Here is a 57,671-nt window from a genome sequence, read left to right as displayed (position 1 = left end):
TCTTAAGGGTAGCGTCTAAATCAAATTCTTTTAATACTATATTTTTATAAGGAATTTCAAGATTAGCTATACTTTCAAAACCTTGTGCTAAAGCCATTGTTTCAGGTCTATCGTGAGGCTCTATATAGCCTAAAACAACATCAACTCCATTATCCCTTAAAGTTCTAGCTTTACTTAACATAGCATAAGTTTTTCCAGAACCTGCAGCATAACCTAAGAAAATTTTTAATTTTGCAAGTTTGTTTTTTTCTTCTTCCTTAGCTTTAACCTCAAGTTTTTTAAGAATTTGTTCAGGACTTTGTCTTTGCATGTTTATTCTTTTGTCACGGCTTTAGCAATAGCTATATTAACGGCTAAAACATTAACCTTTTCTTCCCCAAAAATCCCTAAAAATTTAGACTCTGTATTTTCTTGAATGATTTTTTCTAATTCTTCTTTGATGATTTTTGAAGATTGACTTATCCTAGGAATTTGCACTAGGGCTGCTTGAAGACTGATATGAGGATCAAGTCCTGATCCTGAAGCGCTTAATAAATCCAAAGGAATTTGTTCTTTTGTAATTTGCGGATTTTCATCTAAAAATTTTTGCAAATCTTTTTGCACACGCTCTTTTAAAGCAGGATTTGACATAGCATAATTAAATCCACCTGAACTTACACTGCTTTCATTTGTATCACTTGTATTGTAATTTGATACAGATGCTCTTGAATGTAGAAAATAAGGCTTATTAAAATCTTAACCCAAAAGCTTTGAACCTACCGCTTTGCTTATATCCAAAGTCGGACGACCTTCTTTACCCACTAAACTTCCACTTGATTGATAAGGAAAAATAAATTTTGCAACTGTATTTAAAGCAAAAGGATAAATAAGAGTACACAATATTAGCATTACCACAAAAAAACTAAGCAAAGTTCTAAGCATATCACACTCCTAAAATTCTAAGTATCCAAGCTGTAGGAATATCAATTATTTTTATCCCTATAAAAGGTGCTATCATACCACCTAAACCATAAATACTCAAATTTCTTAAAAGCAAATGCTCACTTTTCATAGGCTTAAATTTAACTCCACGCATAGCAATAGGTATGAGCAAAGGTATAATAATAGCATTAAAAATAAGTGCTGATAAAATAGCGCTTTGCGGGGTAGCTAAATGCATAATATTTAAAATTTGCATTTGAGGTAAAACCACACTAAACATAGCAGGTAAAATAGCAAAATACTTAGCAATATCATTTGCCATACTAAAAGTTGTAAGACTGCCTCTAGTAATAAGCAAACCTTTTCCTATTTCAACTACTTCTAAAATTTTAGTAGGATTAGAATCAAGATCTATCATATTGGCTGCTTCTTTGGCTGCTTGAGTTCCTGAGTTCATAGCTATACCTACATCAGCTTGTGCAAGAGCTGGAGCATCATTGGTTCCATCTCCTGTCATGGCTACTATCTTACCTTGGGCTTGTTCTTTTTTAATGGCTTTTATTTTATCTTCAGGCTTGCATTCTGCTATAAATCCATCAAGCCCTGCTTCTTTAGCTATAGTAGCTGCTGTTAAAGGATTATCTCCGGTACACATTAAAGTTTTTATGCCCATTTTTCTAAGCTCATCAAAGCGCTCTTTAAGTCCTGGTTTTACTGTATCCTTTAGATAAATCACTCCTAAAAATTTTTTCATTTTTACACACTACCAAAGGAGTGCCACCGAGATTTGAAATTTCCATTACCTTAGTTTCTAAATCGCTAGGAATTTTTCCATTCATTTCGCTTATATAAGCTCTTATAGCATCAAAAGCACCTTTGCGAATTTTTATATTATCTTGCAAATCCACACCACTCATTCTATTTTGAGCGCTAAATTCGATAAATTCTTTAATATCATTACCTTCTAATTCATAACCCATTTTTTAAGCTAATGCAACTATGCTTTTACCTTCTGGAGTTTCATCTTTTAAAGAGGATAAAACACAAGCTTTAATCATTTCTTCTTTGCTTATACCTTGGACTTCATAAAATTCATTTGCCAAACGGTTTCCAAAAGTAATCGTTCCTGTTTTATCTAAAATCATAGTATCAACATCACCACAACTTTCAACAGCGTTGCCTGAAAGTGCGATCACATTAAAACGCGTTATCCTGTCCATACCTGCTATTCCTATAGCTGATAAAAGCCCCCTATAGTTGTAGGAATAAGACATACAAGCAATGCTACTAACCATGAAATAGGCAAACTCACGCCTAAAAATTGCATAAAAGGATATAAACTTACAACCACCACCAAAAAACTCAAACTAAGTGCAATTAAAAGAGTATTAAGAGCAATTTCATTTGGAGTTTTTTGACGCGCAGCACCTTTTATAATTTCTCCATCATTAGATATAAGTTCACCTGCTTTAACTAAAACTATATCACCTATTTTTAACTCGCTAGAATTAAGCATTTCTTCACTGCCATCACTTTTTATGCATCTAGCTTTAGAATCCTTTTTGCTTTGTCTTAAGGTAGCTGCTTGGGCTTTACCCCTTCCTTCTGCAATACTTTCTGCAAAATTTGCAAAAAGCAAGGTTATAAATAAAATAAAAGTGATTAAGATGTTATAAATTCTTTCATCAGAATTTCCATTAAACAAAGTAGGAAAAATACTTAAAATCAAAGTAAGAATCGATCCAACTTCCACCATAAACATAACAGGATTTTTTACCATAAAGCGTGGATCAAATTTTAAAAATGCTCCTTTTATGGCATTATTTAAAATTTCTTTTGTAATGAGTTTATTTTGTTTTTTAGACATTGACTCTCCTTAATGCTAAAGATAAATATTCTGCAACGCTTGATAAAGTAAGCACTGGAAAAAAAGTAAGTGCAGCAAAAATATATATAATACAAACAAGCACAAACATAAAAGTTAAATTATCCGTTTTTAAAGAATTTGCAGTATTTTCTTGTGTATTTTTAGCCAAAAGCGATCCAGCTATAGCAAGCTGAGCTATTAAAACCAAATAACGCCCACAAAACATAGCAAAAGCTGTGCTTAAATTCCAAAATAAATTATCATCTTTTAAACCTTCAAGTCCTGAACCATTATTTTTGCTGCCGAAGAACTAAATTCATACAAAATTTGAGCCAAGCCATAAAAGCTAGGATTGCTTATACTATCTTTTGCAAAAACAACAGCTAATGCACTTAAAACAAGGATTAATAAAGGATGGATAAGAATTACCAAAGCTATAAGCTTCATTTGTGCGCTTTCTATTTTTTTACCCAAGAATTCTGGAGTTCTACCTATCATTAATGCACAAATAAACACGGTTAAGAGCACATAAATAATCATATTCATAAGCCCTACTCCTTCGCCACCGAAAGCTACATTTAGCATCATATTTAGCAAAGTAGCACTGATACTTAATGGATTTAAACTATCGTGCATATTATTGACGCTTCCTGTAGTAAAAGCAGTAGTTACAGCACTAAATAAACTCGAACCATCTGTGCCAAATCTTATTTCTTTACCTTCCAAATTTCCCAAATTTGCATTTAAACCCAAAGAATCCAAATTTGGATTTGACATTTTTTCGCTAAAATAAATTAAAAGTAAAGAAATGATAAAAATAATCCCCATTGCACCAAAAATAACTCCCCCTTCTTTTCCCATAAGAGCAAAACCTTGTATTTCTTTTCTATGATAAACCATCAATCCAAAAGCTACAACACAGGCACTAGGAATAAGCATCATGGATAAAATTTGCAAAAAATTTGTAAGTAAAGTAGGATTTTCAAAAGGCATGCTTGAATTAGCACCAAAAAAACCACCCCCATTTGCCCCTAAATGTTTTATAGACTCAAGAGCTGCAACAGGACCTGTGGCAATGCTTTGAAATTTATTTTCTAAAGTAAGCACGCTAAAATTTGCGTGATAATTTTGCACCACGCCTTCAGAGATAAAAATTACAGCCAAAATAAAACTTAAAGGCAACATCAAACGCGTAATAATACGCGCAAAATCTTCATAAAAATTTCCCATTTGCATACCACATAAAGCACGACAAAAAGCCATACAAGCAGAATATCCACTCGCGCTTGAAACAAACATAGCAAGCAAAATGCCTGTATTTTGCGAAAGCAAACTTAAAGCATTCTCTCCACTATAATGCTGGAGGTTTATATTTGCAATAAAACTAATTACAGTATTTAAATTCAAATCCCCTTATCATAGAATTTATCGAATTGGGATTTAAAAAAGTTTATCTTGTAAATAAAAAATCACGAAAGAAAAAATAGCCACTAAGGCATTAAAAGCAATTAAATGCAAAGAATATTTTTGCCAAGTCATATTTTTTCTATCAATTGCACAAATTTTATAAATTAAGTTATCAATTGGATTAAAAATAAAATCAAAAATAGTTTTTTTTACAGCTTGCAATTTTATAAAGATAATTTCCAAAAATTAAAGCCAATATAAAAGCTATAATCAGTGTTATTAAAATTTCTAGCATATTTTTCCTTTAAAATTTTTCAGGATATAATAGAGCATAAAATAAATAAAGAGCAAGTATTAAGCTTAAAACTAGTAAAAATATCATCCGCTTGTCCTAGTTTGAATTTCACAAAAACGGATAAAAAACCATAAACTACCAAAAGCTAAAAGCAGAAGCAAAGCAAAGATAATATCCATAGGATAGCCCTTTCTCATTGATTCAAAATAGGATTTATCCTATCCTTGGTTAAGCTTATATTTTGATTAATACTAATTTTATGATTTATTTATAATTTTTATCTATATTAAATAAAAAGACAAATGAAGAATTTAGCAGGAAAAATCCTGCTAAAAATTGTTAAAGATAACCCGCTGCCATAGCGATAAAATATCCTGCTATACAAGAAGTGATTACACCTATAAGACCTGGTAAAATAAAACTATGATTGATAACAAATTTACCGATGTGAGTAGTACCTGATCTATCAAATTGTATAGTAGCCAAATCGCTTGGATAAGTTGGTAAAATATAATATCCATAACAAGCAGCCGCAAAAGCAACAATCACACCAGGTTCAACACCAATTCCTAAAGCCAAAGGAACAAAAGCTGAAATAGCCGCTGCTTGAGAGTTTACAAATTTTGAAATTAAAAGAAGCATTACAGCATAAGTCCAAGGATGTTCTTTTACTATATCTCCAAGCGCTGCTTTCATCATAGGAGTGTGAACTGCAAACATAGTATCAGCCCATCCAAGAAATTCCAAAAACCGCAACAAGTGCTATCATACCTGATTTAAAAATTTCATTAGAGCCGATTTTCTTTGCATCTGTTTTAGTAAAGATGATAATCAAAGAACCTGCTAAAAGCATAAACATCTGAATAACTGAAACCATGGATAAAACATCCATTTTAGGATTGCCTAAAGCATCTACTTGAGGAATGCCATTTTTTACAACTTGCCCCCAGTTTGGACGCAAGAAATCAAATACACCTAATAAAGCTACTAAAGCAATAGCTCCTAAGAAAATCCACATTGCAACCCAATTGCTTTTTGGAAGTTTAACGCCTAAAAGTGTTTTAGAATCCCCATAAACATATTTTTTAAATTCAGGATCTTTAAGTTTTTCTTGAAATACTTCATCTTTATCCAAATCTTTTCCTCTAAACCAAGAAAAAATTCCTATACACAATACACCAAATAATGTACTAGGTATGGTAATTTGAAGAAGATTAATATAACCATCAAAACCTGCTAATTTATGATTAGCATTTAAAAGCAAAGCAGTCAAACTCACAACAGCCACAGATACAGGAGATGCAATAATACCCATTTGTGATGATATAGAAGCTGCCGCCATTGGACGCTCAGGACGAATACCATTTTTAATCGCTATATCATAAATAATAGGCATAATAGTATAAACCACATGTCCTGTTCCACAAAGTATAGTCAAAAAGCAGGTTACAAAAGGCGCTAATATTGTTAAAAACTTAGGATTGCGTCTTAAAATTCTTTCTGCTATTTGAAGCATAACATCCAAACCACCACTTGCTTGCAAAGTTGCACTCGCAACCACTACCGCTAAAATGGTTAGCATAACATCTATGGCTGGTTTTCCAGGCTTAATGTGAAAAGCAAAAACTAGTATTAAAATACCTATACCACCAAGTAAACCAAGCGCTATGCCGCCTTTTTTTGCACCGTAAAAAAGACAAATTAAAACGATAATGATTTGGATTGCAAATTGCCCTCCCTCACTAAGGCTTGTTAAAAAGTCCATTTTAACTCCTTTGAAAATTGATATTTAAAAACAGTTATTATTGTATCACATTTTTAAATTAAAGAATAATATTTCTAAAAATAAAACAATAATTTTTTATATTATTTAAATTAAATTTAAATATAAAACAAAAGTGTAATGGGTTTGATAGATTGATAGAATTTTATCCTTCAAGTTCATATAATTTTTTTCTATCTGTAGAGCTTGCTATATTAAGATGTTTGCGATATTTTGTAATAGTTCTTCGTCCTATATCGACTTTAAATTCTTCTTTGATTAATTCTAAAATTTTACTATCGCTTAAAGGTTTATTGCGATCTTCATTCTTTACTAAATTTGCCACAAATTCTTTAACGCCTACATTTGAAGTCTCTCCCTCTTCATCAAGAGCAAAGGCAAAAAAATCACGCAAGGGAATAAGTCCTCTTTCACAACTTAAATATTTATTTGCCACAGCTCTTGATATAGTCGAAGCATTGCGTTCTAAATCAAGTGCTAAATCCTTAAAAGTCATAGGTTTTATCTCTTTTCCCATGAAGAAATCATATTGATATTCTACTATCATAAGCCCTATTTTATAAAGAGTAGCTTTTCTCATCGCTAGAGCATCGACTAAATTTTTAGCTTCTTTAATGTAATGACTTAAAAAATCATGCTCTAAACCATCAGTTTGGATTGAAATTTCAGGATAATAATCATCATTGATTTTTACTTTAATTTCACCATTTTCTTTATAAACAAAAATATCAGGAACAATTATACGAGAATCTTCAAAATATTCCAAAAAAGGAGGAGTGCTAAAACGCTTAAGTACAGCCAATGCTTCTTTATATAAAGGCTCTTTGGTATAGTTTTGTATATTTTCAAAATCCATAATCAACATTCTACAAAACTCATCAATATCTTCATCTAACTCCATATTTTCAAGAGCAAATAAAAATGCTTCTTTATAATCTTTAGCTCCCACTCCTACAGGATCTAAAAATTTAAATCTTGCTCTTACTCGCTCAATTTCTTCCAAAGAATACTCTTTTAAAAATTCTTCATCGTATTCAAAATATCCTTCCTCATTTAAGCATTCTATAATTTTTTTTGCAAGTTCTTGAGATTTGCTTGTAGGAAACAAAGGAGGAAGAATCTGTTCATTTAAAAGCTCATAAACACTTTTTTTGGCAAGTCCTTTACTATCCACAAAAGCCGAATTTACATTATGTTTATAAAATGAATCAAAATAATTCTTACCCTTATCATGAGTTTGTATCAAATCTTGAACATTTAAGAAAGGATTATCCTCAGCAAATTTATCTAAATTTTCTTTTAAATCCTCTATGTTTGCTTGTAAAATCGGCAACCAAGAGCGTAAAGTTTGAGAAATTTTAGTCTTAGGTGCTTGGGTGATTTTTTGCTTTAACATCAATCAAGGAGTTTAAACTCCGCTCCTAAATAATACTTTTTCACGTCTTTATTGGTTGCAATTTCATCAGCATTCCCACTAGCAAGCAAAGAGCCCGATCTTATAACATAAGCTCTATCACAAATAGCCAAAGTCTCACGCACATTATGATCGGTAATTAAAACCCCAATCCCCAATCTTTTAAGCTCTTTAATTAAAGTTTGAATTTCAGCCACTGCTATAGGATCAACACCTGCAAAAGGCTCATCAAGAAGCAAAAACTTAGGTTCGCACATCAAGCTTCTAGCGATCTCACAACGCCTTCTTTCACCTCCACTTAAACTTAAACCTTTCCTTAAACGAATAGGCTCTATACTTAAGAGTTCAAGCATTTGCTCAACTTTATCATGTAAAATTTTTTTATCTTTATAAAAAATCTGAGCCGCTAAAAGTAGGTTATCTTCTACACTTAAATCCTTAAAAATACTACTTTCTTGAGGTAAATAACCTATCCCTGATCTAGCTCTTTTGTTTAAAGGATCTTTCGTCACATCTAAACCGTCTAAAAGAACTTTTCCACTACTTGGAGAAATAAGTCCACATATCATATAAAAAGTTGTTGTTTTTCCTGCACCATTTGGCCCTAAAAGTCCTACAACTTCTCCGCTATTAACCTCTAAAGAAATTCCATGTATAATCTTAGTTTTTTTAATAATTTTTTCTAAATTTACAATTTCTAATTTACTCATAAATTTCATACTTTCTTTTGTCATCTTTAATGCTAATTTTAATCTGGATAGTAGAAATTCCAAATTTCATTAAAGTTTTTTTCAAATTTTCACCACCCCATTCAACCAGATGCAAACCTTTTTCAAAAAAATTTTCAAATAAACCATTCGCTAAAAGTCCTTCTAAACCTTCTTGATAAATATCATAATGATAAATGCAAATATCATGATTTTCATATTTTTGCATAGTGGAAAAAGTTGGAGAATCTACCCTTGCATCAAGACCAAGAAATTTAACCCAAGCTTGCACCAAGCTTGTTTTTCCGCTAGCCAAATCTCCTTGAAGCAAAACAACACCTTCTTTAGGCATTATTTGAAGCATCGTTTTGATCTCATCTTTTGCTAAAATAAATTCTTTCATAATTTTACCACATATTCATTTTGTGCGTTTTTAGGAATGCTTTTCGTGCTAGGTATAGCTAGGACTTTATATTTTTGAGTGTATTCAGTAAAATGTAAAGTGATGATATCACCCACCTTAACCTCTTTACTTGCTTTAACAATAACGCCATTAATCCCCACTACACCACTTTTACACATATCCTCAGAAATAGCTCTTCTTTTCGTGATATTAACTACATTTAAAAATTTATCTACTCTCATAAAAGCAATTTTAGCAGAAAAAATCAATTTTTGGAACAAAATTTGCTTACGCCTTTGCTTTATTTTTTAAGAAAATAGCAAGTAAAAACTTTTCTTTAATGAAATTTGGATACAATTTTACAATTTTCAAATCTATTTTAACAAAGGATATCTTATGAAAAATGAAGTAAAAAAAGTAGTTTTAGCGTATTCTGGAGGGCTTGATACGAGCATTATTTTAAAATGGCTTCAAGATGAGTATAATTGTGAAGTTGTAACTTTTACAGCAGATATTGGTCAAGGCGAAGAACTTGAACCTGCGAGAAAAAAAGCCCTTTCTTTAGGCATAAAAGAAGAAAATATTTTCATTAAAGATTTAAGAGATGAATTTGTTAAAGATTATGTATTTCCTATGTTTAGAGCCAATGCGATTTATGAAGGAGAATATCTTTTAGGAACAAGTATAGCAAGACCACTTATAGCAAAAACTCAAGCACAAATCGCCCTGCAAACAGGTGCTGATGCGGTAAGTCATGGCGCCACAGGCAAAGGAAATGATCAAGTGCGTTTTGAACTTGGTTATCTTGCTTTTAATCCCGATTTAAAAATCATCGCTCCATGGCGTGAGTGGGATTTAAACAGCCGTGAAAAACTCCTTGCTTATGCGCAAAAACACGGTATTGATATTTCTAAGAAAAAAGGGAAATCTCCTTATTCTATGGACGCAAATTTACTTCATATTTCTTACGAAGGACTTGTTTTAGAAGATCCTGCACACGCACCTGAAGAAGATATGTGGAGATGGAGTAAAAGTCCAAAAGACGCTCCACATGAAAGTGAAATTATAGAACTTGATTTCCAAAAAGGAGATTTAGTAGCGATAAATGGAGAAAAACTAAGTCCTGCAGGACTTTTAACCAAACTTAACGAACTAGGCTGCAAACACGGTATAGGACGCCTTGATATAGTAGAAAATCGCTATGTAGGAATGAAAAGCCGTGGTTGTTACGAAACTCCAGGCGGTACTATACTTTTAAAAGCACACAGAGCGCTTGAAAGCATCACGCTTGATAGAGAAGCAGCACACTTAAAAGATGAACTCATGCCAAAATACGCGAGTTTAATTTACAATGGCTATTGGTTCTCGCCTGAAAGAATGATGCTTCAAGCCTTAATCGATGAGTCACAAATTCACGCCAATGGCAGAGTAAAACTCGAGCTTTATAAAGGCAATGTAATGGTTATAGGACGCGAAAGTGCGAACGATAGCTTGTTTAACGCAGCTTATTGTACTTTTGAAGAAGATGAAGTGTATAATCAAAAAGACGCAGCAGGCTTTATCAAGCTTAATGCTTTGCGTTTTATCATCGCAGGAAAAAATGGAAGAAAATTTTAATAAAGGAATAAAATGAAAGTATTATTAATCAAAGATGTAAAAGCACTTGGAAAATCAGGCGAAGTAAAAGAAGTAAAAGACGGCTACGGACAAAATTTCTTAATCGCTAAAGGCTTTGCTAAAGCAGCTACTAATGAAGTTTTAAGAAAATATGAAAGCGACAAGAAAAAAGAGGCTGAAAATTTACGCTTTGAAATCGCAAATTTAGAAAAACTCAAAGAAGAACTTAGCAAAATCACTCTTGAAATTTCAAAACCCGTAGGTGCAAATGGAAGTTTGTTTGGTGGCGTAACCAAAGATGAAATCGCTCATGCCCTAAAAGAACAAAGCCATATAGAAATCGATAAAAAAAGTTTAGAATGCGACACCTTAAAAAGCTTAGGAATCCACGAAATAAGCGTAAAACTTGGACACGCAATCCATGCTAAATTTAACATAAACATAAAGGCAGAATAATGTTTCACGCAACAACGATTTTAGCTTACAAAGGTAAAAATAAATCCGTAATCGGCGGAGATGGACAAGTAAGCTTTGGAAATACAGTGCTAAAAGGTAATGCTGTAAAGATTAGAAAACTCAACAATGGCAAAGTTTTAGCAGGTTTTGCAGGATCAACAGCTGACGCTTTTAATCTTTTTGATATGTTTGAAAATCTCCTTCAAAGTTCTAAAGGCGATCTTTTAAAAGCAGCAATTGACTTTTCTAAAGAATGGAGAAAAGACAAATACCTAAGAAAACTTGAAGCCATGATGCTTGTACTTGATAGAAATCACATTTTTCTACTTTCTGGTACAGGCGATGTGGTCGAACCTGAAGATGGGCAAATCGCAGCCATAGGAAGTGGTGGAAACTATGCACTTTCAGCTGCTAGAGCCTTAGCAAAACATACCGATTTAGATGAAGAAGAACTTGTAAAATCAAGTCTTCAAATCGCAGGTGAAATTTGTATTTATACCAATACCAATATCAAAACTTATGTAATCGAGGATGAGAAATGAATCTAACTCCAAAAGAAATTGTTAAATTTTTAGATGATTATGTTATAGGACAAAAAAAAGCTAAAAAAATCATAGCTATAGCTTTAAGAAATCGCTACCGCAGAATGCAACTTAGCTCTGAGTTACAAGATGATATCGTGCCTAAAAATATCTTGATGATAGGTTCTACAGGTGTTGGAAAAACAGAAATCGCTAGGCGTTTAGCTAAAATGATGGGCTTTCCTTTCATCAAAATCGAAGCGAGTAAATATACTGAAGTAGGTTTTGTAGGTCGTGATGTAGAAAGCATGGTAAGAGATCTTGCCAATGCAGCTTTAAATTTAGTAAAAAACGAACAAAGAGAAAAAAACAAAGATAAAATCGATGAATTTATAGAAAATAAAATTTTAGAAAAACTTTTGCCACCTCTACCAAAAGGTATCAGCGATGAAAAACAAGAAGAATATAAAAACAGTCTTGAAAAAATGAGAACTAAACTAAGAAATGGCGATCTTGATGAAAGCGCCATAGAGATAGAAATTTCACAAAATATGTTTGATACCAATCCTAACCTACCTCCTGAAATGGGTGCAATGCAAGATATAGTTAAGGTTATAGGCGTTGGCAGTAAAAAAGTCAAAAAAGAAATGAAAATCAAAGACGCTAAAAATGCTTTAAAAAACGAAGCAGGAGAAAAAATCCTAGATCAAGAAAGCATCAAAAGCGAAGCCTTAAAAAGAGCAGAAAATGAAGGGATTATTTTTATTGATGAAATCGATAAAATCGCTGTTTCAAGCGGAAATTCAAACCGCCAAGATCCAAGCAAAGAAGGGGTGCAAAGAGACTTACTTCCTATAGTCGAGGGATCAAATGTACAAACAAAAATAGGTACTTTAAAAACCGATCATATTCTCTTTATCGCCGCAGGAGCTTTTCATCTTAGCAAACCAAGCGATCTTATCCCTGAACTGCAAGGACGCTTTCCTTTAAGAGTGGAATTAGATAGTCTTGATGATAAAGCTCTTTATGAAATTTTAACACGCCCTAAAAATTCACTTTTAAAACAATACTCTCAGCTTTTAAAAACTGAAAATTTAGAACTTGATTTTAATGATGAGGCAATTAAAGAAATAGCAAAAATAGCTTCAAGAGCCAATGAAGAAATGCAAGATATAGGTGCTAGACGCTTACATACTGTGATAGAAAAATTACTTGAAGATTTAAGCTTTGAAGCTGATGAGTATGCGGGTAAAAAATTCGTAGTGGATAAAAAAATGGTAGAAGAAAAACTCGGAGATATCATAGAAAATAAAGATCTTGCAAGGTATATTTTGTGAAAAGTGGCTTTGTTAGCATCATAGGGCGTACTAATGCAGGAAAAAGTACTTTAATCAATTCCTTATTAGAAGAAAAAATCGCCCTAGTTTCTCACAAACAAAATGCCACAAGGCGTAAAATCAAAGCCATAGTGATGCATGAAAAAAATCAAATCATTTTTATCGATACCCCAGGACTTCACGAAAGCGGTGCTACGCTTAATCAACTGCTTGTCCAAAGTGCTATTAAATCCATGGGAGATTGTGATGTGATTTTATTTGTGGCAAGTGTTTTTGATAGTACAAAAGACTATGAAAATTTCCTTAGTCTAAACCCACAAGTACCACATATCATCGCTTTAAATAAAGTAGATTTAACCGACAATGCTACGCTTTTAAAAAAACTTAGCGAATATGCAAAATTTAGCCAACATTTTAAGGCTATCATTCCTTATTCTTCTAAGAAAAAAAGCTATAAAAAAGGCTTGTTAGATGAGATAGTAAAATACCTTGATGAACATGAGTATTTTTATGATCCTGAATTTTTAAGTGCGAGTAGCGAAAAAGAACTTTATAGAGATTTCATACTTGAAAGTATTTATGAAAATTTAAGCGATGAGCTTCCTTATAGTAGCGAAGTGCTTATCAATCGCACCAAAGACACACCTAATCTTTTAATCCTAGAAGCCAATATCATCACAGATACAAACTCTCACAAGGGTATGCTTATAGGAAAAGAAGGGGCAACTTTAAAAAGAATAGGCAAAGATGCACGCTTTAAAATTTCAAAACTTGCACAAAAAAAAGTACTTTTAAAGCTTTTCATAACAGTGAAAAAAAACTGGCAAAAAGATGAAGAATTTTTAAAAAAACTTTTAAATGATGAAAATTAATTCATTAAATAAAATAAATTTTATAAAATCTACAGATTTGCTTTATGCTCAAAGAACAGGAATATCCAAAGAAGACGAACTTTTTAACAATTTAACCGCAGATTTTAAGCTAAGCAAACCCTTTGACTATCAAATAGCTTTTTTTAAACATAATGAAATTTATCATTGTTTTTTAGCACCTGTTTACAAATTGAAAAAAAGTCGTTTTTGCTTTCCTGAGCCTTTAATTTTTCAAGCTTTGTTTGATGAAAGATTTATTGAGGAAAGTGATTATTGTGTTTTAAATTTATATGATCAAACTTTATATTTATATTTTTACCAAGAAGGAAAATTTATCAATCTTAAAAAAATCGAAAATTTCAATCCAGGTAATATGGATTTATTTTTTAAACAAAATCGATTTACAGAACTTTTAAAACACTATGAAAGCAAATTGCTACTTTATCAGGATTTGAATACAATCAAACATTACTTCTCATCTCAAATAAAATGTTTAAATCTAAATGATATTCTTGATAAAAATAGTTTATTGAAATTAAGTTCATATAGTATAAAAAATCTAGATCAAAATTGTAATTTTATCAAGCATAATAAAATAAAAATATCTATTTCTTTTAAAATTATATTAATATTTATTTTTAGCTTTAGTCTTAGCATGATGATTTTATTATTTAAAGATTTTATAGAGTACAAACAAAATAAGGAAATTCAAAATAAAAATTTTATCATACAAGAAGAAATTTCTAAACTAAAACAAGATAAGCAAAAATTATTAACAAACATACAAGATTTAAACTTTACTCTTTCCAATAAAATATCATCTACACAACAACAATTTCATATTTTATCCACCATAACAAAAGAAATCAATTTAGACAAAAATAAGGCAATCATTCTAAATCAAATCATATCATGGCTTAACTCCAATGACCTTAAAATCACAAATCTTGAATTTGAACAAACAAAAATCATTCTTTCTTTTATCGATGAAAACCACTTTAAAAGAGCATTAGAAAATCTAAATTCTGCTTTTAAAATTCTTGATAAAAATGAAGAAACATTTAATATCATATTAGAAGTCATACATGAATAAAATAGAAGTATTTTTGCAGAATTTAAATCCTAGGGAAAAATTTCTTTTTATTTCTTTTATCTGTCTTTGTGCTTTGTTTTTAGCTTTTAAAATTCACGATCACTTTTTGGAAGATATTTTTCAAAAAACATTAGTAGAACATAATTACCTTGCATTAAATGAAGCAAAAATAGAAAATTCACATCTTAAAGAAATAGAGACAAAGCTAACAAAACAGATAAAAATAGAGGAAGAAAAATTAAAATACTATAAAGAAAAATTGCATTTATTTTCTTATGATAAAGATTTTTTCAATAAAAAAATCAATAATTTATCCAAAAATTTAATCATTAATGAAATAAAATTTTCCCAAGAAAACAAAAATTTTATTCACTATAATTATGTTTCTCTAAGTTTAAATGGCAACTTTAAAGACTTACTCAATTTTATACAAAATTTAGAAAATCTTCCTATAGCTTTAAAAATTGATAAAATAAAACTATACAATACACAGGGTTTAAAATTAAAGCTTGATTTAATGTTTAAATTTGTTAATTTATAATAATATTAAAATATTATATTTTTAAATATTATTATAAAAAAATATTTAAAAATATTGTAATTTAATTATTTTTCTATTACTATTAGTTAAAATATTTTAAACATAAAAAAGAAAGGTATTGGGAAGTGACTAAACAAGAAATACAAAAACTCGATACAAATTTCCTAGGTCATCGCAAGCCTTTATTCTCTCTATCAATGGTAGAACTTTGGGAAAGATTTGCTTTTATGGTATTTTTACAGGAGCTTGTATTTAGCAGCACGCTTCCTGGAGGCTGGATTACTGATAATTATTCAGGGCAAAAAAGGCTTTATTTCTAGGTTCTTTTATTATAACTTTAGGACATATTAGCATAGCCTTATCTATTTTAAGCACACCTATGTTTTTCCTAGGGCTTACTTTTATCGTTATTGGTACTGGATTTTTTAAAACTAACGCTTCTGTAACAGTTGGAATGTTATATAAACAAAATGATACAAGATGCGATACTGGCTATACGATTTTTTATATAGGAATTAACATTGGAGCATTCATTGCTCCTCTTATATGTGGTTTTGTTCAAGCAAAATGGAATTATCATTTAGGATTTGGCATAGGAGGTTTAGGTATGCTAATCTCTTTGCTTATTTTATATTTTAAAGCTACCCCTGAACTTGAAGAATTTCATAAAAATTGTACTTTAAAGCAAAACTGGGAACAACCATTTAAAAAAAGTAAAAATTTAACTCTTATACTAAGTATAAGCTTGTTAAGTATTATTGGATTTTTTCTAATTTTTATTAATCTTGCAGATATTAATCCCATAATACTATCAAAAAAACTTCTAATTGTAATTTTACTATGTTTGGTAATTTATTTCATATATCTTTTTGTTTTTAAAACCTTAAATAAAAGAGAAAAACAGCAATTAACAATTTTAATTGTTTTATTCTTTGCAGCCACTTTTTTTGGAGTACTTTTGAACAAAAACCTACCGCTTATAATCTTTTTGCGCAAGATTTTACAAATAGAAATATTTTTGATTGGAAAATTCCAACAAACTGGTTTCAATCTTTTAATCCAATTTTTATCATCATACTTGCTCCTATAGCAAGTTATATTTGGATATTTTTAGAGAAAAAAAATATATATTTTTCTTCCATTGGAAAATTTACTTTAGGAATATTATTTGCCGGTATTGGTTTTATGATGATGACCTTTGCTTCACAAAATCTAATAAACAACAATGGTTTGCCAATATCCATGGCTTGGATTATCATAAGTATATTCTTTTTAACACTTGGGGAACTATGCGTGTCTCCTATTGGACTCTCTATAATGGCTAAGGTTGCCCCTGATTTAATCAAAAATCAAATCATGGGACTTTGGTTTGTAGCAAGTGCACTTGGAAATTTTGTTGCAGGACTTATAGGAGGAAATGTCAATATTAAAAACATCGATCAACTTCCCAGTATTTTTGGACAATACATGTGGATGCTTTTTGTTGTAGCGCTTTTACTTTTTATTGCTAAAAAACCAATTTATAAAATTCTTAACGAAAAAAATAAGCAATTATCTAACTAAACTTAAAATACAAAATACACCAAAGTTGAAAATTGATCTTAATATTTCTTTTTTATATTTGCAAAAAAGTAACATTATGATATAAATCATTTAAAAATATTACAAAGTTATACATATTTTTTAATTTCTTGTCTATAATTTATAAATAAAAATACACAAAGGATATAAATTGAGTAAAAATGTAAAAAATTTAGATACTTCATTTTTTGGACATCCAAAACCACTTTTATCTCTTTCACTTACTGAGCTTTGGGAAAGATTTTCTTTTTACGGAATTCGTCCCTTGCTTTACCTTTTTATGATAGCAAGTTTTGAAAAAAGTGGAATGAACTTAAAACCTGAAGAAGCAAGTGCAATTATGGGAATTTTTGCAAGTTGTTTATATCTTGCTGCTTTGCCAGGTGGATGGCTTGCGGATAATTACTTAGGACAAAAAAGAGCAATTTTACTAGGTGCTTTAACTATAGCATTTGGACATTTGTGCATAGCCTTTTCTTATTTTAACAATAAAATGATTTTTGTTGGTATGGTTTTTTTGGTTATAGGTACAGGACTTTTTAAAACTTGTGCTTCTGTAATGGTTGGAATGCTTTATAAAAAAAATGATGCGAGGCGTGACTCTGGTTTTACTCTTTTTTATATGTGCTTTAATTTTGGTGCTTTTGTAGCTCCTTTAATTTGCGGCTTTTTACAAAAAGAATACGGATGGCATTTTGGTTTTGGTGCAGGTGGGATTGGTATGCTTTTAGCGGTAATTATTTTCTACCTAAAAACTATGCCTGATTTAAAAGAATTTGATGAAAAAGTTGGCATAGACTCTACTTGGGATAGACCAAGCAAAAAAAGCAAAAACGCATTTTACATCATCATTGTATCAGGTATTGTTTTGCTTGGAGCAATATTTTTAATCCTTGGTGGTTTTATAAAATTAGATGCACAAGTTATTAATAAAAATATTATTTTAACTATCTTAGCTTGTGCTGGAATTTATTTTTTATATCTTTTCGCTTTTACTTCTTTAAAAATAGAAGAAAAAAGAAATTTAATTATTTTTATTGTTTTATTTTTAGCGGCTGCGTTATTTTGGTCAGTATATGAGCAACAATACACTTCTTTTAATTTTTTTGCAGAAAAATTAACAGATAAAACCATATTAAATTATGAAATTCCTACAATATGGTTTCAATCTCTTGGAGGTTTATTTGTTATACTTTTTGCACCTTTTAGTGCTTTTATATGGACTATATGTGCCAAAAATAATAAAGAAATTTCATCTATTATTAAATTTGCATTAGGACTTTTGGGTGCAGCTTTGGCATTTTTAATAATGGCTTTAGCTTCAAATCATGCAATTAGTTTAAATGGCGATGCTAATACATTAAGAGAAAATTTAGAAAATTCATCACAAATTATTTTAGTTTCACCTTGGTGGCTTGTCAGTAGCTTTTTGCTTATGGTTTTAGGAGAGCTTTGCCTTTCCCCTGTGGGACTTTCTATAATGACAAAAATTGCACCTAATTTAATTAAATCTCAAGTCATGGGACTTTGGTTTGTAGCAAGTGCATTAGGCAATGCTTTAGCTGGATTCATAGGTGGTAAAGCAAGTGAAGAAAATATAGCTTATTTGCCAAATTTATTTTACCAATGTATGTGGATATTACTTGGTGCTGTTATAATTTTACTTATACTCAAAAAACCTATCAATAAAATACTAAAAAATTAATATTAAGGAGAAAATATGAGTATTTACAAACAAAGAGTATTAGAACTTAGAAGATTAATGAAAGAAAATAATATTGACGCCTATCTCATCTTAAGCGCGGATCCGCATTTGAGCGAATATTTACCGGAATATTACAAAAACAGAGTCTTTATCAGTGGCTTTAAGGGTTCTGTTGGAACAGTTCTTATCACACAAGAAGAGGGCTTTTTGTGGGTAGATGGAAGATATTGGCTTCAAGCACAAAAGGAATTAGAAGGTAGTGGCATACTTTTACAAAAGCAAGATGCTAAAAATACTTTTACCAAATGGTTGGAAAAAAATTTAAGCGAAGATCAAATTTTAGGCATCGATTTTGCACTTTTACCTTTATCTTTGCAAAAAGATTTAAAGATTAATTGCAAGGCAAATTTAAAACATATAGATTTGATAAGTCCACTTTGGAAAGATCGTCCCACTTTACCACAAGAAAAAATTTATGAACACGAACTAGAATACTGCTCTTACTCAAGAAAAGAAAAATTAGCATTAGTGCGTCAAAAAATGAAAAATTTAAATGTTACCTCTCATTTAATCTCCAGCCTTGATGATATAGCTTGGCTTACAAATTTAAGAGGGAATGATGTAAATTATAATCCTGTATTTTTAAGTCATTTGCTAATCTTGGAAGACAAAGCCTTGCTTTTTGTTGATCAGAAAAAAGTAAATTCAGAACTTGAAAAAAAATTAAATTTAGATGGGTTTTGGCTTAAAAATTATGATGAAATCATCATGGAGCTTGAAAAACTTGCAAATACAAATTTGCTTATTGAACCTTCAAAAATGACCGCTTTACTCATAAATTCTTTAGATAAAAGCGTAAAAATCATTCAAGAAATTAATCCAAGCACTCACTTAAAAGCAGCTAAAAATACAAAAGAAATAGTGCATATACAAGATGCTATGATAGAAGATGGAGTGGCTTTATGTAAATTTTTTGCCTGGCTTGAAGAAGCGATAGAAAATAAAGAACTAATAAGCGAATTAGACATAGATGTTAAAGCAAGCGAATTTAGAGCACAAAGCAAGTACTACATAAGTGATAGTTTTGCCACTATAGCAGGCTTTAACGAAAATGCAGCATATCCACATTATAAAGCCACAAAAGAGAGTTTTGCTTATCTTAAAAAAGATGGGCTTTTACTTATTGATTCTGGTGGACAATATAAAAACGGCACAACAGATATTACACGCGTTGTACCAATAGGAAAGGCTAATGCAGAACAAATTCATGACTATACCTTGGTTTTAAAAGCACATATTGCCATTTCCAGTGCAATTTTTCCAAAAGATATAGCTATGCCCTTACTTGATGCAATCACACGCGCACCTTTATGGAAAGAACAAATTGACTATATACACGGCACAGGACATGGCGTGGGATATTTTTTAAATGTCCATGAAGGTCCACAAGTTTTATCTTATCTATCCCCTGTGCTTGAAAAAACAAAAGCCAAAGAAGGTATGCTAACCTCCATAGAGCCAGGTATTTATAAAGTAGGTAAATGGGGTATAAGACTTGAAAATTTAGTTATTCATACCAAAGTAGAAAATCCTAAAAATAAAGATTTTGGAGAGTTTTTATACTTTAAACCTGTTACTCTTTGTCCTTTTGAAATATCTTGTATTGATACAAAAATGTTAGATGAAAAAGAAAAAGAATGGTTAAACAATTATCACAAAGAAGTATTTGAAAAACTTTCTCCTAAGCTAGGTGATTATCCAAAAGCTCTAATTTGGCTTGAAAAAAGAACAAAAGCCATCTTTTAAGATACTTTTGTTAACATAGATAAATTTTCCTTGTATTAAACTTATAATTTGTTTAATACAAGATTTTTAAACCAATTGCTAAAAAAGTTTTTTTTGAAAAACTCAATTTACAACTAAAAATTATTTAAAATATCCAAGTTCAATCATTTTTTGATAAATTTTAGCTACAGTTGCCCCTGAAGTAATATTTCTCCCACCATGTTCCAAAAGAACGGTAACTACATATTTTGGCTTAGAATAAGGAGCATAAGAAGTAAGCCACGCATGAGATCTAGTATAATACTCAAATTGTTTTTCATCAACCCTATTTTTATCTGTTTGTGAAAATCCCACAACCTGAGCAGTTCCTGTTTTTGCTGCAACTTTCACATCAAGATTATGCAAATAACGATAAGAGGTTCCTCCTTGCTCATTAGCAACAGCATACATTGCATCTCTTATATAAGGCAATTGACTCTTTTCAAATAAAGTAAAAATTTCTTTTTTATTTTCATCCATTTGATTTTCTATAGTTGTATTATTATTTTCTATGCTTTTTAAAAAATGAGGTATAACCTCTCCACCTTTTGCGATTTGAGCCGTATATCTAGCAATTTGCATAGGTGTTGCAAGAAAATTACCTTGACCTATAGCTGTATTTAAAGTATCACCTTGAAACCAAGATTGTCTATATCTTTGCATCTTCCATTCTTTGCTTGGTAAAGTTCCTACAAATTCACTAGGTAAATCTACCCCTGTTTTCGCTCCAAAGCCAATGCGAGATAAAGTTTCACTTATTTGATCGATTCCAACTTGCAAACTGCCATTATAAAAATAAACATCACAACTATATTTTATCGCATGTTTTAAATCCACAGGTCCATGGCCTGATCGATTCCAACATCTAAAAAACCTGCCTCCAAGCTCAATGCTTCCATTGCAAACATATTGAGTCGACGGGCTAATATTTTTAGAATTTAAAAAAGAAAGCCCTACTCCCATTTTTACAACAGAACCTGGAGGATAATATCCATTTATAAGTTTATTTGTAAAAGGATGATCAAGACTATTTGAAAGCTCATCCCAATCCTTAAAAGAAATCCCTGTTACAAAAGGATTAAGATCATATTCAGGGAAACTCCCTGCAGCTAAAATAGATCCATCATTTACATTCATAATTATAGCAGCTCCAGCATTCCCTTCAAACAATGAAGTTAAATAAGACTGAAGCTCTATATCTATCGTAAGTTCTATATCATTAGACATAGCAGGAGTGTAAGAAAGCTGTTCTACTTCTTGATTTAAGGCATTAACCTTATAAACCCTAGTTCCTTTTTCTCCTTGTAAAATATCATTATAATAGCGTTCTATACCGCTTTTTCCCGTATAGTTAGAAAGTTTTGCTATTTCATTTTCTTGAACATCTTGTAAATTTGCCTTACCTACATACCCAATAATATGCGAAGCCAATTTTCCAAAAGGATATTTTCTTTTTACAACAGGATCTATTTTTATTGTTTTATTAAGATTTAACTCTGAATAATGCGGAATAATCTCATCGTAGGGTATAAAATCTACAACTTTAATAAAATCTTGATTATAGTAAGAATCATTTCTCTTATAAATTTCTGCTAATTTACTAGCATTTAAATCAGGAAATAAATTTGTAAGTTCAGATAATTCTTTATCTAAAATTCCTTTATTTGACTTTTTAATACTTAAATAAGGTTTAATAGAAATACTAAAACCCAAATCATTAATAGCCAATAAAGTTCCATTTCTATCTGTAATTTGACCCCTAACAGGTGGTAAAAATTCAGTTTTTATGGCATTTTGTTTAGCAAGCTCTTCATAATATACATTTGATTTTATACTCAAATAATACACACGACTTAATAAAAATATAAAAAACAATAGTATAAATCCAACAACTAGACGCATTCTCATTTAAATTTTACCTTTAAAAAACACATAAGCTAAACAACATTCTATAAAAACTGAAACAATATACGCCCATCCTAAAATTTTAATTTTTTCATCTCCAATATAAGACAATATCATATCCAAAAACAAAATAATGCCGTAAGCACAAAGCACAAAAACAACAGGGATAAATTTACCAATTTTTAAATTTGTCTTAATCCAATCTGCACAAAGATAATAAAAAATAAAAAATGCCAACCAAGATGAAAAAATAAAAAAATTATAAGTTATATCAGTAAAAAATAAAAAAAATAAAGAAAAATACCATCTAAAATCAAGCTTTGAAAAAGTTCTTTCTCTCTCTTCTAGTAAGCAAAACATATAACAGAAAAAAATCCCATAAAGTAACGGGGTATATACAAAAGTCGAACCAAGAATCTGATAAATTAGAAAAAAAAATCCTAAAAAGACATAAGCTCCATTAAATTTTGCTTTATAAGCACTTAAATTTCTTCTCATTTATCAAGACCTAAAGTTTGATTGATAATAATATCTTCTAAAGAATCAAGGCCAAATTTATTCAAATTTGAAACTAAAATAGAGTCTTTAAATTCATTTTTTAACTTAGCTTTTTCACTTTGATTTAATTTATCGCATTTGGTAAAAACTTTTAAAATTTTTTGATCAGGTCGTAAAAATCTTTTCAAATAGTCATTTAAATTTACATCGATCTCTAAATGAGTATGTCTTGAGTCGATTAAATGTATAAATAACTTTATCGAGGTTCTTAATTTTAAAAATTCATCTAAGTTTTGATTCCATATTTCTTTTAAATTTTTAGAAACCTTTGCATAACCAAACCCTGGCAAATCGATAAAATTGATATTAAATTTTTCTTCATTTCTTTTGCAAATTACTTCGAAAAAATTTATAAGCTGAGTTTTTCCAGGAGTTGCCGAACTTTTGGCTAAATTTTTTTGTTTACACAAAGAATTGATTAAAGAACTTTTTCCGACATTAGAACGCCCCAAAAATGCTACTTCACTAAAATTTGAGCTCAAATTCTCATCAAATTTCACTAAAGAAGTGATAAATTTAGCACTAATTATCATTTGTCTTTAAGATCAAACACAAAACGAGCAGGTTTTTGATCCTTACTCTCCACTCGATAAATATTAGCTTTTCTATCGACTATTATTTTATCACCAAAAAGTTTTTGATTGCTTCCAAGCTCATTTATATAAGCATGACCATTAATCTCGTAAGTATCTTTAATAACATTATAAATAAATTTATCTCCACTACCTTTATAAGTTTTACCTTTTAAAACAATCTTAAACCTAGCATTTTGCATTGCTTCATAACGAATAGGTTTGCGATTTTTATCCGTATAAATAATCAATTTTTCAGAATTTAAAATATCATCACCTCTAATTACTTCTACATTTCCACTAAGAATACTTTCACCCTTATTTTCATCTGAGTAAAAATTTAAAGCTTTTACTTCAATTTGAGTTGCCCAAGTTACACTTACACAAGCTAACAATAAAATTATTTGTCTTGCAACCACGCATTTACTCCTTGGATATTTAAAATTTTGTTTTTTACATCATAGTTTAAAGTATTTCCGTTAATAATACTTCCATTGATCAGAGCTTTAAAATTAGTATTTGTGTGTAAAATTTTATCCTTAGGTTGGTATTCTACCTCTTGAGAAATAATTTTGACATTATTAGAACCTATATAAGTAACATTTCCTTCAAACAAAACCTTGCTCATATCTTTATTAAAAAATTCTAAACGATTTGCACTAAGATTAAAATCTAAATTTAAAGTAATAAAATCATTAAATTCATCTCTATCTGCATATCTCACCCAAGAATTTGCCTTATAATATGCCTTAATTGTACTAGTATTACTCTCATAAGCTTTCAAATTTTTAGCCTCAATATTTTTAAAATTTAAAGCATTAGTTTGCAAATTCAAAGAATATGGATCTTGCAAACTTAAAATCGTAAAAGTAATTGTAAAAAGAGCAATTAAAATTCCAAAAATTTTTATAGCCAAAGCTTATTCCATTCTTCTTCTAGATGATTTTTTTCTACTAAAATTTCTATCATCTGTGCTACAGCAGCCTTACCACCTTTTTTGCTAAGCACTATGTCTACATTTAAATTTTTATGACCATCTTTTGGCTTAAAACTAAGTCCTACACTTTCAAGCAAAGCCTTATCGTTAAAATAATCCCCAATAGCTGCACACTGAGAAAAATCTAAATTAAGTTTTTGTAAAATTTCTTTTGCACAAGCTAACTTATCCTTAATACCTTGATATAAAATTTCTATTTTTAAATCTTTAGCTCTTTTTTCAACACAAGGACAATTTCTACCTGTAATAATAGCAATTTTTTTACCAAGCTTTAGCCAAGCCTCGATAGCCGCTCCATCTTTTACATCAAATTCTTTAATAAATTCTCCATTAGAAGTATAAATAATCTTCCCATCAGTTAAACAGCCATCTACATCCAAAAAAATCAATTCTGTCATAATTTCTACTCTCTTACAACAAATGCACCTGCAAATGCACCACTTGCAGCAAAATCCCTTGCTTCATCTTCACTTCTAAAGCCTGTTAAGAAAACGCGATTTAACCCATCCACTGAGCTTGTGCGTATAGTAGAGCTATAAGTTCTATAAGTTTTATATCTTGCTGCTATCGTTTGTGCTCCAGCTGGGTTTTTAAAGGCTCCAATTTGAACCATGAAATTTCCACCTTCATAAATTTGTCCATTATTTGCAATCTCTCCACTATTTCCATAGTTTACATTAGAATGTACAATATTATTACCCGAATTACTTGATCCAAATCCTATAACCTCAAGCCTTACTGGAGCTGTTCCTGAAGCAATCATATCAATTTGACTGGCAGCTCCTTTTGATAAATCTATAATACGATTATTTACAAAAGGACCCCTATCATTCACACGAACGGTAACTTGACGATTGTTATTTAGATTGGTTACTTTTAAGATGGTATTCATAGGTAAAGTTTTATGAGCCGCGGTTAAAGCATTTTGATTATAGGTTTCGCCATTAGAAGTTTTCTTACCGTGAAAGCCTGGCCCATACCAACTCGCAATACCATCAGCAGTTTCGCCTACTGCTACAACAGTAGGATAATAAGTTTTACCGTTGATAGTATAAGGCTTCATCGTTCCTTTAGTCCCTGAAGAACTAGGACTGCTTTTAAAATCGTTTGAAGGATAATACACTTGAGCATTATCCAAGCTAGAAAAAAAACTAGTGCCTAAACAACCACTAAAAAATAAAGCCCCTAGACTAACGGCTGACAACTTTAGTGTAATTGTTTTTATTTGCATTTTTATTCTCCTTGATTGGTATAATTAATTTTTGATTAATGCTAAGATGATTTTTTGCTATTTTATTGAATTCTCGAATTTCATCAACACTTATATTATAATTTTTTGCTATTTTATATAAAGAGTCACCAGACTTAACGGTATAAGTTCTTGTCATAGGTATAGTTGTATCAACCTTTGCAAGTTTTTCTGCTTTAAAATTTTTATCAAAAAATGCTACTTTATTAAGTGGTATATACATATAATACCCTTTACCAGGAGGCGTAAAATTATGTTTAAATTGTGGATTATATTTCTTAAAAGTTGCAAGATCCATATTTAAATTTTTAGCTATTTCTTTTAAAGATGCAGAAGAAGGCACATCAACTTTTGCAAATTCATTGCTTAAAGCATAATTCATTAAAGACGCATCTTTATCTAGTAAAAAATCCCTATCATTAGCTAAAAAAGCAAGCGTTAAAATCTTTCTTATAAAATTTCTAGTTTCTAAAGAAAGATATTTCTTATCAGGGTTCAATAAAACACTTAAATCATCACTTCCTGCTTGCTTGATAGCTTGTCTTAGCTTGCCATTTCCGCAATTATAAGCTAAAAGTGCCAAATACCATTTGCCAAATTCTTCTTTTAACTCTTTTAAATAATTTGTAGCGGCATAAGTTGACTTGACTGGATCACGCCTTTCATCAACATAAGTATCGATTCTTAAACCCAAATTTCTAGCTGTTGGTTGCATAAATTGCCAAACCCCTACAGCCTTGGCATTAGAAACGCTATGAGTTTTCAAGCCTGATTCAACCATAGCTAGATACAAAATCTCATCAGGAACTTCCTGCTGGGCTAAAATTTTTCTTATCATAGGAGTAACTTTTGAAAAATTTTGCATGCTATCTATTAAGGTTTGAGCATGTTTTGATTTTATATCTTGTTGAGTTTGCACAAAAATCAAATCACTGATAAAACTTGGATTAATATCTAAATTTCTTAAAACATTCATTTGTCTTTCATAAAATTCAGGAGTATTAATTTGTGCAAAAAGAAAATTAAAACATATTAAAAAACACAATAAAATTTTTTTCATTAATAACCTTTAAAAAATAATTTTTCAGAATTGTTAAAACAAATTTCTAGAAGTTCTTTTCTTGATAAATTCAATACTTCACACATTTTGTTTGCTACAAATTGAGTTAACAAAGGTTCATTTCTTTTACCGCGATAAGGCTCTGGAGTAAGATATGGAGCATCAGTTTCAAGTAGTAGTCTATCTTTTGGAATTTTAGGTAAAATTTCAACTAATTTCTTAGCATTTTTAAAAGTTAAAACTCCCCCAATACCAAAATAAAATCCATCTTCAAAAAGAGTTAGTAAATGTTCGCTTGCATTAAAGCAGTGTAAAACTCCTCCTACAAGATCCTTAGAATACCCATGTAAAATCTCATAAGTATCATGATTTGCTTCTCTTGAGTGAATGATAACAGGTTTTTTAAATTCAATAGCAAGTTCAAGCTGTGCGATAAAAATCTTTTTTTGATTTTCTTTTTCTTTTTGAATTTCTTCAGCAAGATCACTTTTAAAACGGAAATAATCAAGCCCACATTCACCTACAGCTACACATTTTTCATCGCATAAATACTGCCTTAAAATTTTCTCATCATAATTATCAATTTCATAAGGATGCACTCCTGCTGCAAAAAAAATGTTTTTATATTTATGAGCAATTGTAGCTGCATCAGGTAAGTCTTTTATATCAGCACCAGGTATGATGATTTTCTCTATACCATTCTTAAAAGCACGATTTAAAGTTTCATCTAAATCATCTTTAAATGCTTCACTATCTAGATGGCAATGAGTATCAACAATCCTTAAACCATCTTGAAAATCAAGATTTAAGAACATACTTCAACTCTATCCTTGCCATTATCTTTTGCTTGAGACAATATTTTACTTGCTTTATCAGCCAAAGAATCAATCTTATCTCCACTTTTTCCAAAAACCACGCCTATAGAAGCTGTAAAAAAGACTTCATCTAAATTAACTAAAACACCAGCCTTTTTTATATTTACTCGTATACGAGAAAAGATTTTAATCGCTCTTTCTTGGGATATATTTTTAAGCAAAATACAAATTTTTTCTGCACTATATCTACCTACAAGATCTCTTCCTTTAGTTTCATTGACTATTTCATTGGCGCAGATTTTAATTACTTCATCACCAACTTCACGGCCGTATTCATCGTTAATCATTTGAAGATTATCTATATCTAAAAAAGCAAAAGCAAATTCCTCGTCTTTTGTTGCTATTTCGTTAAAATAATCATCTATTCCATCAATTAAAGCATTATAATTTTTAACCCCAGATACAGGATCTAAAACATTATAAGTGCTTAAAAATTTTTTATCATCCATGTAAGATAAACAACGATCTAAGCGACAATTAAAACTTTCCTTGCTTAAAGGCTTAAACAAATACTCATTAACTCCATTTTTAAAAGAATTCGCTTCAAATGAATCATTATGATCCCCCAAAAGAATCACACCTAATTCATCATCACTAAAACGTTCTCTTACTTGAGTCAAAAGCTCAAAACCGCTAATTACTGGCATATTGACATCTGCTATAATAAGCTTAACATCATTATTATCATTTAAATAACTCATTGCTTCTTCACCATGAGCCGCAGCTAAAACATTAAATTGTCTTTGAGTAAGTATTTTTTTAATTTCATTACGTTCAGGTAGCTTGCTCATAGCTACAATCACTTTAGTTTTTGCATATTGATTAAGTTTTACAATAGAACTAATAATCTCATCAATGCAAGTTTCACTTTCTTTAAAAATATAATCTAATATATCTTTATCCATAAATTTTTCTTTAGTAGCCTTATCACCACTAGCCGTAAGAACAATAGCAGGAATTTTCTTTTCTATAACATAATCCACAACTTCACCATTTGGGGCATCTGGCAAGCATAAATCCACAAAAGCTAAAAAATAATCATTATTCATTAACTCCTTAGCTTCAGCAAAACCAAAAGCAATATCTACCTCATAATCTAAAGTCATTTGAATTTTTTTAGCCAAAAGTTTGCCGAGCATTTTATTGTCATCAATAATTAAAATTTTCTTATTCATAGTGTGTAAAATACCTTTATATCTAAAATTTTTTATTATATTTGTTTCAAAAGAAAGGAAATTTTTATAGTTATATATTTTAACATAGCAAAATAAAAAATCCGCTTAATTCTTAAATAAGGTCTTAGCAAATTCGATCGCTTCATCACTAACAAGCTCTCCACTTACCATCCTAGCAAGTTCTTTAATTCTTTCTTCTTGATCAAGCTTTTTTACCTTACTTTCTTCACCATTTTTTTCAACTAAAAAATGATTATGTGCCTTAGAGGAAAGTTGAGGCAAATGAGAAATAGCAAAAATTTGATAAAACTTAGAAAGTTCCTCTAAAACCTTAGCTATACTCATAGCCTCTTTTCCGCTTAAATTTGCATCAATTTCATCTAAAAATAATATCCCTTTGCCTGTATTTAAAATATTACATTCTGTGGCTATAAAAGCAAGTCTTAAGCGATTTAATTCACCCGAACTTAAATTTTTTAAATGAGCTAAATTAATATCTAGCATTATCTCATCTTTGCCTAAAATTGAAATTTTTTCATTTTCTTTAAGCGTCAAACTTGCATCTTTCATATAAAGATCTTTAAGATAATTATTTAAACATTTTTCTAATTTTTTAAGGTTTTTCTTTCTTGTTTGAGTTAAAATTTGTGCTTTTTCTTCTAATTTTTGTTTTAATTCTTGAAATTTTTTTTCAAGTTCTTTTTTTTCAAAACTTAAATTTTCATAATGCTCTAGCTCATATTTTTTTTGTTTTAAAACTTCTAAAGCATTTTCTATGCTTTCATAACGCTTGATAAGATAGGATAAATTTTCAATGCGATCTAAAAGCGCCTCCACATCAAAATCCAAATCTTCCATTTTTTGATTTTCGCAAATCACACGCAATTCATTCAAACATTCACTAAAAAAACTCGCATCAACTTCGCTTAAATTTAAAGCTTCAATAACAACTTTTTCAAGCTCAAAAATACGCTCTGCCTTACTCCAAGCTTCTTCTAATTTATCTTTTTTAGAAAGCTTTTTTTTAAGTATTAAAAGCTCTTCATACTCACCTATTTTAGGATTAATGCTTGAAATTTTTTCAATTTGTGCTCTAGCTAGTTCTTTTAATTCTTCTACTTTTTTTTCTTCTTCTAAAATTGCATTAAGCTCATTAGAAATTTGACTATAAGCATTAAAATCTTTTTTAAAATCTTCTAAAAAGGAAACAAAATTTGTATTTTCTTGCATCTCCAAGGCATCTAAGAGATTTAAAAATTTTTCATTTCCAAATTCGTTATTTTCCTTTGCGCTTAAATACTTAATAAAAGTTTTACTTAAATTTTGCAAACTTTTTTTCGCTATGCTTTGATTGTTAATAAAATATTTTGTGTTTTTTTCTTTTAAAAGCTTAAAAACATTCTCCTCTTCACTTTCTATACCAAAACTTTCTAAATCCAACTTATCATCTAGTTCTATTTCGACAATTTTAGCCTCACTTTCACTCAAAGAAAATGCGGATAAAATTCCTTTAAACAAAACTGATTTTCCAGCTCCACTTAGCCCCGTAAAAACGGTAAGTCCTTTAGAAATTTCAAGCTCAGCCTTTTTAAAACCAAGATTTTCTTTCATAAAAATTCTATTTATCATCAATTTCCCCAGTGTAATTTTTCTTTTAAAATTTGAAAATAATCCCTATTTTTTGGGTGAATTAAAGCCACATTTTTATCACTTAAACCCACTTTTATACTTTTAAAATCATTCATTTTATAATTTTCTTGCCCATCAATGCAAAGTATACAATCCTTTGCCATAATCTCTATTTCAAAACCTTTTGGTAAGACAATAGGGCGTTGTGTTAAAGAATGAGAACAAACAGGAGTTAAGATAAAAGCTTGAGCTAAAGTATAAACTATGGGCCCATTTGCACTTAAATTATAAGCTGTTGAACCCGCAGGAGTTGCAACAATAAGCCCATCTCCAAAATATTCATTAAATTTCTTTTCTTTTCTAAAAACTTCTATATGAGCCATAGAAACTTGATTGTTTTTACTGATGACCACATCGTTAAAAGCTAATTTTTCTAAAATTTTTCCTTGCTTATCTTCTAAAAAAACACTTAACAAATAAGGCTTTTCTATTCTAAATTCTCCTTGAAAAAAAGCTTGAAAAAAATTTTCAGCTTCATCAACTTTAAAATCTGTTAAAAAACCTAAATGTCCAGCATGAATTCCTAAAACTGCTTTATCATATTCACAAGCTTTACGACATAAAGAAATCAAAGTTCCATCTCCACCTAAAGAAATAACAAAATCAGATATTTTAAACAAATCATCCAATCCATACTTTGGCAAATCTAAAATTTCAGAACTTTCTTTAAACAATACAAGTTCAACTTTATATATAGATAAAATCGATTGAAGTTTTAAAATTTCCTTATCTAAACTCACATTGGGTCGTGTAACAAGTCCAATTTTTTTAATATTTTTATGATCTATTTTATTTTGCATAAAAAATTATATCAAATCTTAGCAAAGCAAAAGAATAAAAATACTATAATTTTGCTCATTATCTTAAAAAATCTTTTTTCAAGGAATAAATTTGCGAAGTCATTATAATACAGACTTGGGAATTTCCCATGTTGGTCAAAGCGTTAAACTTTGCGGTTGGGTAAATAGCTACCGCGATCATGGTGGAGTTATTTTTATAGATTTAAGAGATAGAAGTGGTATTATCCAACTTGTTTGTGATCCAAATGATAGCAAAGAAGCTCATGAAATCGCTTCCAATGCAAGAAATGAATTTGTACTTATTGCAGAAGGCACTATTCGTCCGCGTGGCGAAGGACTTATAAATCCTAAATTAAAAACAGGAGAAATCGAAGTAGTTGTTTCTAAACTTACCATAGAAAATGAAAGTGCCGTACCTCCTTTTGCTATCGCTGATGAAAGTGTAAATGAAGAATTACGCTTAAAATATCGCTTTTTAGATTTAAGAAATCCTAAACTTTATGAAAATTTTGCCTTGCGTTCTAAAGCTTGTATAGCAGCTAGAAATTCTTTGGCAAATATGGGATTTTTAGAAGTTGAAACCCCTATTCTTACCAAAGCTACTCCCGAAGGCGCAAGAGATTATCTCGTGCCTTCTCGTGTGCATCAGGGTGAATTTTATGCTCTTCCACAAAGCCCTCAGCTTTTCAAACAACTTTTAATGTGTAGCGGTTTTGATCGTTATTTTCAAATCGCAAAATGTTTTAGAGATGAAGATTTAAGAGCTGATCGCCAACCCGAATTCACACAAATTGATATTGAAATGAGTTTTTGCGAACAAAAAGATGTAATCAATGTAGCTGAAACTTTTTTAAAAGATATTTTCAAAGCTTGCGGCAAAGAAATTCAAACCCCTTTTAGACAAATGCAATACAAAGACGCTATGGAAAATTATGGCTCTGATAAGCCGGATTTAAGATTTGATCTTAAATTTATTGATGTGATTGATATTTTCGCTAAGTCAAATAATGAAATTTTTGCAAATATTGCCAAAGATACAAAGAAAAATCGCATCAAAGCCATACGCGTTCCAAAAGGCGATACTATTTTTTCAAAAAGACAAATGCAAAGATTTGAAGAATTTGTGCGTAAATTTGGCGCCCAAGGCTTAGCTTTCATACAAGTTAAAGAAGATGGGCTTAAAGGTCCACTTTGCAAATTCTTTAGCGAAGAAGATTTAAATGAGCTAAGCAAACGCTGTGAGCTTGAAGTAGGAGATGTGGTATTTTTCGGTGCAGGAGCTAAAAAAACCGTGCTTGATTATATGGGAAGATTTAGAATTTTCTTAGCCAACGAATTAAAACTTATAGATCCAAATACCTTGGAATTCTTATGGGTTGTTGATTTTCCTATGTTTGAGCAAAATGATGACGGAAGTTATTCTGCGATGCACCATCCTTTTACCATGTCAAAAAATATTGATGAGACTGATTTAGAAGAAATTTCATCTATTGCTTATGATGTAGTGTTAAATGGCGTTGAGCTAGGTGGAGGTAGTATAAGAATCCATAAAAATGATATTCAACAAAAAGTATTTAAACTTTTAAATATCGATGAAGAACAACAAAAAGAAAAATTTGGCTTCTTGCTTGATGCTTTAAGTTTTGGTGCTCCACCACATGGAGGTATCGCTATAGGACTTGATAGACTCATCATGCTAGTTACAGGAGCAAACAACATAAGAGAGGTTATAGCCTTTCCAAAAACCCAAAGAGCGCAATGCTTAATGACAGATGCACCATCGCCTGCTAGCAATGAAGCAATGAGAGAATTAGGAATCAAATTAAGGGAGAATATAAAATGAAAGAATTGTTTTTAATCATAGGTGCACCAGGTAGTGGAAAAACTACCGATGCTAGTTTAATCGCACAAGCAGATGCGACAAATATTACACACTATTCAACAGGAGATCTTTTAAGAGCTGAAGTAGCAAGTGGGAGCGAGCTTGGAAAAACTATAGATAGTTTTATCTCCAAAGGCAATCTTGTTCCTTTAGATGTTGTTATAAATACTATAGTTTGTGCTCTAAAAGCTGCTCCAACTAAAACTATCATCATCGATGGCTATCCAAGAAGCGTAGAGCAAATGATGGAATTTGACAAGGTTTTAAGTGAGCAAAATGAAATTTGTCTTAAAGGTGTCATAGAAGTAAGAGTAAGCGAAGAAGTTGCCAAAGAAAGAGTTTTAGGCAGAAATCGTGGTGCAGATGATAATGAAGAAGTGTTTTATAATAGAATGAAAGTTTATACAGAACCTTTAAATGAAATTTTAGATTTTTATCAAAAGAAAAAACTTCATTTTATTATCGATGGGGAGCGCACTATCGAACCTATCGTTGCAGACATGAAAGAACTGATTAAAAAAATTCAAAGTATATAAGGAGAAAAAATGAATTTAAGCAAAATCAAAATCGGAGATATTCCAAATAAAATCAATGCCGTAATCGAAATTCCATATGGCTCAAATATCAAATACGAAATCGATAAAGATAGTGGTGCTATCATGGTAGATCGCGTTATGGCTAGTGCGATGTTTTACCCAGCAAACTATGGTTTTATTGCCAATACTTTGGCTGATGATGGTGATCCTGTAGATATTTTAGTGCTTAATGAATATCCTATCCAAGCTGGAGCCGTGATTCCTTGCCGCTTAATCGGTGTTTTAATCATGGAAGATGAAAGCGGAATGGATGAAAAACTTCTTGCGGTTCCAAATTCAAAAATAGATGCAAGATATGACAATATAAAAACTTACACAGATTTACCACAAGCAACTTTAAATAAAATCAAAAATTTCTTTGAAACTTATAAAATTTTAGAACCAAATAAATGGGTTAAAGTGCAAGATTTCAAAGATGAAAAAGCTGCAATTGAAATTTTAGAAAAAGCAATCAAAAACTACAAATAATCCTAGCCCTTCAAAGGGCTAAACTCAAGGAAAACTCGCAATGAAAAATATCGTTTTAGGTGGTGGTTGTTTTTGGTGTGTTGAAGCCGTATTTGAACGCCTAAAAGGTGTAATCAATACTGAAGTTGGATATAGCGGAGGAAATCCAAATCCTAGCTATGAAAGCGTGTGTAATGGTGATGGCAACATAGAAGTTGTCAAAATAAATTACGATGAAAAACAAATCTCTCTTCTTGAAATCTTAACACTCTTTTTTAAAATTCATGATCCAACAAGTATAGATAAACAAGGTGGAGATATTGGTATACAATATCGCTCAATAATCTTTTACGAAAATGAAGAAGATAAAATTTTAGCTCAAAATTTCATCGAAGAACAGCAAAAAATATTTAGCAAAAAAATAGTTACTAAAATTTCAAGATTGCAAACTTATTACAAAGCTGAAAACTATCATCAACATTATTTTATAAATAATCCCAATCAAGGATATTGTCAAGCTATAATAGCTCCAAAACTGCAAAAAATACAATCAGACTAATTTCATCTTTTTAAGGTTAAAAAAATTTCAACTTTATTCACAGCCTTTTCACGCTGTGATTTTCTTTTCAAAGTACTTAAAAATAGAACTTTAAGCTTTAAAATAAAGAAAAAATTATTTATTGTTTTTTAAGTTTTTTTATGAATTTGTATTTAAATGTGAATAATTTTATCAATTAACATAATTTCCTAAGCTTAGCTATAAAAAATCCATCATAGTCTAAGCTTGGTAAAATCCGTCTGCATTTTGAAATTTCAGCAAATTCTTCACTTTGCCCTGCTTTAGCCTCAACATTTTCCAAATCAATATCTAAAAGCTCTAATTTAAACTCACTTTTTAAAGCATTCTCTATCACTTCTTCATTTTCTTCCTTGGTAAAGGTGCAAGTACTATATACAAGCTCTCCGCCTATTTTTAATGCCTTTAAAGCAGAATGTAGAAGTTTTTTTTGAGTTTTTGCAATATTTTTGATTTCTTTATAACTTTTTTCCAAATCAAAACCTATTTTAGCAAAAGTTGAACAAGGTGCATCAAGTAAGATTTTATCAAATTTTAAAGGGCATAAATTGCCTATATTTTTACCATCTTTCATAAAAACTTTAGCATTCACGCCGTAATTTTTAAGATTTTTTTGCAAAATAAAAAATCTATCCCTACTCATCTCATTGCAAGCTAAATAACCTGTATTTTGCATAAAATTTGCAAGATTGATACTTTTACCACCCGGAGCTGCACACATATCAAGAACCCTTTGCCCTGCTTTGACTTCTAAATTTAAAGCACACAAATAAGAAGAATAATTTTGTATATAAAAGTGCGCCTCATTAAAAGCTTTCATAGAACTTAAGATAGCCTTATCTTTGGCATCAAACAAATAACAATAAGCATTGATCTTTTTAAATTTTAATTTTTGTTTTAAAAATTCTTTTTCTAATTCTTCAATGCTAGTTTTTAAAGTATTTGCAAATACACAAACATTTTTTTCTTGAGCAAAAGAAGATAAAATATTTTGCATTTCATCTTTGGTATAAAGTTTTTCTATTCTAGAGAGCAAAATAATCCTTTATCATGATAAAAGCGGATAAAGAGTCTAATTTACCATCTTTTTTGCGTGTATTGGCTACGCCGTATCCTAAAGCTTCTTTGCTTGTTCCGCTTTCATCTACAAAGCAAATTTCTTTATCAAATTCAAGCAAAGAAACAAAATGCTTAATGCGTCTTGTCATTTCTTCTTCACTTGATCCACCCTTAGGAATGCCTACAATAAGTAAAGAAATTTCATGTATTTTAAGTAAATTTTTGATTTCATTAGCGGCTTGATTGCGATTTTTTCTTAAAACTGCATCTAAAGGCAAAGCGATCTTTTTATCTATGCAAAGCGCTACACCTATGCGTTTTAAACCTACATCTAAAGCCAAAGCTCTCATGCTAAAACCCTTATAAAAAGCCCTTCTATGGAAATTTTTCCCTCAAGTTCATATTCATAAACTTTTTGTCCATAAATTTTTAAAGCCTCATCAACACTCACACCTTTTTTACAAAACTCTAAAAATTCATCTTGATTTATATCTATACTTGCAAACTCACTTACAAATTCTTTAAAATCACAAATTAACTTTGCTTTATTTTCCTTTAAAAGAAAATTAGTTCCTGTGCTTTCTTCTAGTCTTTGTGGTAAAACATATAAAGGTTTATTGAGTTCTAAAGCAAGTTTTGCACTCTGCATAGAACCACTTTTTATATCTGCTTGTGCAACCACAACGGCCTTACTTAAAGCAATAACCAAACGATTTCTTAGTAAAAAGTCATAATTTTTTGGCAAATAATCATCTTCGTATTCACTTAAAGCTAAAGCATTTTCATAAATTTGTTTAATGATTTTTTCATTAGTTCTTGGATAAATTTGATCTAAACCATTAGCAAAAATACCTATAGTATTTGGCATAGCTGCCATACTTGCGGTGATATCCACACCCAAAGCACCGCCACTTACCACGCAAAGATGAGCATTTTTAAGCATACTCGCTAAGGAAAAAACACAATTTTTCGTATAAACACTCATACGCCTTGAACCTATAATAGCGATTTTATCTTGTTTTAATAAAGATAAATTTCCTTTATAGTGTAATTTTTTAGGAGGCTTTTTTAAATCTTTAAAAAGTTCTAAAAATTCATCAGGCAAAATTTCACTTGCCATAAATTTCACTCAAATACACAAGATCAACGCTTTTTAACAAATCTTTACTTTGCTCTAAAGCTTTAAAAGTATTTTTTCTAGGATGTCCTATGGCTATAACAAAACCTTTTTTTTGTGTAAGTTTTACCGCACTTTCAAGTTGTTTTTTAACATAATTAACATCATCTTCATTATCCAAAAACACATCTCTTTGTATATAAGGAACATTTAACTCTTTGGCTATTTTATTTGCTTTAGAATTTCCTATAGTTTTAGAATCTACAAAAAATATATTTTGATTTTTTAAAACCTCATAAAGCTTTCTCATAGCTTCTTCATTGCTTGTAAATAAACTTCCCGTGTGATTATTGATGTATCTTAAATCCTTAAAATCTTTTTTAATTTGCTTGATTTTTTTAAAAATTCTTTCTTTGCTATCATTTGGATTTAAAGTATCAAGCTCGGGTTTATTGTAATTAATTGCTGCTAAAGGTAAATGCACCATATAAAAATCAAATTTTAAAGCAAGTTTTGGCGTTTCGCTATGGTTTTTATCTGGCGGAAAAAAAGAAGGATTTAACTTTAAATTTAAAGCTTTTAAACCTCTAACCTGACTTGCATTTGCCATATCATCGATAATAATAGCAAGTTTTGGTTTTTTAGAAATTTTATTTAAATGAATATCTTCATTAAAAGTTAAATTTTGATCTTGGGTTAAATTTGTATCTTTTAGAATAAAATTTTGTTCTAAACTCTGATTTTGTTCTAAACTTAAATTCTGCTCCACACTGCTTAAATTTTGCTCATTTAAACTTGTATTTAAATCATCAATTTCTTGAATTTTTTGCTCTAAAATACTTACAGATTTATTATTATCAAACTCATTCTCTTGAAAAATACCAATTTCATAATGATCTTTATTTAATGAAATTAAATCTTCTTGCTTATCAATAAAATAATCCGGCTTAACAGAAGAAACATCTTGGGAATTTTGATATTTTACTAAAATTCCCAAAGCTAAAGCTATGCAAAGTAAAAAAAGTATAGCTATGATTAAATAACGCTGAATTTGAACTAATTTTTTCTTCGACAATGTTTAGTTCTTATCTTTATCTACTAATTTTTTAGCACTGATCCAAGGCATCATAGCACGCAAATTGCGCCCTGTTTTTTCTATCAAAGAATCATTCATATTTTTGCGTTCTGCATGCATTCTAGCAAAACCTGCACGGCGTTCTAAGATAAAATCTTTTGCAAAAACACCATTTTGTATATCTTTTAAAACACCTTTCATCGCTTTTTTAGTCTCTTCAGTGATAATCTTTGGCCCTGTAATATAATCGCCGTATTCTGCAGTATTTGAGATAGAATAACGCATATCTGCAATACCGCCTTGATAAATCAAATCCACAATGAGTTTCATTTCATGCAAACACTCAAAATAAGCCATTTCAGGTTCATAACCTGCTTCAACCAAAGTCTCAAAACCTGCTTGAATCAAAGCACTAAGCCCACCACAAAGCACGGCTTGTTCACCAAAAAGATCTGTTTCTGTTTCAGCTTTAAAGGTTGTTTCTATAATACCTGTGCGTCCACCCCCAATCGCACTTGCATAACTTAAGGCTAAATTTTTAGCATTTTTACTTTCATCTTGATGAATAGCTATCAAGCAAGGAGTTCCACCTCCTAAAGTAAATTCATTTCTTACTGTATGTCCTGGTGCTTTAGGTGCTATCATGATAACATCTACACCTTTTGGAGCAACAATTTGACCATAGTGGATATTAAAACCGTGTGCAAAAGCTATAGCCTTGCCTTCACTTAAATTTGGTTTTATTTCGACATTAAAAATATCTGCTTGAATTTCATCAGGAGCTAAAATCATAATCACATCTGCCATCTTAGAAGCCTCGCTTACACTCATTACTTCAAAACCAGCATTTTTTGCCTTAACAGCACTTACACTACTTTCGCGAAGTCCGATAATTACATTTACGCCATTATCTCTTAAATTCATCGCATGAGCGTGTCCTTGAGAGCCAAAGCCTATGATTGCTACTTTTTTTGATTTGATTAAATTTAAATCACAATCTTTATCATAATATACTATAATAGCCATATTCACTCCTTAAAAATTTAAAAATTAAAGGTGTTATTATAGCAATTAAAGTATAAATTTCATATTTTTTTTATAAACTTTATGTAAGAATTTTACAAAAAATCATAAAGTATCAAAAGTGAAAGAATTTTTAAACAGTCTTAGTTATGGCATCAGTTCTCACGAAGTAAGCAATGAATTTAAACAAATTTTAAGAGAACTTTTAGCCAATCATATCATCAAAGAACATAAAAACAAATATTATCTTAACAATGGTTTTGCCTTTGGAGTACTTGATATTTCAAGCAAAGGCACAGGTTTTTTACAATGCTTTGATGAAAGTTTCAAAAAAGATCTTTTGATAGAAAACAAAAACCTAAAAGGTGCCAACTATAAAGATATAGTCGCAGTAAAACTTCTACCTTTAAAGAAAAAACGCCCCAGTGCAAAGGTGATTTTGGTTTTAAAAAAAGCCAATGAAACTTCTTTAGTGATCACCAAAAGGTATGGCGAAGCCGTGCTTGGAATGAATATCAAAACAGGATTAAGCACCGCCTTAAAAGCTTCTCAAAAATCCTTAAAAGCACTACCTTTAGGGACAATTTTAAAAATAGAAAATGAAAATAACAATATCATAGAAGTTTTAGGGCATATCCACGATGAAAGCGTAGATGAAAAAATCTCCCTAGCTCTTTTTAATAAAAATAACGAATTTAGCGATGCTTGCATTAAAGAAGCTCTAGCAAACGGTGATAGTGTTGATGCGAGTATGTATAAAAATCGCATGGATTTAAGAGCCTTGCCTTTTTGCACCATAGATCCTATACATGCAAAAGATTTTGATGATGCGATTTATTTTGACACCCAAAAACGAGAAATTTATGTAGCTATTGCTGATGTTAGCGAATATGTTTATGCTTATAGCGCTATAGATAAAGAAGCAAGAAATCGTGGATTTTCTATTTATTTTCCACATATTGCTATACCTATGTTACCGCATCCTTTAAGTGAAAATATCTGTTCTTTAAAACCTCATTTAGATCGCTTAGCGTATTGTTTTAAAATCACACTCGATCATGAAAATAAAGTCATCAAAGAAGAACTTTTTGAAGGTATTATCAACTCAAAACGCCGTTTTAATTACGATGAAGTTGATGAAATTTTGGTACAAAAACCTGATTTAAAAGAACTTTCATGGCTTTATGAGCTTTTTGAAATCACAAAAAATTTACGCAAAATGCGTCTTAAAAATGCCTTTGAATTTCGCACCGAAGAATTAAGAATGAATTTAGATGAAAATTTAAGTCTAAAAAGCACAGTTTTTGAAAAAGACACGCCTTCGCATAATTTGATCGAAGATTGTATGCTTTTAGCCAATAAAGCCGCAGCAAAACTCATAGATATAGGCGTTTTTAGAAATCACTTAAGTGCTGATACAAGAAAAATCGATAAGCTTTTAAATGAATTACGCGAACTCGGAATCGATGTAAATTTTAAACCCAATCTTCCTGAGCTCATACGCGACATACAAGCTTTAGCTGATGAATTAAATTTAAGAGCAGAAGTAGATAAACTCATCATCAAAGCACAAAAAAAAGCGGAATACTCTAGCGTAAATGCGGGGCATTTTGGCTTAGGTTTTGATAAATACTCACATTTTACAAGCCCTATAAGAAGGTATTCTGATCTTATTTTACACAGACTTTTAAAAGCCAAACAAAAAAACGATGAAAAACTTTTTAATTATCTACTTTTAAACATAGAAAGCACTTGCGAGAATCTTAGCACACTTGAAAGAGAGGCGGATAAGGTTGCTTTTGATTTTATGGATAGAAAATTTGCTAGATGGGCAGCTAAAAATATAGGCAAAAAATTTAAAGCTTTAGTTGTCCAAAATGATGGAGTTTGCATAGCCAAACTAGATGATGAAATCAAAGGAGCGGATATAATCCTTTATGATACGCGTGTAAATTTGCTAGAAAATGTTGAAGTACAAATCATGGAAGCGGATATAGTTATGGCAAAAATTTATGCTAAAATCACCCAAAGACTTATAAAGGAAGAAAATGTATAGAAAAGAGCTCCAAACCCTGCTTTCTAAAGATTCAATACCTAATTTTTTCTTTCTTTATGGAGCAGATAATTTTCAAAGCGAACTTTATGCTGAATTTATAAAAGAAAAATATAAGCCCGATGAAACTTTGAAACTTTTTTTTGAAGAATACAACTTCACTCGTGCGAGTGATTTTTTAAGCGCAGGATCGCTTTTTAGTGAAAAAAAATTACTCGAAATTAAAACTTCTAAAAAAATTCCAACAAAAGATCTTAAAGTTTTAGTCGAACTTTGTAAAAACAATACGGACAATTTCTTTCTTTTAGAGCTTTATGATGAAAGTTCTAAACAAAGCGATATAGAAAAAATTTTCTCTCCTCATTTTGTAAGATTTTTTAAAGCTAACGGAGCTAAAGAAGGCGTGGAGCTTTTAAGCATAAAAGCAAAACAACTAGGGGTTGAAATCACTCAAAATGCTTTATTTACTCTTTTTACAAGTTTTGATGAAAACTTATATCTTGCTGCGAGTGAGCTTAATAAATTTAGTGGTTTAAGAGTAGATGAAAAAACCATAGAACAATACTGCTATAGTTTGAATACAGGAAGTTTTGAAAGCTTTTTTGATAAAATTTTAAAGAAACAAGACTTTAAAAGCGAACTTGAAAAAATTTTAGATAATTTTAATGAAATTGCTTTAATCAACTCTTTGTATAATTCTTTTTATCGTTTGTTTAAAATCGCACTTTATGCTAAAGTCAATGGTAAAATTGATTTTAAAGATCTTTTAGGCTATACTCCACCTCCTCAAGTGGGACAAAATTTAAGCTCTCAAGCCTTTAGTTTAAAAATCGAACAATATAAAGAAATTTTCACTCTTTTGCTTAAATGCGAATACGAGCTTAAAACCAATTCTAAGCTCGTAAAAAAAGAATTTTTAATTTCAAATTTGCTTAAACTTGCAAGGATTTTAAAAAGTTAATTTTTACTCTTCAATCCTCTTCACTTCTTTTAATCGTATTAAAATAATTTAAAATGATTGTATTGTTAATCTTAACTGAGTTTTTAAAATACTTTAAAAGAATGATTGCAATCTAAAAAGAGTTTAATAACCTTAAAAACATCCATCCTAATAATTTTAAAATTATCAGGATGAAATTTTTAACAAGTAGGAGAGTAAACTAATTAAACTAAATATTATCTTTTATAAGATTACCAAAGATAATTAAACTGAGCAAATCCTGTATGGGTATTGCCATCTTTATCAAACATTCCATTATAGCTTAAACTAAAATGGAAAGCTTCATTAACAGGAATGATAAAAGAAGTGCTTACAAATTTTTGTACTCTTGGTAAATCAAACTCATCACTTACTTTTATATTACCAAATCTAGCCTCAGCTTCTACTTTAGGATTGATATTAAACTTAGCTCCAAGTTCTACTGAAGTTTTTAAATTAGGCAACCAATCTCTAAACCAAGTAAGACTTGTTTTAGTAGAGAAAAGATTTAAATAGTTTGCATAGGTTCTTTCTCCACCTTTAACTGTTGCTTGTCCTATGGTGTCTTTCATAGAAAAAGCTTCAGTATAACCTCCTTCATAAGCAAGACCTATTTCAGGAGAGAATATATCTTTATTAGAAATAAAATTCATACCTAAGGCTGTATTGACTCCATAAGCATAAGAATTAGGTTCAGCTTTAGCTTCATTATTTCCTATTTTTTCAGTTAAATCATTTTTAATCAAAGCAGCTTTACCTTGAGCTTTGATATAAACTTCTTGACCTTTTTCTGTAGTAAATAAGGTATTAAAGTATTTTAAACCTGCATAATAGGTTCTATTATTAATATCAAAATAAGTTGAACCCATTTTTGTATCTTCATAACCTGCATACACACCATATATTCCACTGTCTTTTAAAGTAGAATAACCTATAATGGTTCCTTTAGTGTGTCCTTTACTTTCTTCATTTAAAGAAAGTTCAACATTCTGTGAAGAAGTATAAGGAAGGATGAATAAAGAATGTTCTTTATTAGAACCATAGCTTCCATTATTTAAATCACTCTTTATATAATCACTTGCATCTGCATATAAATTACCCTTTTCAGACATAGCGATGCTTTGAGATTTACTTGAAGAAGCTAAAGCAAAGCTTTGCATAGAATTACCCATAACATTATCTATAAAGGTTGATCTTCTTGAAGTAGTAGAGATTAAAGATCTAAAGGTTGCACCTGATATGGAAGCATTAAGATTAAAATCTGTAGTAAGCTTTCCTGTTATTGGATCAAAGCTTAAAGATATTTCTCCACTTCCATTGGTTCCTATATTGCCAATATTGTTTTGATTAACACCTGAGATGATGTTATTTATATCGTTTAGCTCTTCAAGATCAACATTGCTTTGATCTACGGTGATGTTTTCTACTTTTACATTATCTTTACCACTTCCACCTATAACCACAGTGTTTAATTTACCTGTGTTTTTATCTGTAGAAACAAGCCAATCTTTGATTCCAACACTACCACTACCATTGTTAGTTACTGTATTACCATTGCTATCTTTACCTACTGAGCCTTGATTGGAAATAACTAAATCAGCATTACCATTATTTGTAATACCTCCACCTATAGTAGCACCTTCTCCATTAGAAATTTCAAGTTTATTATCACTATTGTTAGTAATAGAACCACTTATACCTGTAGATGATGTAGAAGTGTTAGTGATAGAATCAAGTTTACTATTTTTATCTACAGTAATTGAACCAGAAATAGCTCCATTATCTTGATTAACAAGACCACCTTCTACCTTAGCTCCATCTTCTATCTTGATATCACTACCTATAGAAGCATTACCCATATTGATTATATTTCCTTGAAGTTTAGTGTTTTTCCCACTAACAGTAATACCACCTGTTATACTTCCTGAGCGATGGTTAACTATGGCTCGATTCGAAGTAGCCGTAACAGTTGCTCCATCTTTTATGGTTATAGAGCCTGTTATTTTTCCACTTCGATTCAATATACCAGCACCACTTCCACCTTCTACCCTAGAACCTTCGCCAGATAAAATCATTTCTCCACTTAAAGAGGCACCATTATCCAATCTTATACCATGGACCTTACCTTTTATAATGCCGCCATTTTTAAGTTCTATTTTTTGAGTTCGTGAGTTAGCATCTAATGAAATTCCACGTTGATCACTATAAATTCCACTTACTGTGCCATTACTTGAACTTCCATCTATATATAAATCTCCTAGAGTTTGCCATTGACCCACTCCTATTCCCTCGTATTTTCCATAAACCATACCTCCATCTTTTATGGTAAGTGTTCCAAATTTACCATAAGTTACAGCTATTCCAAAACTATTAGAATTGACAGTTCCTGTGTTGATGATATTTTCTATAGTACTACCATTTTCGAGTTTTATACCAGCAGCCCAAGTTGCCGAATTGTTTTGATTAATGGTACCTTTATTTGTAAGAGTTTTAACACGACCTCTGCTCATGTAAATACCAGCACTTTCACCATCCACAATGCCTTCATTGATCAATTGGTCTATAGTTCCATTTAATCTTATAGATATAGCATGTCCTTTTATGGTTCCCGTATTTTTTAATGTTTTTACATTAGCATTTATCTGTATTCCATCGTTCGTTGCAGCAATTAAACCGTCATTGACGAAGGTATTTATTGTTGAACGAACATTTACACCCATTTTCTTGCCTTCAATAGTTCCGGTATTGTTAAAATTCCCTATACTTGTTCCTTGAGATATATTTACTCCTGTGTCTTGTTTACTCTTAATAATCCCACTATTAACAAAACTTGATATATTGGCGTTACCAAAATAAATACTTTCACCGGCATTTGAATGAATAGTTCCACTATTGGTAAAATTATTAATAGTAGATTTATTATTAGAATTTCCCCAAACTGTTACTCCAAATTTAGAAGAACCATTGCCTATGATGCCTTGATTATTAAAGGTTTCTATGGTAACACCGTTATTTCCATTTGCTCCTAGTTGAACACTAGCAGCATTGTTTCCACCTATAAGAGTTCCTTTATTTAAAAAGGTAGAAGTTGAAGAATTTGGTTGAAAGTTTACTGCTTGTTGGCTACCATTAGAAATAGTAATAGTTCCACTACTTTCTATAACTAGAGTATTGCCGGTGTTACTTACAGTTTTAGTTAAAGTTTGTGAATTATTTATAGTCTCATTATTCGAACTTTTAGAACGAACACTTGACCTAGCTTTAGTATGTCTATTTGTTGCCTCTTCGTAAGTTTCTATTTCAGGAGTAAGTGTAGCATGAGTACAACTTGCCGAAAAAGAAATAGCAGCTAAAGATAAAACTATCTTTTTAGAATTTAAACAGGAATTTTGTATATCTTTTGTGTATGTTTTAGTTAATGCAGTTTTATTCATAAATATTCCCTTTCCTTTTATATTTATATTTTCTTGTTTATATTTAAAAATAATATAAAACTGTAATATGAAAATAGTGAAGACTATATAATAATTATACTTAAATTATTATTAAAATTTTGGTTTAAATTTTTAGTTTAAATTAAAATATCTTAATAAGAATAAATTTGTATGAAATATTATCAATATTTTTATAATATTTTTAAATTTTATTTAAAATAAATTTAAAAATATATTTTTTTTAGTTTTTGCATTTTTAGATAAAATTTCAAAATTTATGATTTTTTAGCTTGGTTATTAAATATTAAAATAATAATATCGATAAAATATTTACTATTGTAACAAAAACGCCAAATATATTATTTCATCACAAGTCGCATAAGATGTAAGTCCTCACCTTGTATGATTTTATATTCTATACTTTGACATTTAGGACACTTAAAAACATTTTCTTCTAAAATACTTGTTTGATCGCATTTTAAGCATAAAATTTCAAGCGGAGCAAGCTCTATAAAAAGTTTAGCATTTTTGCAAATATTTGAGTTTTCTTTAAAAGTTTCAAAACAACGCTTAAAAAGATCCACTTCTATACCGCTTAAACGCCCGATTTTTACATAAATTTCTTGCACATTACAAGCCTTATTGTTTAAGGCATTTTCTTCGCAAAGTTCGATTAAAGATTCTACTATACTTAATTCGTGCATTAGCAAATTCTTGGTAAAAGTTCGCCTTTAGGACTTTCTAAAAAGCGTTTTGCTCCATAAGCGTTTTGTAAGATCACGCGTGCTTTTTTCTCTTCTAAAACTTCTCCTATAATACTCGCATTTACATTGTATTTTTTTAGAATTTCCAAGGCTTTTAACTCATCTTCTTTTTCCACACAAAGTATAAAAGTGCCTTCATTTGCAAGCTCATACGCTTCGTAACCAAAAAGCTCGCAAAGTCCTAAAACCTCATCTTGAACGATGATTTTTTCTTCAAAGATCAAAAGATCATTTCCACTTTGCTTTGCCCACTCATTTAAAACCGCACTAAGCCCCCCGCGAGTAGCATCTCTCATGGCCACAACCTTTATATCTTTTTCTAAAAGCTCTAAAACCTCTTTATTCAAAGCCTTGCAATCACTTTTAATATCAGCTTCTAGCTCATTTCTTTTGATTAAAACACTAGCTCCATGCCTTCCTATATCGCCTGAAAGAAGTATGCTAAGCCCTGCTTTGATATTTTTACTTTCTTTTTTAGAAATAATTTCACCTAAGGCTGTAGTGTTGATATAAATTTCATCTGCTTTACCCTTAGGAACAACTTTAGTATCGCCACAAACTAACATAACTCCACATTTTTCACATTCTTCTTTAATGCTTTTTAAAATACGTTCTAATTTTTCTAGCTCAAAACCTTCTTCTAAGATAAGCCCTAAGCTTAGATATTTTGGCTTAGCACCCACCATCAAAACATCGTTAATAGAACCACAAACACAAAGTTTGCCTATATTAACCTCTTCATCTAAAAAAATCGGACTTAAAACAAAAGAATCCGTGCTTAAAGCCAAATTTCCCAAAATCGCCGCATCATTATTTGCGTTTAAAATTTCATTATCAAAGATCTTAAAAAGCTTAGTTAAAAGCTCATTCATCTCTTCTCCGCCACCTCCGTGGGCTAAGGAAATATTTTTCATGCATTCACCTTTGAGTATTTATAATACGCCGCACAAGCACCCTCGCCAGAAACCATACAACTTCCTATAGGACTTCTTGGCGTACAAGCCTTGCCAAAAACTTTACAATCATAAGGCTTGGCCAAACCTCTTAAAATTTGCCCACAAATACAGGCTTTGCTTTCATTTTTACTTTGAACCGTACAATCAAATTTTTTACTCGCATCGTAAGCGCTAAATTCTTCTTTTAACTCCAAGCCTCCATCTTTAATAAGTCCTAAGCCACGAAATTCAAAATCACACACCCTAAAGTATTTTTTTACTAAATTTTGTGCTTTAACATTGCCTTCTTTGCTTACGGCTCTTTTGTATTGATTATACACTTTAAAAGTGCCTTCATTGCTTTGTTTTATGATATTTAACACACTTTCTAAAATATCAACTGGCTCAAAACCACTCACCGCTATAGGGGTTTTAAATTTTGCTGCTAAAGGCTCATAAATACCATAACCTGTTATCACACTCACATGAGAAGGACCTAAAAAAGCATTGATTTTTACATTTTCATCATTCATGATCGCTTCTACAGGTGCTGGAACTGTGATATGATTGATATGAAAAAAGACATTATTTATTTTTTCTTCTATAACCTTTTGAAGAAGTAAAGCACTCATAGGCGTAGTAGTTTCAAAACCTATAGCAAAAAAGATGATATTTTTGTTTAAATTTTGCTTAGCAATTTCCAAAACCTCAAGCGGAGAATAAAGCGCTCTAACATCAGCCCCTTTAGCTCTTAAATCCAGTAAAGAAATTTCACTTCCAGGCACCCTTAAAAGATCCCCTAAAGTACAAAAAATCGTATCTTTCATGGAGGCTAACTTGATAGCTGTATCAATGCGAACTCTTGGCATAACACAAACAGGACATCCTGGCCCATGGATAAAGTTAATTTCCTTTGGCAAAATAGAAGGCAAAGCATATTTCATGATACTATGCGTATGCCCACCGCAAATTTCCATGATATTGATAGGATTTTTAAGTTCTTGTTCTATGAGTTTTTTTAAAGCTAAAATGCTTTCTTTATCTCTAAATTCATCGATGAAATTCATTTAAACCCAAATCTCCCTCATCACTTTTTATCTCTCCACTATTCATTTTTTCTACTATTTCTTGATAGGTTTTAATGCTTTCTAGTGCAGCTTCTTTGTCGATTTTTTCCATAGCAACGCCTACATGGATTAATACATAATCGCCTTGTTTTAAAGGTTCATCAATCAAATCCAAATTAACTTTTCTTTTCACGCCTAAAGTTTGTACTAAAGCATTGTTTAACTCATCGATTTCTAAAATTTCAGAAGGTATAGACAAACACATTAAAAAAGCTCCTTTTTAAGTTTAAGCACCTTATACCAAAGCTCCATATTGGTGCCATTTTTTGCATCAAGGGTGATAATATCTGCTCTAGGATTTAATTCTTTAATCAACCTAGTCGCCTCTTTAACATCAAAATCAAAATGATGAGCTAAATCTGCCTTTGTGATTAAAACTATATCAGCCTTTTTAAACATCACAGGATATTTTTGCGGTTTATCGCTTCCTTCGGTAACAGAAAGCAAAACCACATTTAAATGCTCTCCTAAATCATAACTTGCAGGACAAACCAAATTTCCAACATTTTCTATAAAAAGCAAATCCACATCATCAATGGCTAAATGATGCAAAGCCTCATGCACCATAAAAGCATCCAAATGACAGCTTTGCCCTGTAGTGATTTGATACGCCAAAGCTCCGGCATTTTTTACCCTTAGAGCGTCATTATTGGTTTCTAAATCCCCTTCAATCACAGCAATTTTAAGTTCGTTTTTTAAAGCTTTGATCGTACTTTCTAAAAGTGTAGTTTTTCCGCTTCCTGGAGAGCTCATGAGATTGATACAAAGTGTATTTGCTTCATTAAAATGCGCCCTATTATGCTTGGCTTCTTCGTCATTTTTACTTAAAATTTTAGAAATCACTTCTATGGTTTTGCTTTCTTTTAGGCTTGGATTTTCATGATGATGATCGTGATGATGACCATGCGTATGGCTTGAATTTATAGAGCAGCCGCAATCTTTACACATTTTCTTTCCTTCTATATTTTTTGTTTCATTTTAACCTTAAAAGCATTAAAAAATTATGAGTTTTTAGAATATTTGCTTTATTTTTCTAAATTTAAAAAATGCACCATTTGTCCTAAGGCTATGGAGCTATCATTACAAGGGTACTTTAAAGGTATAAAAAAATCAAAATTTTTAGCTTTTAAAATTTCAAGCAAGGTTTTGTTTTGAAAAACCCCTCCGCTTAAAAGCACTTTTAAATCATAATCTTTGCTAAAATCTATGATAAAATTTGCCAAGGCATTAAACATACCTGTAATCGCCTTAGTTTTTTCATCTTGCAAAGCCCCTAGGATTAAATTTTTAAAATTAACCTGCCCTTTTTCTACAAAAAGCTTATAAGAAAAATCAAGATTTTTATCATAAAAAGCTTCACACATTAAGCCAACTTGAGCTTCATAAGAAATTTTTTCTAAGTTAAAAACAATACTTCCAAAAGCATCGATAATGCGTCCTAAAGAACTTGTTTGTAAGTTAGAATGAGAATAAATTTTTTTAAGATTTTTAAGTTTAATTTTTGGAATTTTTGCTAAAAAATCCTTAGCCTTATCTTCTAAATCATAATGAAAAATAAGACTTAAGGCTAAATTTTGTATATTTTTAATATCACTATTGATAAGGGTAAAATTTTCAAAATGTGCAATTCTTTCATATTCTTTTAAATTTCCTACAAAAACTTCTCCACCCCAAATTTTACCATCTTCGCCATAACCTGTTCCATCACAAATAAAAGCTAAAGCCTTTTCATCTTTTGCAAAATTTTCTTCGTATTCAAAATAAGCCGCACAAAAATGCGCATAATGATGAGAAATTTTAATCCTTTCTTCAAATTCTTTTGCATAGCTAAAATGCGGGTGTTTATCGCACAAAATCGCATCAAATTTCAAATCATAATTTTGTTTAAAAAATTCTAAAAGTTTAAAAAATCTCTCATGCACATCAAGACTTTTCAAATCCCCTATATAAGGAGAAATTAAAAGTTTATTTTCATAAAAAATCACAAATTCATTTTTAAGTTCCGCACCTAAAGCTAAAAAAGTGCCTTTTTTATTAAAATTTCTTTCCAAATAAAAAGGATTTAAACCCCTTGAAGTACGCAAAAACATAGTTTTGCCATTTACCACTTGAGCTATGCTGTCATCACTTGCATTGATAATTTCCCTATCATAATCCAAATAAAAATCAAAAACTTTATCAAGTTTTTTACACAAATTAAACTCATCTTTAATAATACTTTCTCCGCTTAAATTTGCACTCGTTGCTACAAGGCTTCCTTTAAAATACTCAAAAAGCAAAAGATGTAAAGGTGTATAAGCTAACATAATGCCGATTTTATCAACATCAGGAGCGATTAAAGAAAAGGCTTTTTTTGCCTTTAAAATCACAATAGGAGCCAAAACCCCACCAAGCAAAGCTTCTTCCTTTTCATCTATAAAGGCAAGTTCTTTAGCACTTTGTAAATCTTTACACATCAAAGCAAAGGGTTTTTTGGGGCGATTTTTTCTAAGTCTTAGAGTTTTTAAAGCTTCTTCATTAAACGCATCACACATGAGATGAAAACCGCCCATGCCTTTAATGGCTAAAATTTTACCTTCCTTTAAAAACTTCGCACTTTGTATAAAAGCTTCTTGATCTTTGGCTAAAATTTCACCCTTTGGATTTTTAAGAAAAACATTGATTTTGCATTTAGGACAACTAATAGGCTGGGCATGAAAACGCCTATTTTTAGGATCTTCGTATTCGCTTTTACAAAACTCACACATCAATAATTCTTGCATAGAGGTATTAAATCTATCATAAGGAAGACTTTTTATAATACTAAAGCGTGGCCCACAATGTGTGCAAGTGATAAAAGGATATAAAAAGCGTGGATTTTTTTCATCAAAAAATTCTTTTTTACACTCCTTACAAAACGCAAAATCGCTTAACATAGGCGTGCTTTTTGTATTCTCTAAAGAAGGAGTAATGCTAAAATTCTCATAGTTTGAAATTGAAATTTGCGTCATTATAAGCTTATCTATTCTTGCTAAAGGTGGAAGATGATTTTTTAAATTTTCTATGAAATTTTCACATTCTTTTTGAGTGCAAGCAAGGATGATTTCTATCCCAAAACCATCATTTCTTACTTCTCCAAAAAGCTTTGATTTCAAAGCTAGTTCATAAACTAAGGGGCGAAAACCCACCCCTTGAACTAGACCTGAAATTTTGATCTTATACCCTAAGTGGCGCATCGCTTAACTGACAATTTTTAAGATGTTTTAAAGTATTTTTAAGTAAAGATTTATGTTCAAACAAAGATCCACTTATAAGTGCTAAATCACTTTGCTTTTTCTCTCTTAATTCATCATAAGTATCACGCAAGAAATAAGCCAAACTCTCAACCGCTCCATAAGCGATATTAGCACTATCTACACCTGCTAACATAAAACTCATGGCAGATCTTAAAGTCCTTGTATAATCAAAACTTTTATCTTCTTTCAAACGATAATCAATCTTTACTCCACGAGGCATTTTTGACTCATCAGCGATTTTTAAAAGCTCACTAGCACTCTCTTGTAAATTTCTACCCAAATTTAGCACTCTACCCAGCAAGCCAAGCAAGGAATAAAAATTGTTTTGAAGCTTAAAATTTTCATCTAAAAGAGGAAATTCCTTGTTAAAATTTTCTAAAAGCCTTGCACCAATTTCATCTTTTTTAATCTCTTCATAAAGTTCTTTGCTGTGTTTTGGTAAGCAAAGTTTAAGTAAATTAAGCTCTTTATTGATAAGCAAAATATCTTCATAATCCTTACTTAGCTCTAAAATAAAAGCTTTTTCTTTATAACGGCTTACAAGATAAGAAATTCTTGCCATATTTTTATCTTCTTTAGAAAAAATAAGCTCTCTTGCCTTAGCATTGATAAATTCAAAACCCTCTAAAACCACCACTTGCTCATCTAAAGCACTGATATAAAAATCTTTTTGATATTCTTCTATCTTTTTTACGCTTAAAAATTTATATTCATTTTCAAAAAGTTTTAAACCTAAAGCAAAACAAAACAAATCCCTAGCAAGTCTGATTTTAAAATCATTAAAATCAAGATTGTGATTTTTTCTAAACATAGCATTAAGCCTTAGCTTCATCAAAGGTTTTTCCAAACTTGCAAGAAGTTTTAAATTTTCATTTGAACAAACAAAAACTGAATTTATAGCCTTAATATCACAAGAAAGTAAAAAATCTCCTATAAATTCGTTCTTAAACAAAGAAAATTCATAAATGCCGTTTTTATCTTTCAAATAAATCTTTTTTTCTTGACTTAACAAATCAAAAGCAAGATTTAAAAAAGTATTGAAATTTTCTTCATTGATTTTTTCAAATTCTGATAAATTGCTTGAAAATTCACACTCACAAAACACGCCCCATTCGTTTTTGTTTAAAAGTTTTTTTTCTTGATAAGCATTAGAATTTAAATGAGTAATATAAGAAAATCTTGAAAATTCTTTATCTTCTGGTATACAAGGGTTAAAACCCTGCCCCGCTTTTACATCAAATTTTTTCAAAAAAACGCTATGACTCATGAAATTCAAAGAATCACAAAAAGTCTTTAAATTTTCTTCATCTGCATCGATAGAAAAATGATAAGTATTTTCTTCTTTACTAAGGGTGTAGTTATAATTTTTCGCATAAAAACGCAATAAATATTCAAAAATATCATTATCCGCATTATAAATAAAATCAAAATCCAAAGTCATATTATGCCTTTTTTGAAAAATAAACTATAAATATAACATTTTTAACTTAAAAATTCTTTCTCTCTTTGCCTAAAATCACTCATAAAATGCTCTATAAAAGTATAAAATTCTTTGCTATGATTGGGGAATTTTAAATGGCTGATTTCATGCAAAATCACATATTCAATAGCTCTTAAACTCTTTTGAATGAGTTTTAAATTTAAATTAATATAAGCTTTATTGTGATTACATGAACCCCAACGCGTTTTCATATTTTTAATGCTTAAATGCGTGTAAAATAAGCCTGTTTTTTTACTCCATTTTTTAAGATAAAAAGTAAAAATCTTTTTAGCATTTTGTCTTAAAAATAAATCCAATTTTGCTTTATTTTGACAAAGAATTTTATCTTTATTAAAATAAGTTTTTTTGACATTTTCATCAAAAATAATTTTATATTTTTTAGCTAAAAAGATTAACTCATCATCTTTTAAGGCTTTTTTTTCAAATCTTTTTTTTGCCTCATTCATCCAAGAACTTGATTTATCTAAAAACTCATAAACGCTTTTAAAGGTGCAAAAATAAGGAATGCTAAGAACAAATTCACCCTTTTCATTTAGCCTTAATCTTAAAGTTTTTATGCATTTTTTAGAATAAAAATAGCACTCATCTTTATAAATAAATGATTTTAAACTAGAGCTTTGCCTTGCCATTTTTTACTTTTCCATCTGTATGAATTTACCATTCCACGCAAAAACTCATCTGCACAAAATCCTATCCAAACCCCTAAAATTCCAAGATTAAAATGAAAACAAAGCACATAACCCACAGGCAAAGATACCCCCATCATAAAAACAAGTCCGCTAAAAAATGGAAACTTAGCATCGCCACTTGCGCGCAAGGAATTAACCATAACTATATTAAAAGTTCGTGAAATTTCAAGAAAGATTGAAAGAGCAAATAAAGGTATCATTAAATTTTTTAGCTCTTCTTTAAGCCCTAAAATTTGCATAGTAAAATCTTGACAAAGATAGTTTAAAAACGCCACTAAAGCACTCGCTATTACACTAAAATATAAAGCACGCCAAGCATGTTTATAAGCTATATTTTCATATCTAGCACCGATTAATTTACCTACTATGATTTCATTAGCTATGCTCGTAGCTTGTCCTATAAGCATGATAAGCATTGAAATTTGAAAATAAATCGTTTGCACACTCAAACTCGCCTCGCCTAAACTTGCTACAAAAGCAAAAGCTATAGTGTATTGGACTATCCACAAAAGATTTTCCCCTGCTGAAAATCCTCCTATATTTAAAACCTTTTTTAAAACTTCTTTTTCAAGTTTTATCATTTCTTTGATTTTAAGATGAATTTTAAGTTTATAAAAAAGTATCGCAAACAAAGCAACTATAGCAACAATGCGAGCAAAAATATTACTAAGCCCTATTCCAAAAAGTTCTGACTTTGTATAATGCAAAACATAATAATTTCCACAAATCACCACTATATCCATCAAAAAACCTATAAACATGACCCAATAAGCCATATTATAAACCCTTACAATAGCAGCTAAAACAATACCTATGGCATCAAAAAACAAACAAATTGCAAGCATATGTAAGTAAATTTCGCTATCTTTGAGCAATTCTTGTGGAATTTTTAAAAGATAAAGCAAATACTCCCCATGCCATAAAATAAGCACACCGCATACAAAGCCTAAAAGTGCATTTAAGAACAAACTTTGATGAATCACTTTTCTTGCTAAAACATGATCTTTTGCACCAATTGCTTGTGCGATCACCACGCTACAACCCACGCTTAAAAATGAAAAAATAGTGATAAAAAGATCTAAAATTTGATTTCCAGCCCCCATAGCACCGACAAGAAAATTAGAATAATGCGACACCATAGCGGTATTGATAATCACGGTTAAATACTTAGAAAGCAAATCCCAAAATATAGGAAAACTAAGTCTTGTTAAAGAGAGTTGTTTTTTTGCCATGATTAATGCCTTAAAAGATAAAAGGCAAATTTTAACAAATTTTTCTTAAAATAAAACCGCTAAAAATAGCGGTTTTATTATCCAAAAGCACCACTTAAATAAGCTTTGGTTTTTTCTTGCTTTGGATTTTCAAAAAATTCCTTGCTTTCTCCAAATTCTATAAGCTCACCTAGGTGAAAAAATGCTGTATAATCAGCTACGCGTTTGCCTTGTTGCATATTATGCGTAACCATGATCATAGAAAGATTATGGCTTAATTCTTTCAAAAGCTCTTCAATCACGCCTGAACTTATAGGATCAAGTGCAGAAGTTGGCTCATCTAAAAGCAAAAGTTTAGGTTTGATCGCTAAAGCTCTTGCGATACAAAGACGTTGTTGTTGTCCGCCTGAAAGAGCTAGGGCATTTTGCTTTAATTTATCTTTAACCTCTTCAAAAAGCCCCACTTTTTGCAAGCAATCCACCACCAAAGCTTCTTCTTCATCTTTGTTTTTAATCATACCATGAAGTTTTGGTGCATAAGAGATGTTTTCATAAATGCTTTTTACAAAAACATTAGGTTGTTGAAAAACCATGCCTACATTTTTACGCAAGGCTACTACATCTTGATTTTTAACATCTTTTCCTTCAATTTCCACTAAACCATCGATTTTTGCAATTTTATCATTCATTCTATTAAAACAGCGCAAAAAAGTGGATTTACCACATCCTGAAGCACCGATGAGTGCAGTAATTTTGTTTTGCTCTATTTGCATATTGATATCAAATAAAGCTTGTTTTTTTCCATAAAATAAATTTAAATTTGTTGTTTTTGCTATCACTTTAATTTTCCTTGAAAATATTTTCTTAATAATATTGCACTAAGATTTAACACAACTAAAAGTCCTAAAAGCACAATAATACCCGCTGCTGTTCTTTCTAAAAATGCACGCTCTGGCATAGCCGACCATGAGTAAATTTGAGCAGGTAAAACGCTAGTTGGATCAAAAATCGAACTAGCTACATCAGGGATAAATGCTATCATACCGATAATCATCAAAGGTGCAGTCTCGCCTATAGCCCCTGCTAAAGTCAAAATAGAACCTGTTAAAATCATAGGCATAGCCAAAGGTAACATAATACCTTTTACCATTTGAACCTTTGTCATACCTAAGGCATAAGCAGCATTTTTCATATTGATATCCACACTTTTTAAGGCCGCTTTGGTTGAAACAATGATAATAGGCAAACTCATGATCGCCAAAGTAAGCCCACCCACTAAAGCACTTGAACGAGGCATTCCAAAAAGATTGATAAACACTCCAAGTCCTAAAAGTCCAAACAAGATACTAGGAATACTTGCAAGGTTGTTAATACACACTTCTATAAAATGTGTAAGGATATTTTGTGGTGCAAATTCTTCTAAGTAAATTGCCGCTGCAACGCCTATAGGAACACTCACAACCATACAAACAAGCATAACAAGCAAAGTCCCTATAACTGAAGATAAAATTCCTGAATTTTCAGGAGATTTTGAGTCCCCATTTAAAAAGAAATTGCTATTAAATTTAAGCTCTATCTCGCCTTTTTGTACAAGATCATCGACTAAAGTTCTTTGTTTTTCACTAAGGCGATTATATTTTTGCTTCATATATTGATCTACTTCTGAATTTGCCAAAAGCCAAGATTTTTCAGCGATTTGTCCTGTTCTTATTTTTCTTTGTTCTGCGCGAGATAAAAGATCATAAGAAGGAGAATTTCTATTAGCCTCTACAAAAATATAGGTTTGCTTAAAAGCAGGAAATCCAAGATAAGCCACACTTCCTAAAAAGATACAAAGAAAAATTAAATTAATATAAAGCCCCATTTTACAAAGTCTTTTAAAAGACTTTGAAGCTTTTTGTCTTTTTTTAAAAAGTTTTTTCATAAATTTTTCCTTTTGTGAAAGCGATTGATAAGATAAACGCTAAACATATTGATGATTAAAGTGATGACAAAAAGCACCAAACCTAAAGAAAAAGCACTTAAAGCCAAAGAACTATCAAAAGCTTGATCTCCACTTAAAGCTTCTACGATTTTTACCGTTACCGTTGTCATATCTTCTAAAAAATTTAAAGTTAAATTTGGACGCAAAGAAGCTGCCATCACCACTATCATAGTTTCGCCTAAGGCTCTTGAAAGTCCTAAAAGACAAGCTGCAACTATACCAGGAATAGCCTCAGGTAAAATCACGGCAAAAACCACTTCTTTTTTTGTCATACCTAAAGCATAAGCGCCATTAATCCTTTTCTCGCTTACTGCTTCAATGCAATCTTGAGATAACGAAGCCACTATAGGTACTATCATGATCCCCATGATAAAACCTGCGCCTAAAGCACTTTGAAAGCTTGCTTGTATGCCAAATAAAGAAAAAAACCACACTATAAAAGGCGCTACAACTATAGCCGCAAAAAATCCAAAAACAACAGTAGGAATCCCTGCAATGATTTCTAAAATAGGTTTTAAGTAATTTTTAGATTTTTTGCCAGCAAAAACACCTAAATATATAGCACACATAACCCCTAAAGGTAAAGCCGTTAGCATAGCAATCAATGAAATATAAAAAGTTCCCCAAAAAAGCGATAGCGCCCCAAAAACACCTTGTTTACTCGTGCCATCTGCATTCATAAAAGCTGCATCAGCTGCCCACTGACTTGAGAATAAAAA

52 protein-coding genes and 7 pseudogenes (2 of these 59 only partly in view) are annotated in these 57,671 nt (G+C 30.6%); 18 read left to right on the top strand and 41 right to left on the bottom strand.

Annotation, left to right across the window (positions count from 1 at the left end):
* The 11 genes and pseudogenes from FBF11_RS08460 to FBF11_RS03270 all read right to left on the bottom strand — a co-directional run.
* On the bottom strand, window positions 1-310 hold the 5' end (the start) of the coding sequence (locus tag FBF11_RS08460) for a sensor histidine kinase KdpD (RefSeq protein ID WP_237916086.1). Its footprint begins 842 nt before the window's first position; 310 of the gene's 1,152 nt are visible here — the first part of the coding sequence; it begins with the start codon at window positions 308-310; its stop codon lies beyond the left edge, outside the window.
* A gap of 2 nt (window positions 311-312) precedes the next feature.
* Window positions 313-921, bottom strand: a pseudogene (gene kdpC, locus FBF11_RS03310) (potassium-transporting ATPase subunit KdpC).
* 1 nt (window position 922) lies between these two features.
* A pseudogene (kdpB, locus tag FBF11_RS03305) lies at window positions 923-2,788 on the bottom strand (potassium-transporting ATPase subunit KdpB).
* Window positions 2,781-3,029 (bottom strand): annotated as a pseudogene (locus FBF11_RS08570) (potassium-transporting ATPase subunit KdpA); the annotation flags it as partial. The pseudogenes kdpB and FBF11_RS08570, both read right to left, overlap by 8 nt.
* Before the next feature lie 26 nt (window positions 3,030-3,055).
* A pseudogene (kdpA, locus tag FBF11_RS03300) lies at window positions 3,056-4,417 on the bottom strand (potassium-transporting ATPase subunit KdpA).
* A gap of 82 nt (window positions 4,418-4,499) precedes the next feature.
* Window positions 4,500-4,687, bottom strand: a pseudogene (kdpF, locus tag FBF11_RS03295) (K(+)-transporting ATPase subunit F).
* A 142-nt stretch (window positions 4,688-4,829) separates the two neighbouring features.
* Window positions 4,830-6,255, bottom strand: a pseudogene (locus tag FBF11_RS03290) (anaerobic C4-dicarboxylate transporter).
* Between the two features lie 163 nt (window positions 6,256-6,418).
* Window positions 6,419-7,669: an RNA polymerase factor sigma-54 gene (locus FBF11_RS03285; protein WP_057097089.1), complete on the bottom strand. Its 1,251-nt coding sequence runs from the start codon at window positions 7,667-7,669 to the stop codon at window positions 6,419-6,421.
* The gene (gene lptB / locus FBF11_RS03280) at window positions 7,669-8,397 is read right to left on the bottom strand and encodes an LPS export ABC transporter ATP-binding protein (protein WP_002855252.1); all 729 of its coding nucleotides are present in this window, start codon (window positions 8,395-8,397) and stop codon (window positions 7,669-7,671) included. Before lptB ends, FBF11_RS03285 begins: the two co-directional genes overlap by 1 nt.
* Complete coding sequence (tsaE, locus tag FBF11_RS03275) at window positions 8,390-8,797, bottom strand: tRNA (adenosine(37)-N6)-threonylcarbamoyltransferase complex ATPase subunit type 1 TsaE (RefSeq protein ID WP_002854905.1); 408 nt, start codon at window positions 8,795-8,797, stop codon at window positions 8,390-8,392. The genes lptB and tsaE overlap by 8 nt, the downstream gene beginning before the upstream one ends.
* Window positions 8,794-9,039 (bottom strand): RNA-binding S4 domain-containing protein, encoded by a 246-nt coding sequence (locus tag FBF11_RS03270; RefSeq protein WP_002860004.1) that lies wholly within the window; start codon window positions 9,037-9,039, stop codon window positions 8,794-8,796. Before FBF11_RS03270 ends, tsaE begins: the two co-directional genes overlap by 4 nt.
* A gap of 154 nt (window positions 9,040-9,193) precedes the next feature.
* On the opposite strand from FBF11_RS03270, the gene FBF11_RS03265 reads away from it, so the two are divergent.
* From FBF11_RS03265 to FBF11_RS03220, 12 genes and pseudogenes are all read left to right on the top strand, one after another.
* Complete coding sequence (locus tag FBF11_RS03265) at window positions 9,194-10,414, top strand: argininosuccinate synthase (RefSeq protein WP_057097084.1); 1,221 nt, start codon at window positions 9,194-9,196, stop codon at window positions 10,412-10,414.
* A 12-nt stretch (window positions 10,415-10,426) separates the two neighbouring features.
* On the top strand, window positions 10,427-10,870 hold the full coding sequence (gene rplI, locus FBF11_RS03260; protein ID WP_057097083.1) for a 50S ribosomal protein L9: 444 nt from the start codon (window positions 10,427-10,429) through the stop codon (window positions 10,868-10,870).
* On the top strand, window positions 10,870-11,412 hold the full coding sequence (hslV, locus tag FBF11_RS03255; protein ID WP_002781630.1) for an ATP-dependent protease subunit HslV: 543 nt from the start codon (window positions 10,870-10,872) through the stop codon (window positions 11,410-11,412). Before rplI ends, hslV begins: the two co-directional genes overlap by 1 nt.
* Window positions 11,409-12,728 carry an ATP-dependent protease ATPase subunit HslU gene (hslU, locus tag FBF11_RS03250; RefSeq protein ID WP_002868416.1) on the top strand — a complete coding sequence of 440 codons (1,320 nt, stop codon included), beginning with the start codon at window positions 11,409-11,411 and terminating at the stop codon, window positions 12,726-12,728. Before hslV ends, hslU begins: the two co-directional genes overlap by 4 nt.
* Window positions 12,725-13,600, top strand: coding sequence for a GTPase Era (gene era, locus FBF11_RS03245; RefSeq protein WP_002873340.1), 876 nt, complete (start codon window positions 12,725-12,727; stop codon window positions 13,598-13,600). Before hslU ends, era begins: the two co-directional genes overlap by 4 nt.
* Entirely contained in the window at window positions 13,587-14,693 is a 1,107-nt protein-coding gene (locus tag FBF11_RS03240) for a membrane protein (RefSeq protein WP_010891874.1), read from the top strand. Before era ends, FBF11_RS03240 begins: the two co-directional genes overlap by 14 nt.
* Window positions 14,686-15,234, top strand: a complete 549-nt coding sequence (locus FBF11_RS03235) for a hypothetical protein (protein ID WP_002873342.1) — start codon at window positions 14,686-14,688, stop codon at window positions 15,232-15,234. The genes FBF11_RS03240 and FBF11_RS03235 overlap by 8 nt, the downstream gene beginning before the upstream one ends.
* 125 nt (window positions 15,235-15,359) lie before the next feature.
* Complete coding sequence (locus tag FBF11_RS08455) at window positions 15,360-15,554, top strand: hypothetical protein (protein ID WP_019109091.1); 195 nt, start codon at window positions 15,360-15,362, stop codon at window positions 15,552-15,554.
* A gap of 8 nt (window positions 15,555-15,562) precedes the next feature.
* Window positions 15,563-16,141: pseudogene (locus tag FBF11_RS08450) on the top strand (MFS transporter); the annotation flags it as partial.
* On the top strand, window positions 16,141-16,797 hold the full coding sequence (locus FBF11_RS08445; RefSeq protein WP_341549890.1) for a hypothetical protein: 657 nt from the start codon (window positions 16,141-16,143) through the stop codon (window positions 16,795-16,797). The pseudogene FBF11_RS08450 and the gene FBF11_RS08445, both read left to right, overlap by 1 nt.
* A gap of 169 nt (window positions 16,798-16,966) precedes the next feature.
* Window positions 16,967-18,520, top strand: a complete 1,554-nt coding sequence (locus FBF11_RS03225) for a peptide MFS transporter (protein ID WP_002867729.1) — start codon at window positions 16,967-16,969, stop codon at window positions 18,518-18,520.
* A gap of 15 nt (window positions 18,521-18,535) precedes the next feature.
* The gene (locus tag FBF11_RS03220; protein ID WP_057097079.1) at window positions 18,536-20,326 is read left to right on the top strand and encodes an aminopeptidase P family protein; all 1,791 of its coding nucleotides are present in this window, start codon (window positions 18,536-18,538) and stop codon (window positions 20,324-20,326) included.
* 120 nt (window positions 20,327-20,446) lie between these two features.
* Here FBF11_RS03220 and mrdA read toward each other — a convergent pair whose 3' ends face one another.
* From mrdA to FBF11_RS03160, 12 genes are all read right to left on the bottom strand, one after another.
* Complete coding sequence (mrdA, locus tag FBF11_RS03215) at window positions 20,447-22,252, bottom strand: penicillin-binding protein 2 (protein ID WP_002859991.1); 1,806 nt, start codon at window positions 22,250-22,252, stop codon at window positions 20,447-20,449.
* Window positions 22,253-22,747, bottom strand: coding sequence for a membrane protein (locus FBF11_RS03210; RefSeq protein ID WP_002852364.1), 495 nt, complete (start codon window positions 22,745-22,747; stop codon window positions 22,253-22,255). It abuts the gene before it with no gap.
* Complete coding sequence (gene yihA / locus FBF11_RS03205) at window positions 22,744-23,340, bottom strand: ribosome biogenesis GTP-binding protein YihA/YsxC (protein WP_002867727.1); 597 nt, start codon at window positions 23,338-23,340, stop codon at window positions 22,744-22,746. The genes FBF11_RS03210 and yihA overlap by 4 nt, the downstream gene beginning before the upstream one ends.
* Window positions 23,337-23,798 (bottom strand): LptA/OstA family protein, encoded by a 462-nt coding sequence (locus tag FBF11_RS03200; protein ID WP_002859586.1) that lies wholly within the window; start codon window positions 23,796-23,798, stop codon window positions 23,337-23,339. The genes yihA and FBF11_RS03200 overlap by 4 nt, the downstream gene beginning before the upstream one ends.
* Window positions 23,780-24,295: a hypothetical protein gene (locus FBF11_RS03195; RefSeq protein WP_002921129.1), complete on the bottom strand. Its 516-nt coding sequence runs from the start codon at window positions 24,293-24,295 to the stop codon at window positions 23,780-23,782. The genes FBF11_RS03200 and FBF11_RS03195 overlap by 19 nt, the downstream gene beginning before the upstream one ends.
* Window positions 24,286-24,774, bottom strand: a complete 489-nt coding sequence (locus tag FBF11_RS03190; protein ID WP_044778964.1) for an HAD-IIIA family hydrolase — start codon at window positions 24,772-24,774, stop codon at window positions 24,286-24,288. Before FBF11_RS03190 ends, FBF11_RS03195 begins: the two co-directional genes overlap by 10 nt.
* Window positions 24,775-24,779: 5 nt before the next feature.
* Window positions 24,780-25,607 (bottom strand): septal ring lytic transglycosylase RlpA family protein, encoded by an 828-nt coding sequence (locus tag FBF11_RS03185; protein WP_002852227.1) that lies wholly within the window; start codon window positions 25,605-25,607, stop codon window positions 24,780-24,782.
* Window positions 25,567-26,685, bottom strand: a complete 1,119-nt coding sequence (locus FBF11_RS03180) for a lytic transglycosylase domain-containing protein (RefSeq protein WP_057097078.1) — start codon at window positions 26,683-26,685, stop codon at window positions 25,567-25,569. Before FBF11_RS03180 ends, FBF11_RS03185 begins: the two co-directional genes overlap by 41 nt.
* Window positions 26,685-27,500 carry a TatD family hydrolase gene (locus FBF11_RS03175; RefSeq protein WP_070314395.1) on the bottom strand — a complete coding sequence of 272 codons (816 nt, stop codon included), beginning with the start codon at window positions 27,498-27,500 and terminating at the stop codon, window positions 26,685-26,687. The genes FBF11_RS03180 and FBF11_RS03175 overlap by 1 nt, the downstream gene beginning before the upstream one ends.
* On the bottom strand, window positions 27,491-28,735 hold the full coding sequence (gene cbrR, locus FBF11_RS03170; RefSeq protein ID WP_002858608.1) for a bile resistance response regulator CbrR: 1,245 nt from the start codon (window positions 28,733-28,735) through the stop codon (window positions 27,491-27,493). The genes FBF11_RS03175 and cbrR overlap by 10 nt, the downstream gene beginning before the upstream one ends.
* Before the next feature lie 105 nt (window positions 28,736-28,840).
* Complete coding sequence (locus tag FBF11_RS03165) at window positions 28,841-30,364, bottom strand: AAA family ATPase (RefSeq protein ID WP_002859988.1); 1,524 nt, start codon at window positions 30,362-30,364, stop codon at window positions 28,841-28,843.
* Window positions 30,364-31,224: an NAD(+) kinase gene (locus tag FBF11_RS03160; RefSeq protein ID WP_052822852.1), complete on the bottom strand. Its 861-nt coding sequence runs from the start codon at window positions 31,222-31,224 to the stop codon at window positions 30,364-30,366. Before FBF11_RS03160 ends, FBF11_RS03165 begins: the two co-directional genes overlap by 1 nt.
* Window positions 31,225-31,315: 91 nt before the next feature.
* Between FBF11_RS03160 and aspS the strand changes: the two genes are divergently transcribed.
* Genes aspS through msrA form a run of 4 tightly spaced genes read left to right on the top strand, consistent with a single transcriptional unit; the run spans window position 31,316 to window position 34,708 of the window.
* Window positions 31,316-33,067, top strand: coding sequence for an aspartate--tRNA ligase (gene aspS / locus FBF11_RS03155; protein WP_057097074.1), 1,752 nt, complete (start codon window positions 31,316-31,318; stop codon window positions 33,065-33,067).
* Window positions 33,064-33,642, top strand: a complete 579-nt coding sequence (locus tag FBF11_RS03150) for an adenylate kinase (protein ID WP_002868428.1) — start codon at window positions 33,064-33,066, stop codon at window positions 33,640-33,642. The genes aspS and FBF11_RS03150 overlap by 4 nt, the downstream gene beginning before the upstream one ends.
* 9 nt (window positions 33,643-33,651) lie before the next feature.
* Window positions 33,652-34,170 (top strand): inorganic diphosphatase, encoded by a 519-nt coding sequence (gene ppa / locus FBF11_RS03145; RefSeq protein ID WP_002852138.1) that lies wholly within the window; start codon window positions 33,652-33,654, stop codon window positions 34,168-34,170.
* A gap of 40 nt (window positions 34,171-34,210) precedes the next feature.
* Window positions 34,211-34,708 carry a peptide-methionine (S)-S-oxide reductase MsrA gene (gene msrA, locus FBF11_RS03140; RefSeq protein WP_002874288.1) on the top strand — a complete coding sequence of 166 codons (498 nt, stop codon included), beginning with the start codon at window positions 34,211-34,213 and terminating at the stop codon, window positions 34,706-34,708.
* A 175-nt stretch (window positions 34,709-34,883) separates the two neighbouring features.
* On the opposite strand, the gene FBF11_RS03135 is transcribed toward msrA, so the two are convergent.
* The 5 genes from FBF11_RS03135 to ilvC are packed head-to-tail and all read right to left on the bottom strand — an operon-like array spanning window position 34,884 to window position 39,003.
* Window positions 34,884-35,723: an RsmB/NOP family class I SAM-dependent RNA methyltransferase gene (locus FBF11_RS03135; RefSeq protein WP_079744478.1), complete on the bottom strand. Its 840-nt coding sequence runs from the start codon at window positions 35,721-35,723 to the stop codon at window positions 34,884-34,886.
* Window positions 35,724-35,751: 28 nt separating this feature from the next.
* Window positions 35,752-36,135, bottom strand: a complete 384-nt coding sequence (gene ruvX / locus FBF11_RS03130) for a Holliday junction resolvase RuvX (RefSeq protein WP_002852281.1) — start codon at window positions 36,133-36,135, stop codon at window positions 35,752-35,754.
* Complete coding sequence (locus FBF11_RS03125) at window positions 36,132-36,905, bottom strand: DNA-processing protein DprA (protein WP_002868431.1); 774 nt, start codon at window positions 36,903-36,905, stop codon at window positions 36,132-36,134. Before FBF11_RS03125 ends, ruvX begins: the two co-directional genes overlap by 4 nt.
* Complete coding sequence (locus FBF11_RS03120) at window positions 36,895-37,977, bottom strand: divergent polysaccharide deacetylase family protein (protein ID WP_002859983.1); 1,083 nt, start codon at window positions 37,975-37,977, stop codon at window positions 36,895-36,897. The genes FBF11_RS03125 and FBF11_RS03120 overlap by 11 nt, the downstream gene beginning before the upstream one ends.
* Before the next feature lie 3 nt (window positions 37,978-37,980).
* Window positions 37,981-39,003, bottom strand: coding sequence for a ketol-acid reductoisomerase (ilvC, locus tag FBF11_RS03115; protein ID WP_057097071.1), 1,023 nt, complete (start codon window positions 39,001-39,003; stop codon window positions 37,981-37,983).
* 118 nt (window positions 39,004-39,121) lie between these two features.
* Here ilvC and FBF11_RS03110 point away from each other — a divergent pair, with 118 nt between their 5' ends.
* Together FBF11_RS03110 and holA are read left to right on the top strand one after the other, a co-directional pair.
* Window positions 39,122-41,056, top strand: coding sequence for a ribonuclease R family protein (locus FBF11_RS03110; protein ID WP_057097069.1), 1,935 nt, complete (start codon window positions 39,122-39,124; stop codon window positions 41,054-41,056).
* Window positions 41,049-42,014, top strand: coding sequence for a DNA polymerase III subunit delta (gene holA, locus FBF11_RS03105; protein WP_052785213.1), 966 nt, complete (start codon window positions 41,049-41,051; stop codon window positions 42,012-42,014). Before FBF11_RS03110 ends, holA begins: the two co-directional genes overlap by 8 nt.
* Before the next feature lie 230 nt (window positions 42,015-42,244).
* Here holA and FBF11_RS03100 read toward each other — a convergent pair whose 3' ends face one another.
* From FBF11_RS03100 to pstC, 13 genes are all read right to left on the bottom strand, one after another.
* Window positions 42,245-45,466, bottom strand: a complete 3,222-nt coding sequence (locus FBF11_RS03100) for an autotransporter outer membrane beta-barrel domain-containing protein (protein WP_168977453.1) — start codon at window positions 45,464-45,466, stop codon at window positions 42,245-42,247.
* Window positions 45,467-45,825: 359 nt separating this feature from the next.
* Complete coding sequence (gene hypA / locus FBF11_RS03095; RefSeq protein WP_002826529.1) at window positions 45,826-46,170, bottom strand: hydrogenase maturation nickel metallochaperone HypA; 345 nt, start codon at window positions 46,168-46,170, stop codon at window positions 45,826-45,828.
* Window positions 46,170-47,144 carry a hydrogenase expression/formation protein HypE gene (gene hypE, locus FBF11_RS03090; RefSeq protein WP_002776344.1) on the bottom strand — a complete coding sequence of 325 codons (975 nt, stop codon included), beginning with the start codon at window positions 47,142-47,144 and terminating at the stop codon, window positions 46,170-46,172. The genes hypA and hypE overlap by 1 nt, the downstream gene beginning before the upstream one ends.
* Entirely contained in the window at window positions 47,141-48,232 is a 1,092-nt protein-coding gene (gene hypD, locus FBF11_RS03085) for a hydrogenase formation protein HypD (protein ID WP_002776343.1), read from the bottom strand. The genes hypE and hypD overlap by 4 nt, the downstream gene beginning before the upstream one ends.
* Window positions 48,216-48,497 carry a HypC/HybG/HupF family hydrogenase formation chaperone gene (locus tag FBF11_RS03080; RefSeq protein ID WP_002776342.1) on the bottom strand — a complete coding sequence of 94 codons (282 nt, stop codon included), beginning with the start codon at window positions 48,495-48,497 and terminating at the stop codon, window positions 48,216-48,218. The genes hypD and FBF11_RS03080 overlap by 17 nt, the downstream gene beginning before the upstream one ends.
* On the bottom strand, window positions 48,497-49,240 hold the full coding sequence (gene hypB, locus FBF11_RS03075) for a hydrogenase nickel incorporation protein HypB (RefSeq protein ID WP_002793335.1): 744 nt from the start codon (window positions 49,238-49,240) through the stop codon (window positions 48,497-48,499). The genes FBF11_RS03080 and hypB overlap by 1 nt, the downstream gene beginning before the upstream one ends.
* 77 nt (window positions 49,241-49,317) lie before the next feature.
* Window positions 49,318-51,507 carry a carbamoyltransferase HypF gene (gene hypF / locus FBF11_RS03070; RefSeq protein ID WP_057096853.1) on the bottom strand — a complete coding sequence of 730 codons (2,190 nt, stop codon included), beginning with the start codon at window positions 51,505-51,507 and terminating at the stop codon, window positions 49,318-49,320.
* Window positions 51,488-53,008 (bottom strand): hypothetical protein, encoded by a 1,521-nt coding sequence (locus FBF11_RS03065; protein WP_168977452.1) that lies wholly within the window; start codon window positions 53,006-53,008, stop codon window positions 51,488-51,490. The genes hypF and FBF11_RS03065 overlap by 20 nt, the downstream gene beginning before the upstream one ends.
* Before the next feature lie 41 nt (window positions 53,009-53,049).
* A complete protein-coding gene (locus tag FBF11_RS03060; protein WP_057032845.1) occupies window positions 53,050-53,697 on the bottom strand; it encodes a M48 family metallopeptidase in 648 nt (215 codons plus the stop codon).
* Window positions 53,673-54,989 carry an MATE family efflux transporter gene (locus FBF11_RS03055; RefSeq protein ID WP_002928102.1) on the bottom strand — a complete coding sequence of 439 codons (1,317 nt, stop codon included), beginning with the start codon at window positions 54,987-54,989 and terminating at the stop codon, window positions 53,673-53,675. The genes FBF11_RS03060 and FBF11_RS03055 overlap by 25 nt, the downstream gene beginning before the upstream one ends.
* Window positions 54,990-55,066: 77 nt before the next feature.
* On the bottom strand, window positions 55,067-55,807 hold the full coding sequence (pstB, locus tag FBF11_RS03050; RefSeq protein ID WP_002776307.1) for a phosphate ABC transporter ATP-binding protein PstB: 741 nt from the start codon (window positions 55,805-55,807) through the stop codon (window positions 55,067-55,069).
* Complete coding sequence (pstA, locus tag FBF11_RS03045) at window positions 55,804-56,892, bottom strand: phosphate ABC transporter permease PstA (RefSeq protein WP_002868909.1); 1,089 nt, start codon at window positions 56,890-56,892, stop codon at window positions 55,804-55,806. Before pstA ends, pstB begins: the two co-directional genes overlap by 4 nt.
* On the bottom strand, window positions 56,889-57,671 hold the 3' portion of the coding sequence (gene pstC / locus FBF11_RS03040; protein WP_002776292.1) for a phosphate ABC transporter permease subunit PstC. The gene runs 132 nt beyond the window's last position; the window shows 783 of its 915 coding nt (coding positions 133-915); its start codon lies off the right edge, out of view; it ends in the stop codon at window positions 56,889-56,891. The genes pstA and pstC overlap by 4 nt, the downstream gene beginning before the upstream one ends.

The organism is Campylobacter sp. CFSAN093224 (assembly GCF_012897395.1).
GTDB lineage: Bacteria > Campylobacterota > Campylobacteria > Campylobacterales > Campylobacteraceae > Campylobacter_D > Campylobacter_D jejuni.
This window is presented reverse-complemented; position numbering and strand designations above follow the sequence as displayed.

Coding starts and splice junctions, on each gene's coding strand:
- cbrR (WP_002858608.1), bottom strand. CDS start 28,735: ATGAATAAGAAAATTTTAATTATTGATGACAATAAAATGCTCGGCAAA.
- FBF11_RS03100 (WP_168977453.1), bottom strand. CDS start 45,466: ATGAATAAAACTGCATTAACTAAAACATACACAAAAGATATACAAAAT.
- FBF11_RS03165 (WP_002859988.1), bottom strand. CDS start 30,364: ATGATAAATAGAATTTTTATGAAAGAAAATCTTGGTTTTAAAAAGGCT.
- hypD (WP_002776343.1), bottom strand. CDS start 48,232: ATGAATTTCATCGATGAATTTAGAGATAAAGAAAGCATTTTAGCTTTA.
- FBF11_RS03055 (WP_002928102.1), bottom strand. CDS start 54,989: ATGGCAAAAAAACAACTCTCTTTAACAAGACTTAGTTTTCCTATATTT.
- msrA (WP_002874288.1), top strand. CDS start 34,211: ATGAAAAATATCGTTTTAGGTGGTGGTTGTTTTTGGTGTGTTGAAGCC.
- FBF11_RS03240 (WP_010891874.1), top strand. CDS start 13,587: ATGATGAAAATTAATTCATTAAATAAAATAAATTTTATAAAATCTACA.
- pstA (WP_002868909.1), bottom strand. CDS start 56,892: ATGAAAAAACTTTTTAAAAAAAGACAAAAAGCTTCAAAGTCTTTTAAA.
- FBF11_RS03210 (WP_002852364.1), bottom strand. CDS start 22,747: ATGAGAAGAAATTTAAGTGCTTATAAAGCAAAATTTAATGGAGCTTAT.
- hypA (WP_002826529.1), bottom strand. CDS start 46,170: ATGCACGAATTAAGTATAGTAGAATCTTTAATCGAACTTTGCGAAGAA.
- FBF11_RS03135 (WP_079744478.1), bottom strand. CDS start 35,723: ATGCAAAATATTTTATCTTCTTTTGCTCAAGAAAAAAATGTTTGTGTA.
- hypB (WP_002793335.1), bottom strand. CDS start 49,240: ATGTGTAAAGATTGCGGCTGCTCTATAAATTCAAGCCATACGCATGGT.
- lptB (WP_002855252.1), bottom strand. CDS start 8,397: ATGAGTAAATTAGAAATTGTAAATTTAGAAAAAATTATTAAAAAAACT.
- holA (WP_052785213.1), top strand. CDS start 41,049: ATGTATAGAAAAGAGCTCCAAACCCTGCTTTCTAAAGATTCAATACCT.
- FBF11_RS03265 (WP_057097084.1), top strand. CDS start 9,194: ATGAAAAATGAAGTAAAAAAAGTAGTTTTAGCGTATTCTGGAGGGCTT.
- FBF11_RS03080 (WP_002776342.1), bottom strand. CDS start 48,497: ATGTGTTTGTCTATACCTTCTGAAATTTTAGAAATCGATGAGTTAAAC.
- FBF11_RS03270 (WP_002860004.1), bottom strand. CDS start 9,039: ATGAGAGTAGATAAATTTTTAAATGTAGTTAATATCACGAAAAGAAGA.
- FBF11_RS03235 (WP_002873342.1), top strand. CDS start 14,686: ATGAATAAAATAGAAGTATTTTTGCAGAATTTAAATCCTAGGGAAAAA.
- yihA (WP_002867727.1), bottom strand. CDS start 23,340: ATGATAATTAGTGCTAAATTTATCACTTCTTTAGTGAAATTTGATGAG.
- FBF11_RS03060 (WP_057032845.1), bottom strand. CDS start 53,697: ATGGCAAGGCAAAGCTCTAGTTTAAAATCATTTATTTATAAAGATGAG.
- rplI (WP_057097083.1), top strand. CDS start 10,427: ATGAAAGTATTATTAATCAAAGATGTAAAAGCACTTGGAAAATCAGGC.
- ppa (WP_002852138.1), top strand. CDS start 33,652: ATGAATTTAAGCAAAATCAAAATCGGAGATATTCCAAATAAAATCAAT.
- FBF11_RS03125 (WP_002868431.1), bottom strand. CDS start 36,905: ATGGCAAGTGAAATTTTGCCTGATGAATTTTTAGAACTTTTTAAAGAT.
- ilvC (WP_057097071.1), bottom strand. CDS start 39,003: ATGGCTATTATAGTATATTATGATAAAGATTGTGATTTAAATTTAATC.
- tsaE (WP_002854905.1), bottom strand. CDS start 8,797: ATGAAAGAATTTATTTTAGCAAAAGATGAGATCAAAACGATGCTTCAA.
- FBF11_RS03065 (WP_168977452.1), bottom strand. CDS start 53,008: ATGACTTTGGATTTTGATTTTATTTATAATGCGGATAATGATATTTTT.
- FBF11_RS03285 (WP_057097089.1), bottom strand. CDS start 7,669: ATGTTAAAGCAAAAAATCACCCAAGCACCTAAGACTAAAATTTCTCAA.
- mrdA (WP_002859991.1), bottom strand. CDS start 22,252: ATGAGAATGCGTCTAGTTGTTGGATTTATACTATTGTTTTTTATATTT.
- FBF11_RS03180 (WP_057097078.1), bottom strand. CDS start 26,685: ATGAAAAAAATTTTATTGTGTTTTTTAATATGTTTTAATTTTCTTTTT.
- FBF11_RS03160 (WP_052822852.1), bottom strand. CDS start 31,224: ATGCAAAATAAAATAGATCATAAAAATATTAAAAAAATTGGACTTGTT.
- hypF (WP_057096853.1), bottom strand. CDS start 51,507: ATGCGCCACTTAGGGTATAAGATCAAAATTTCAGGTCTAGTTCAAGGG.
- FBF11_RS03190 (WP_044778964.1), bottom strand. CDS start 24,774: ATGACAGAATTGATTTTTTTGGATGTAGATGGCTGTTTAACTGATGGG.
- hslV (WP_002781630.1), top strand. CDS start 10,870: ATGTTTCACGCAACAACGATTTTAGCTTACAAAGGTAAAAATAAATCC.
- FBF11_RS03220 (WP_057097079.1), top strand. CDS start 18,536: ATGAGTATTTACAAACAAAGAGTATTAGAACTTAGAAGATTAATGAAA.
- hypE (WP_002776344.1), bottom strand. CDS start 47,144: ATGAAAAATATTTCCTTAGCCCACGGAGGTGGCGGAGAAGAGATGAAT.
- FBF11_RS03175 (WP_070314395.1), bottom strand. CDS start 27,500: ATGTTCTTAAATCTTGATTTTCAAGATGGTTTAAGGATTGTTGATACT.
- FBF11_RS03185 (WP_002852227.1), bottom strand. CDS start 25,607: ATGCAAATAAAAACAATTACACTAAAGTTGTCAGCCGTTAGTCTAGGG.
- hslU (WP_002868416.1), top strand. CDS start 11,409: ATGAATCTAACTCCAAAAGAAATTGTTAAATTTTTAGATGATTATGTT.
- FBF11_RS03150 (WP_002868428.1), top strand. CDS start 33,064: ATGAAAGAATTGTTTTTAATCATAGGTGCACCAGGTAGTGGAAAAACT.
- ruvX (WP_002852281.1), bottom strand. CDS start 36,135: ATGAGAGCTTTGGCTTTAGATGTAGGTTTAAAACGCATAGGTGTAGCG.